Source organism: Modestobacter excelsi (assembly GCF_005930495.1).
Lineage (GTDB): Bacteria > Actinomycetota > Actinomycetes > Mycobacteriales > Geodermatophilaceae > Modestobacter > Modestobacter excelsi.
In genome coordinates this window covers 1-52,997 of sequence record NZ_SJEX01000027.1, presented here as the reverse complement: position 1 = coordinate 52,997, position 52,997 = coordinate 1, and the positions used below count along the sequence as shown (strand labels likewise).

General features: G+C 74.7%; 49 protein-coding genes and 3 tRNA genes. 39 read left to right on the top strand and 13 right to left on the bottom strand.

All coding sequences use genetic code 11. The annotated features are described in order from the left end of the window. From FHL80_RS11310 to ilvC, 3 genes are all read left to right on the top strand, one after another. Positions 1-1,857, top strand: a 1,857-nt coding sequence (locus FHL80_RS11310) for an acetolactate synthase large subunit (RefSeq protein WP_246078615.1), incomplete at its 5' end; no start/stop codon positions are given. Beyond that, positions 1,857-2,384 carry an acetolactate synthase small subunit gene (gene ilvN / locus FHL80_RS11305; protein ID WP_138733512.1) on the top strand — a complete coding sequence of 176 codons (528 nt, stop codon included), beginning with the start codon at positions 1,857-1,859 and terminating at the stop codon, positions 2,382-2,384. The genes FHL80_RS11310 and ilvN, both read left to right, overlap by 1 nt. Before the next feature lie 70 nt (positions 2,385-2,454). After that, complete coding sequence (gene ilvC / locus FHL80_RS11300) at positions 2,455-3,480, top strand: ketol-acid reductoisomerase (RefSeq protein WP_138733511.1); 1,026 nt, start codon at positions 2,455-2,457, stop codon at positions 3,478-3,480. A 97-nt stretch (positions 3,481-3,577) separates the two neighbouring features. Here the strand turns inward: ilvC and FHL80_RS11295 are convergent, their stop codons facing one another. Continuing rightward, positions 3,578-4,414, bottom strand: a complete 837-nt coding sequence (locus FHL80_RS11295; protein WP_138733510.1) for a hypothetical protein — start codon at positions 4,412-4,414, stop codon at positions 3,578-3,580. A 162-nt stretch (positions 4,415-4,576) separates the two neighbouring features. Between FHL80_RS11295 and serA the strand changes: the two genes are divergently transcribed. From serA to cimA, 3 genes are all read left to right on the top strand, one after another. Next, a complete protein-coding gene (serA, locus tag FHL80_RS11290; RefSeq protein WP_246078614.1) occupies positions 4,577-6,190 on the top strand; it encodes a phosphoglycerate dehydrogenase in 1,614 nt (537 codons plus the stop codon). Positions 6,191-6,599: 409 nt separating this feature from the next. Continuing rightward, positions 6,600-7,619 (top strand): 3-isopropylmalate dehydrogenase, encoded by a 1,020-nt coding sequence (locus tag FHL80_RS11285; protein WP_138733509.1) that lies wholly within the window; start codon positions 6,600-6,602, stop codon positions 7,617-7,619. A gap of 419 nt (positions 7,620-8,038) precedes the next feature. Further along, positions 8,039-9,637, top strand: coding sequence for a citramalate synthase (gene cimA / locus FHL80_RS11280; protein WP_216870627.1), 1,599 nt, complete (start codon positions 8,039-8,041; stop codon positions 9,635-9,637). Here the strand turns inward: cimA and FHL80_RS11275 are convergent. Together FHL80_RS11275 and FHL80_RS11270 are read right to left on the bottom strand one after the other, a co-directional pair. Next, positions 9,621-10,349: a glutamine amidotransferase gene (locus FHL80_RS11275; protein WP_138733508.1), complete on the bottom strand. Its 729-nt coding sequence runs from the start codon at positions 10,347-10,349 to the stop codon at positions 9,621-9,623. The two genes, cimA and FHL80_RS11275, sit on opposite strands and share 17 nt — an antisense overlap. Positions 10,350-10,359: 10 nt before the next feature. Continuing rightward, on the bottom strand, positions 10,360-10,776 hold the full coding sequence (locus FHL80_RS11270) for a VOC family protein (RefSeq protein ID WP_138733507.1): 417 nt from the start codon (positions 10,774-10,776) through the stop codon (positions 10,360-10,362). A gap of 43 nt (positions 10,777-10,819) precedes the next feature. On the opposite strand from FHL80_RS11270, the gene FHL80_RS11265 reads away from it, so the two are divergent. From FHL80_RS11265 to FHL80_RS11225, 8 genes are all read left to right on the top strand, one after another. Beyond that, positions 10,820-11,632, top strand: coding sequence for a fumarylacetoacetate hydrolase family protein (locus FHL80_RS11265; protein WP_138733506.1), 813 nt, complete (start codon positions 10,820-10,822; stop codon positions 11,630-11,632). Then, positions 11,629-13,122: a glutamate--tRNA ligase gene (gltX, locus tag FHL80_RS11260; RefSeq protein ID WP_138733505.1), complete on the top strand. Its 1,494-nt coding sequence runs from the start codon at positions 11,629-11,631 to the stop codon at positions 13,120-13,122. Before FHL80_RS11265 ends, gltX begins: the two co-directional genes overlap by 4 nt. After that, positions 13,119-14,387 carry a CPBP family intramembrane glutamic endopeptidase gene (locus FHL80_RS11250; protein WP_216870626.1) on the top strand — a complete coding sequence of 423 codons (1,269 nt, stop codon included), beginning with the start codon at positions 13,119-13,121 and terminating at the stop codon, positions 14,385-14,387. Before gltX ends, FHL80_RS11250 begins: the two co-directional genes overlap by 4 nt. 82 nt (positions 14,388-14,469) lie before the next feature. Next, positions 14,470-14,541 (top strand) — tRNA-Gln (locus FHL80_RS11245). Positions 14,542-14,608: 67 nt separating this feature from the next. After that, positions 14,609-14,681, top strand: a tRNA-Glu gene (locus tag FHL80_RS11240). Between the two features lie 104 nt (positions 14,682-14,785). Next, a tRNA-Glu gene (locus FHL80_RS11235) sits at positions 14,786-14,858 on the top strand. 226 nt (positions 14,859-15,084) lie between these two features. Continuing rightward, positions 15,085-16,782 (top strand): sodium:solute symporter family protein, encoded by a 1,698-nt coding sequence (locus FHL80_RS11230; protein ID WP_138733503.1) that lies wholly within the window; start codon positions 15,085-15,087, stop codon positions 16,780-16,782. A 31-nt stretch (positions 16,783-16,813) separates the two neighbouring features. Beyond that, positions 16,814-17,155, top strand: a complete 342-nt coding sequence (locus FHL80_RS11225; protein ID WP_216870625.1) for a hypothetical protein — start codon at positions 16,814-16,816, stop codon at positions 17,153-17,155. Between the two features lie 21 nt (positions 17,156-17,176). On the opposite strand, the gene FHL80_RS11220 is transcribed toward FHL80_RS11225, so the two are convergent. Both FHL80_RS11220 and FHL80_RS11215 read right to left on the bottom strand, forming a co-directional pair. Continuing rightward, positions 17,177-18,271, bottom strand: coding sequence for a sulfite oxidase (locus FHL80_RS11220; RefSeq protein ID WP_246078613.1), 1,095 nt, complete (start codon positions 18,269-18,271; stop codon positions 17,177-17,179). Positions 18,272-18,370: 99 nt separating this feature from the next. Next, positions 18,371-19,075, bottom strand: a complete 705-nt coding sequence (locus FHL80_RS11215) for an IclR family transcriptional regulator domain-containing protein (protein ID WP_138733501.1) — start codon at positions 19,073-19,075, stop codon at positions 18,371-18,373. Positions 19,076-19,126: 51 nt separating this feature from the next. Here FHL80_RS11215 and leuC point away from each other — a divergent pair, with 51 nt between their 5' ends. Continuing rightward, on the top strand, positions 19,127-20,539 hold the full coding sequence (gene leuC / locus FHL80_RS11210; protein ID WP_138733500.1) for a 3-isopropylmalate dehydratase large subunit: 1,413 nt from the start codon (positions 19,127-19,129) through the stop codon (positions 20,537-20,539). 5 nt (positions 20,540-20,544) lie between these two features. After that, positions 20,545-21,141: a 3-isopropylmalate dehydratase small subunit gene (gene leuD / locus FHL80_RS11205; protein WP_138733499.1), complete on the top strand. Its 597-nt coding sequence runs from the start codon at positions 20,545-20,547 to the stop codon at positions 21,139-21,141. A gap of 108 nt (positions 21,142-21,249) precedes the next feature. Here leuD and FHL80_RS11200 read toward each other — a convergent pair whose 3' ends face one another. The 3 genes from FHL80_RS11200 to cofC are packed head-to-tail and all read right to left on the bottom strand — an operon-like array spanning position 21,250 to position 24,939. Continuing rightward, complete coding sequence (locus FHL80_RS11200; RefSeq protein WP_138733498.1) at positions 21,250-22,212, bottom strand: NUDIX hydrolase; 963 nt, start codon at positions 22,210-22,212, stop codon at positions 21,250-21,252. Beyond that, entirely contained in the window at positions 22,196-24,259 is a 2,064-nt protein-coding gene (locus FHL80_RS11195) for an RNA degradosome polyphosphate kinase (RefSeq protein WP_138733497.1), read from the bottom strand. Before FHL80_RS11195 ends, FHL80_RS11200 begins: the two co-directional genes overlap by 17 nt. A gap of 14 nt (positions 24,260-24,273) precedes the next feature. Continuing rightward, positions 24,274-24,939, bottom strand: coding sequence for a 2-phospho-L-lactate guanylyltransferase (cofC, locus tag FHL80_RS11190; RefSeq protein ID WP_138733496.1), 666 nt, complete (start codon positions 24,937-24,939; stop codon positions 24,274-24,276). Between the two features lie 50 nt (positions 24,940-24,989). Here cofC and FHL80_RS11185 point away from each other — a divergent pair, with 50 nt between their 5' ends. The 7 genes from FHL80_RS11185 (at position 24,990) to FHL80_RS11155 (ending at position 32,857) form a co-directional block, all read left to right on the top strand. Further along, positions 24,990-26,399: a serine hydrolase domain-containing protein gene (locus FHL80_RS11185; protein WP_138733495.1), complete on the top strand. Its 1,410-nt coding sequence runs from the start codon at positions 24,990-24,992 to the stop codon at positions 26,397-26,399. Then, a complete protein-coding gene (locus FHL80_RS11180; protein ID WP_138733494.1) occupies positions 26,396-27,925 on the top strand; it encodes an amidohydrolase in 1,530 nt (509 codons plus the stop codon). The genes FHL80_RS11185 and FHL80_RS11180 overlap by 4 nt, the downstream gene beginning before the upstream one ends. 127 nt (positions 27,926-28,052) lie before the next feature. Beyond that, a complete protein-coding gene (locus FHL80_RS11175; protein ID WP_138733493.1) occupies positions 28,053-28,832 on the top strand; it encodes a lysophospholipid acyltransferase family protein in 780 nt (259 codons plus the stop codon). Next, positions 28,829-29,824, top strand: coding sequence for an NAD(P)H-dependent glycerol-3-phosphate dehydrogenase (locus FHL80_RS11170; protein WP_138733492.1), 996 nt, complete (start codon positions 28,829-28,831; stop codon positions 29,822-29,824). Before FHL80_RS11175 ends, FHL80_RS11170 begins: the two co-directional genes overlap by 4 nt. Positions 29,825-29,910: 86 nt before the next feature. Further along, positions 29,911-31,071, top strand: coding sequence for a cystathionine gamma-lyase (locus FHL80_RS11165; protein WP_138733491.1), 1,161 nt, complete (start codon positions 29,911-29,913; stop codon positions 31,069-31,071). 11 nt (positions 31,072-31,082) lie between these two features. Further along, a complete protein-coding gene (locus FHL80_RS11160) occupies positions 31,083-32,204 on the top strand; it encodes a D-alanine--D-alanine ligase family protein (RefSeq protein WP_138733490.1) in 1,122 nt (373 codons plus the stop codon). Beyond that, a complete protein-coding gene (locus tag FHL80_RS11155) occupies positions 32,201-32,857 on the top strand; it encodes a hypothetical protein (protein WP_138733489.1) in 657 nt (218 codons plus the stop codon). Before FHL80_RS11160 ends, FHL80_RS11155 begins: the two co-directional genes overlap by 4 nt. 70 nt (positions 32,858-32,927) lie before the next feature. Here FHL80_RS11155 and FHL80_RS11150 read toward each other — a convergent pair whose 3' ends face one another. After that, a complete protein-coding gene (locus tag FHL80_RS11150; protein ID WP_246078611.1) occupies positions 32,928-33,464 on the bottom strand; it encodes a DUF3515 domain-containing protein in 537 nt (178 codons plus the stop codon). A 52-nt stretch (positions 33,465-33,516) separates the two neighbouring features. Beyond that, positions 33,517-33,750 carry an Lrp/AsnC ligand binding domain-containing protein gene (locus FHL80_RS11145; RefSeq protein ID WP_014742398.1) on the bottom strand — a complete coding sequence of 78 codons (234 nt, stop codon included), beginning with the start codon at positions 33,748-33,750 and terminating at the stop codon, positions 33,517-33,519. Positions 33,751-33,827: 77 nt separating this feature from the next. Here FHL80_RS11145 and FHL80_RS11140 point away from each other — a divergent pair, with 77 nt between their 5' ends. The 3 genes from FHL80_RS11140 to FHL80_RS11130 are packed head-to-tail and all read left to right on the top strand — an operon-like array spanning position 33,828 to position 35,975. Next, a complete protein-coding gene (locus tag FHL80_RS11140; RefSeq protein WP_138733487.1) occupies positions 33,828-34,862 on the top strand; it encodes a thiamine-phosphate kinase in 1,035 nt (344 codons plus the stop codon). After that, positions 34,846-35,361, top strand: coding sequence for a GNAT family N-acetyltransferase (locus FHL80_RS11135; protein WP_138733486.1), 516 nt, complete (start codon positions 34,846-34,848; stop codon positions 35,359-35,361). The genes FHL80_RS11140 and FHL80_RS11135 overlap by 17 nt, the downstream gene beginning before the upstream one ends. After that, a complete protein-coding gene (locus FHL80_RS11130) occupies positions 35,349-35,975 on the top strand; it encodes a cytidylate kinase-like family protein (protein WP_138733485.1) in 627 nt (208 codons plus the stop codon). The genes FHL80_RS11135 and FHL80_RS11130 overlap by 13 nt, the downstream gene beginning before the upstream one ends. Before the next feature lie 113 nt (positions 35,976-36,088). Here the strand turns inward: FHL80_RS11130 and rpmB are convergent, their stop codons facing one another. Beyond that, positions 36,089-36,271 carry a 50S ribosomal protein L28 gene (gene rpmB / locus FHL80_RS11120; protein ID WP_439331091.1) on the bottom strand — a complete coding sequence of 61 codons (183 nt, stop codon included), beginning with the start codon at positions 36,269-36,271 and terminating at the stop codon, positions 36,089-36,091. Between the two features lie 209 nt (positions 36,272-36,480). Between rpmB and FHL80_RS11115 the strand changes: the two genes are divergently transcribed. The 12 genes from FHL80_RS11115 to smc all read left to right on the top strand — a co-directional run bounded on the left by FHL80_RS11115 (position 36,481) and on the right by smc (position 49,261). Continuing rightward, entirely contained in the window at positions 36,481-38,109 is a 1,629-nt protein-coding gene (locus FHL80_RS11115; RefSeq protein ID WP_138733484.1) for a DAK2 domain-containing protein, read from the top strand. After that, on the top strand, positions 38,109-40,301 hold the full coding sequence (recG, locus tag FHL80_RS11110) for an ATP-dependent DNA helicase RecG (RefSeq protein ID WP_138733483.1): 2,193 nt from the start codon (positions 38,109-38,111) through the stop codon (positions 40,299-40,301). Before FHL80_RS11115 ends, recG begins: the two co-directional genes overlap by 1 nt. Before the next feature lie 79 nt (positions 40,302-40,380). Then, positions 40,381-40,935: a 16S rRNA (guanine(966)-N(2))-methyltransferase RsmD gene (rsmD, locus tag FHL80_RS11105; protein WP_138733482.1), complete on the top strand. Its 555-nt coding sequence runs from the start codon at positions 40,381-40,383 to the stop codon at positions 40,933-40,935. Next, the gene (gene coaD / locus FHL80_RS11100; RefSeq protein ID WP_138733481.1) at positions 40,932-41,420 is read left to right on the top strand and encodes a pantetheine-phosphate adenylyltransferase; all 489 of its coding nucleotides are present in this window, start codon (positions 40,932-40,934) and stop codon (positions 41,418-41,420) included. The genes rsmD and coaD overlap by 4 nt, the downstream gene beginning before the upstream one ends. Next, on the top strand, positions 41,417-42,106 hold the full coding sequence (locus FHL80_RS11095; protein ID WP_138733480.1) for a hypothetical protein: 690 nt from the start codon (positions 41,417-41,419) through the stop codon (positions 42,104-42,106). Before coaD ends, FHL80_RS11095 begins: the two co-directional genes overlap by 4 nt. Before the next feature lie 126 nt (positions 42,107-42,232). Continuing rightward, complete coding sequence (locus FHL80_RS11090; RefSeq protein WP_138733479.1) at positions 42,233-42,940, top strand: YceD family protein; 708 nt, start codon at positions 42,233-42,235, stop codon at positions 42,938-42,940. A gap of 2 nt (positions 42,941-42,942) precedes the next feature. Then, entirely contained in the window at positions 42,943-43,122 is a 180-nt protein-coding gene (gene rpmF, locus FHL80_RS11085) for a 50S ribosomal protein L32 (RefSeq protein WP_014742387.1), read from the top strand. A 76-nt stretch (positions 43,123-43,198) separates the two neighbouring features. Beyond that, the gene (gene rnc, locus FHL80_RS11080; RefSeq protein ID WP_246078610.1) at positions 43,199-43,960 is read left to right on the top strand and encodes a ribonuclease III; all 762 of its coding nucleotides are present in this window, start codon (positions 43,199-43,201) and stop codon (positions 43,958-43,960) included. A gap of 1 nt (position 43,961) precedes the next feature. Continuing rightward, positions 43,962-44,846 (top strand): bifunctional DNA-formamidopyrimidine glycosylase/DNA-(apurinic or apyrimidinic site) lyase, encoded by an 885-nt coding sequence (gene mutM / locus FHL80_RS11075; protein WP_138733478.1) that lies wholly within the window; start codon positions 43,962-43,964, stop codon positions 44,844-44,846. Then, entirely contained in the window at positions 44,843-45,115 is a 273-nt protein-coding gene (locus FHL80_RS11070) for an acylphosphatase (RefSeq protein ID WP_138733477.1), read from the top strand. Before mutM ends, FHL80_RS11070 begins: the two co-directional genes overlap by 4 nt. Positions 45,116-45,261: 146 nt before the next feature. Then, complete coding sequence (locus FHL80_RS11065; RefSeq protein WP_138733476.1) at positions 45,262-45,453, top strand: hypothetical protein; 192 nt, start codon at positions 45,262-45,264, stop codon at positions 45,451-45,453. Positions 45,454-45,694: 241 nt separating this feature from the next. Then, positions 45,695-49,261, top strand: a complete 3,567-nt coding sequence (gene smc / locus FHL80_RS11060; RefSeq protein ID WP_138733475.1) for a chromosome segregation protein SMC — start codon at positions 45,695-45,697, stop codon at positions 49,259-49,261. On the opposite strand, the gene FHL80_RS11055 is transcribed toward smc, so the two are convergent. Together FHL80_RS11055 and FHL80_RS11050 are read right to left on the bottom strand one after the other, a co-directional pair. Next, a complete protein-coding gene (locus tag FHL80_RS11055; protein WP_138733474.1) occupies positions 49,227-50,027 on the bottom strand; it encodes an endonuclease/exonuclease/phosphatase family protein in 801 nt (266 codons plus the stop codon). The genes smc and FHL80_RS11055 overlap by 35 nt on opposite strands. A gap of 11 nt (positions 50,028-50,038) precedes the next feature. Beyond that, a complete protein-coding gene (locus tag FHL80_RS11050; RefSeq protein ID WP_138733473.1) occupies positions 50,039-51,694 on the bottom strand; it encodes an alkaline phosphatase D family protein in 1,656 nt (551 codons plus the stop codon). A 72-nt stretch (positions 51,695-51,766) separates the two neighbouring features. Here FHL80_RS11050 and ftsY point away from each other — a divergent pair, with 72 nt between their 5' ends. Next, the gene (ftsY, locus tag FHL80_RS11045) at positions 51,767-52,975 is read left to right on the top strand and encodes a signal recognition particle-docking protein FtsY (RefSeq protein ID WP_138733472.1); all 1,209 of its coding nucleotides are present in this window, start codon (positions 51,767-51,769) and stop codon (positions 52,973-52,975) included. Positions 52,976-52,997 lie beyond the last annotated feature (22 nt).

The following is a 52,997-nucleotide window of genomic DNA, read 5'->3' as shown; positions in this document are numbered from 1 at the left end:
CCCACCGCCCCCAGCGAGGCCGCCGCCGCCGCGACCCTCGGCGTCGAGACCACCGCCCGGACCATGGCCGAGGCCGCGGCCGAGCCGGCCACCGGCATCACCGGTGCGCAGAGCCTGGTCCGCTCCCTGGAGGCGGTCGGGGTCGAGGTCGCGTTCGGCATCCCGGGCGGGGCGATCCTCCCGCTCTACGACCCGCTGTTCGACTCCCACATCCGGCACGTGCTGGTCCGCCACGAGCAGGGCGCCGGCCACGCCGCGACCGGGTACGCCCAGGCCACCGGCCGGGTCGGGGTCTGCATGGCCACCTCCGGCCCCGGTGCGACCAACCTGGTCACCCCGCTGGCCGACGCCTACATGGACTCGGTGCCGATCGTGGCCATCACCGGCCAGGTGTCCACCGGGTCCATCGGGACCGACGCCTTCCAGGAGGCCGACATCCGCGGCATCACGATGCCGGTCACCAAGCACAGCTTCCTGGTCACCAGCGCCGACGAGATCCCGCAGCGGATCGCCGAGGCCTTCCACCTGGCCAGCACCGGCCGCCCGGGCCCGGTCCTGGTCGACGTCCCCAAGGACGTGCTGCAGGCGCGCACCGACTTCAGCTGGCCGCCGCGGATCGACCTGCCCGGCTACAAGCCGACCACCCGTCCGCACGGCAAGCAGGTCCGCGAGGCCGCGGCGCTCATCGCCGGGGCCCGGCAGCCGGTGCTCTACGTCGGCGGCGGGGTGCTCAAGGCAGGCGCCAGCGCCGAGCTGGCCGAGCTGGCCGAGCTGACCGGTGCGCCGGTGGTCACCACGCTGATGGCCCGCGGCGCCTTCCCGGACAGCCACCCGCAGAACCTGGGCATGCCCGGGATGCACGGCAACGTCACCGCGGTCACCGCGCTGCAGAAGGCCGACCTGCTGGTCGCCCTCGGCACCCGCTTCGACGACCGGGTCACCGGCGAGCTGTCGAGCTTCGCGCCCAACGCCGCCGTCGTCCACGCCGACATCGACCCGGCCGAGATCGGCAAGAACCGGCGGGCCGACGTGCCGATCGTGGGCGACGCCAAGGCGACGATCGCCGAGCTGGTCAGCGCGCTGCGCGCCGAGCACGCGGCCGGCCGCACCCCGGAGCTGACCGCCTGGTGGGAGCAGCTGGAGGACTGGCGGGCCCGCTACCCGCTCGGCTACGACTGGCCGGAGGACGGCGCGCTGTCCCCGCAGTACGTGATCGAGCGGCTGGGCGCCATTGCCGGCCCGGACGCGGTCTACGCCTCCGGCGTCGGCCAGCACCAGATGTGGGCCGCGCAGTTCATCCGCTACGAGAAGCCGGGCACCTGGCTCAACAGCGGTGGGCTCGGCACGATGGGCTACGCCGTCCCGGCCGCGATGGGCGCCAAGTACGGCCGGCCGGAGACCACGGTGTGGGCCATCGACGGTGACGGCTGCTTCCAGATGACCAACCAGGAGCTGGCCACCTGCGCCATCGAGGGCATCCCGGTCAAGGTCGCCGTCATCAACAACGGCAACCTCGGCATGGTCCGGCAGTGGCAGACGCTCTTCTACGAGGGCCGCTACTCCAACACCCACCTCAGCACGCACGGCGCCGGTGACGGCTCGCCCAAGCAGGTCCGCATCCCCGACTTCGTCACCCTCGCCGAGGCGCTGGGCTGCGTCGGCCTGCGCTGCGAGAGCAGGGACGACGTCGACGCGGTGATCGAGAAGGCGATGGCGATCAACGACGCCCCGGTGGTCATCGACTTCATCGTCGGCTCCGACGCCCAGGTGTGGCCGATGGTCGCCGCGGGCGCGAGCAACGACGAGATCCTGGCCGCGCGCGACGTGCGGCCGGTCTTCGGAGAGGGGCAGGTCTGATGACGCGACACACGCTCTCGGTCCTGGTCGAGAACAAGTCCGGTGTGCTGGCGCGGGTCTCGGCCCTGTTCAGCCGGCGGGGCTTCAACATCGAGTCCCTCGCCGTCGGTCCGACGGAGAACCCGGACCTGTCCCGGATGACGATCGTCGCCGACGCGGAGTCCCAGCCGCTGGAGCAGATCACCAAGCAGCTGAACAAGCTGATCGAGGTCATCAAGATCGTCGAGCTGGACGGCGGGGCCGCCGTCCAGCGTGAGCTGCTGCTGGTGAAGGTCCGCGCACCGCTGGCCGACCGGACCCAGGTGCTGCAGACCGCCGAGCTCTTCCGCGCCCGCGTGGTCGACGTCAACGTCGACACCGTCACCCTCGAGGCGACCGGGACGCCGGACAAGCTGCAGGCGCTGGTCGCCGTCCTCGCCCCGCTGGGCATCAAGGAGATGGCGCAGTCCGGCACCGTCGCCCTGGGCCGCGGCCCGCGGTCGATGAGCGGCGCCGGTACCTTGCGCCCGGTCGAGCGCTCCGCGTAACTCCCGAACCGCACCACCCCCATCCGCGCTTTATCGCGATAGAGCACCAACCGAAGGGACGTACCACCGCATGGCCGCCGAGATCTTCTACGACGACGACGCCGACCTCTCGATCATCCAGGGGCGCACCGTCGCCGTCCTGGGCTACGGCAGCCAGGGCCACGCCCACGCGCTGTCGCTGCGCGACTCCGGCGTCGACGTCCGCGTCGGCCTGCCCGAGGGCTCGAAGAGCCGCGCCAAGGCCGAGGCCGAGGGGCTGCGCGTGGTCACCCCGGCCGAGGCGTCCGCCGAGGCCGACCTGATCATGATCCTGGCGCCGGACCACGTGCAGCGGAAGCTGTACGCCGAGTCGGTCGAGCCCAACCTGCAGGACGGCGACGCGCTGTTCTTCGGCCACGGCTTCAACATCCGCTTCGGCTACATCAAGCCCCCGGCCGGCGTGGACGTGGCGATGGTCGCCCCCAAGGGCCCCGGTCACCTGGTGCGCCGCGAGTTCAGCGACGGCAAGGGCGTGCCCTGCCTGATCGCCGTGGAGCAGGACGCCAGCGGGAGCGCCCAGGCCCTGGCGCTCTCCTACGCCAAGGCGATCGGTGGCACCCGGGCCGGCGTCATCAAGACGACCTTCGCCGAGGAGACCGAGACCGACCTGTTCGGCGAGCAGGCCGTGCTCTGCGGCGGCATGTCGGCGCTGGTGACCGCCGGGTTCGAGACGCTCACCGAGGCCGGCTACCAGCCCGAGATCGCCTACTTCGAGTGCCTGCACGAGCTCAAGCTGATCGTCGACCTGATGTACGAGGGCGGCATCGCCAAGCAGCGCTGGTCGGTGTCGGACACCGCCGAGTACGGCGACTACACCTCCGGTCCGAAGGTCATCGACGCCCGTGTCAAGGACACGATGAAGGACGTCCTGACCGCGATCCAGGACGGCACCTGGGCCGCCGGCTTCATCGCCGACCAGGACGCCGGCGCACCGGACTTCACGGCGAAGCGGGCCGCCGCCGAGGCGCACCCGATCGAGGAGACCGGCCGCCAGCTGCGCGGCCTGATGAGCTGGGTCAGCGCCAGCGACGACTACACCGGCACCGCCGCCCGCTGATCGACGGACCCCGCTGCTGCTCATCGGCTCGCGGCGTGGCCCTCCTGCAGGGGCCCGCCGCGAGCTGGCGAGTGGTGGGGGGCAGGAGGGTCCTTCGTCAACGGGGGAGCTGTGCCCGCCGCTGGCGGTGCGCGGCGTAGAACTGCGCGGCCGAGGAGAGCGACGGCAGCACGACCGTGGCCACCGACGCCGCGAACAGCAGCAGCGCGAACACGATGCCACCGCCGTCCCCGTCGCTCAGGCTGCCGATCAGCATCACCCCGGTGACCGCCGTCGCGATCGACCCGGCGACGATCAGCATCACCCGGCTGCGGCCGGTCAGCGCCCACACCGAGCCCCAGATCATCACCACCGTCCAGGCCACGGCCAGCAGCCCGATGGCCAGCAGGACGCCGGCGACGGCCCCGGTGACCGCACCGAACCCGGGGATCTCGTCGTCCAGGCCGCTGGCGCCGCCTGCCGCGACCGCGCCGACGATGACGAACAGCAGGCTGACCAGCACGCCGAAGGCGCCGAGCACCAGGCCCAGGACGGCGGCGGTGATCACCCCGCCGGGCCGGGCGACGGCCGGTGACTGGCCGTAGCCGTAGCCGGCCGGCTGCGGCGTCCCGTACTGCCCGTAGGGCGAGGGCTGGTACTGGCCGTACTGCGGGGGCTGGCCGTAGCTGCCGTACTGCGGCGGCTGCCCGTACTGGGGCGGCTGCCCGTACCGGCCGTACTGCTCGGTCTGGCCGTAGGAGGGCGGCTGCCCGTACTGCGGCGGCGGGCCGTGCTGCTCGGTCGGCGCGTACGGCTGTCCCGGCCCGGGCTGGGTCCCGTACGCGCTGGACCCGGTCCCGGTGGAGGAGTCGTCGCGGGGCGCGGTGGGGTCCAGCGGCTGGCCGAGCGGCGTCGTCTCCTGGCGGCCCTGGTCGTCGTCCCGGTCGTTGCTCATGGTCTCCTCCGCACGGGCCGGCGGCACCGGCGCTCCGGCCCAGGATGGCGGTGTCCCGGGGGAGCGGGCAACAACCCGCCCGGACGCGGGCGCGGTCCACCCAGTGGGACCGCCGGGCACCGACGCTGGACGACGGGGTCGACGTCCCTACGCTGTGGACCCGTGACCGCCACTGTGCCGGGGACCACGCCCGTCGTCCTGATCGCCGAAGAGCTCGCGCCCAGCGTCCTGGAGGTGCTGGGCAGTGACGTCGAGATCCGTCACGTCGACGGCGCCGACCGTGCCGCCCTCCTCCCGGCGCTCGCCGAGGCCTCGGCCGTGCTGATCCGCTCGGCCACCCAGATCGACGCCGAGGCGCTCGCCGCGGCGCCGCAGCTCAAGGTGGTCGCCCGGGCCGGCATCGGGCTGGACAACGTCGACGTGCCGGCCGCCACCGAGCGCGGCGTGCTGGTGGTCAACGCACCGACGTCGAACATCGTCAGCGCCGCCGAGCACGCCGTCGCGCTGCTGCTGTCCGCCGCCCGGCACATCCCGGCCGCCGACGCCTCGCTGCGCGAGGGGAAGTGGGCCCGGTCGAGGTTCACCGGCGTGGAGGTGACCGAGAAGACCGTCGGTGTCGTGGGCCTGGGCCGGATCGGCGTGCTGGTCGCCCAGCGGCTGGCGGCCTTCGGCGTCACCCTGCTCGCCTACGACCCCTACATCCAGCCCGGCCGCGCCGCCCAGCTGGGCGCGCGGCTGGTGTCGCTGGACGAGCTGCTCCGCGAGTCGGACTTCATCACCATCCACCTGCCCAAGACACCGGAGACCCTCGGGTTGATCGGCGCCGAGCAGCTGGCCGCCACCAAGCGCGGCGTGATCATCGTCAACGCCGCCCGCGGCGGGCTGGTCGACGAGGCGGCGCTGGCCGATGCGCTGCAGTCCGGCCAGGTGGGCGCCGCCGGCATCGACGTCTACGCCAAGGAGCCGTGCACCGACAGCCCGCTGTTCGGCCTCCCCAACGTCGTCGTCACCCCGCACCTGGGCGCCTCGACGACGGAGGCGCAGGACAAGGCCGGCACCGCGGTGGCCCGCAGCGTCCGGCTGGCCCTGCAGGGCGAGTTCGTCCCCGACGCGGTCAACGTGCAGGCCGGCGGGGTGGTCGCCGAGGACGTGCGGCCGGGCCTGCCGCTGGCCGAGAAGCTCGGCCGGGTGTTCACCGCGCTGGCCGGCGGGCTGGCCCAGTCCGTGCAGGTCGAGGTCCTCGGCAAGATCGCCGAGTTCGACGTGTCGGTGGTCCAGCTGGCCGTGCTGCGCGGCGTCTTCGCCGACGTGGTGGAGGAGCCGGTCACCTACGTCAACGCACCGCTGCTGGCCGCCCAGCGCGGCCTCGAGGTGGCCCTCACCAGCGACCCGGAGAGCCCGGACTACCGCAACCTGATCACCGTCCGCGGCGCGATGGCCGACGGCACCGAGGTCACCGTCTCGGGCACCCTGTACGGGAAGAACCAGGTGCCCAAGCTGACCGAGGTCGCCGGGTTCGACGTCGACCTGACCGCCGACGGGTACCTGTTGTTCTTCGTGTACACCGACCGGCCCGGTGTGGTCGGCGCCGTCGGCGCGAGCCTGGGCGAGGCCGGGATCAACATCGCCGGCGCGCAGGTCAGCCGGACGACGCAGGGCGGCGAGGCGCTGATGGCGGTGACCGTCGACAGCCCGGTCAGCACCGAGCTGCTGGCCGACATCGCCGGGCGGATCGGCTCCCGGCGGGCCCAGTCGGCCGACCTGACCCCCAGCTGAGACCGCCGCCGGGTTCTCCCGGCACCGCGCCCGAGGCCGCGGCGTCCACCGGACGAGTGATGGGAGTGCCGCTGTCGGTCATGCCGCTGGTGCAGGGGCGGATCTCCTTCGGTGTCCAGGCGGTCAGCCCCTACGAGACCGTCGACGACCTCGGCACGACCACCGGTGCCACCGGGGTGGAGCTCAGCACGCCGATGAGCTTCGACCCGCTGGCCCCGGGGCTGTCGTTCAGCGACCCCGCCGATCGCGCCGTCGGCCGGGGACGCTCCGGTGTCCCCGGTGGAGGCCCCGCCGGCCGGCTGACCGGCTCTCCCGCAGGACCCGGACGCCCTCCGCGAACACCTCGCGGGGGGCGTCCGGCGTGTACGGGTGCGGGAGGCGGAGTGGTCGCCCACTAACCTCTGCCCTCATGCGGCTGGCAGTGGTCCCTGGAGACGGCATCGGTCCCGAGGTGGTGGCGGAGGGCCTCAAGGTCCTGCGGGCCGTGGCCCCGGACGTCGAGGCCACCCCGTACGACCTGGGGGCGGCGCGCTGGCACCGCACCGGTGAGCTGCTGCCGGACTCCGTGCTCGACGAGCTGCGCCAGCACGACGCGATCCTGCTCGGCGCCGTCGGCGACCCCGGGGTGCCCAGCGGCATCCTCGAGCGCGGCCTGCTGCTCAAGCTCCGCTTCGAGCTCGACCACCATGTCAACCTGCGGCCGGCCAGGCTCTACGACGGCGTGCGCAGCCCGCTGGCCGAGCCCGGCGAGATCGACATGCTCTGCGTGCGCGAGGGCACCGAGGGCCCCTACGTCGGCAACGGCGGGGTGCTGCGACGGGACACGCCGCACGAGATCGCGACCGAGGTCAGCCTCAACACCGCCTTCGGCGTGGAGCGCGTGGTCCGCTACGCCTTCGAACGGGCGGTCGCCCGCCCGCGCAGGCACCTCACGCTGATCCACAAGACCAACGTGCTCACCCACGCCGGGTCGTTGTGGTCGCGCACCGTGGAGGAGGTATCCGCGGAGTTCCCCGAGGTCACCGTCGCCTACCAGCACGTCGACGCGGCCGCGATGTTCTTCATCACCGACCCGTCCCGCTACGACGTGATCGTCACCGACAACCTGTTCGGCGACATCGTCACCGACGTGGCCGCCGCCGTCACCGGCGGGATCGGCATGGCCGCCAGCGGCAACCTCGACGTCTCCGGTACCAACCCGAGCATGTTCGAGCCGGTGCACGGCTCGGCTCCCGACATCGCCGGGCAGGGCACCGCCGACCCGACGGCCACCGTGCTGTCGGTCGGGCTGCTGCTGGACCACCTCGGCCGCCCGGAGCTGGCGAAGAAGGTCAACGCCGCGGTCGCCTTCGACCTGTCCACCCGCGACCCGAAGGCCACCATCCGCACCGCGGAGATCGGCGACCGGCTCGCCGCCCTGTCGGGCTGAACCAGCCCACGGGGGCGGGGGTCCGCAGCAGGTCCCCGGCAGCCGGCCCCGCCGCGGGCGTGCCGGCCAGCGTCATGGGGACGACGAGCGGGGCGTCCCCGGGCGCGGGCGTCACGTACCCCACGCGCTCTCCGTCCGTGCGGTGGAGGACCTGCCAGGTGGTGGTCACCGGTCCTCCTCGAGGTCGGCCCGGATCGTGCCGCGCCCCGCCGCCCGCCGTCACCTGGACTCCCTCGTCCCATCCACTGGACGGGCCGTTCCACCGCCGCCGGTTCCGTGCTGTACTGGGCGCGATGGACGCCACCCTCACGATCATCATCAGCTAGCGCGCAGTCACCTCCCCGACTGCGCGCAACCTCCCGTGACCCGGGAGGTTTCTTCATGTCTGGGCCAGATTGCGACACCCCTCGGGAGGACCCGTGGCCACCGACTTGGACTTCCACGTCTTCGACACGACCCTGCGCGACGGTGCGCAGCGCGAGGGGGTGAGCTGGTCGGTCGCCGACAAGCTCGCCGTCGCGCGGCTGCTCGACGAGATCGGCGTCGGCTTCATCGAGGGCGGGTGGCCGGGAGCGCTGCCGAAGGACACCGAGTTCTTCGCGCGGGCCCGGACCGAGCTGCGGCTGCGGCACGCCCAGCTCGTCGCGTTCGGGGCCACCCGCAAGGCCGGCGCCCGCGTGGAGGAGGACCCGCAGGTCCGGGCGCTGCTGGACGCGGGGACGCCGGTGGTCTGCCTGGTCGCCAAGTCCGACGTCCGGCACGTGCGCGAGGCGCTGCGCACCACGGTCGAGGAGAACCTGGCCATGGTCGCCGACACGGTCGCCTTCCTGGCCGGGCACGGACGGCGGGTCTTCGTCGACTGCGAGCACTTCTTCGACGGCTACGCCGCGGACCCGCACTACGGCGTGCAGGTGCTGGAGACGGCGTTCGCCGCCGGCGCGGAGGTCGGCGTCCTGTGCGACACCAACGGCGGCATGCTGCCGATGGGCGTGGGCCGGGTCGTCGCCGACGTCCGCGCCCGGACCAGCGGGCGGCTGGGCATCCACTGCCAGGACGACACCGGCTGCGCGGTGGCGAACTCGCTGGCCGCCGTCGAGGCCGGGGTCACCCACGTCCAGGGCACCGCCAACGGCTACGGCGAGCGGGCCGGGAACGCCGACACGTTCGCGCTGGTCGGCAACCTGGTCACCAAGATGGGGTTGCCGGTGGTGCCGGCCGAGTGCCTGGCCGAGCTCAAGCGGGTGAGCCACGCGATCGCCGAGCTGGCCAACATCGCGCCCGACGACCACCAGCCCTTCGTCGGCGCCTCGGCCTTCGCGCACAAGGCCGGCCTGCACGCCAGCGCGATCAAGGTCCGCCCGGAGCTGTACAACCACCTCGCGCCGGAGGTGGTCGGCAACGACATGCGCATCCTGGTCACCGAGATGGCCGGCCGGGCCTCGATCGAGCTCAAGGGCCGCGAGCTCGGGGTCGACCTCGCCGGGCAGGCCGACGCCATCGGTCGGGTCGTGGACCAGGTGAAGGTCCTGGAGGCCGACGGATGGTCCTTCGAGGCCGCCGACGCCTCCTTCGAGCTGCTGCTGCGCGCCCAGCTGCCCGATGCCCCCGAACCGCTGTTCGAGCTGGAGAGCTACCGGAGCTCCGTGGAGCACTGGGGCAACGGCATGGTCATCAGCGAGGCGACCGTCAAGGTGCACGTGGACGGCGAGCGGATCATCAGCACCGGCGAGGGCAACGGCCCGGTCAACGCGCTGGACAACGCCCTGCGCCAGGCGCTGGTCGGCCGCTACCCGCAGTTGGCCGACGTCTCGCTGGCCGACTACAAGGTGCGCATCCTCGGCTGGACCGGCGGCACCAGCGCTACCACCCGGGTGCTCATCGACAGCACCGACGGGGCGGGGGAGTGGACCACGGTCGGCGTCCACGACAACATCGTGGAGGCCTCCTGGCACGCGCTGGTCGACGCCTTGACCTACGCGGTGCGGCACCGGCCGGCGGACGTCAGCCGTACCGGCTGACGAAGTTGGCCAGCATCCGGCCCGGCTCGGTCACCACGGCGGCGGAGAGCGCGGCGACGAGCTGGTCCAGCTCTGCGGCCGGGAAGTAGCCGGCGTGCTGGTAGACGCGCACCCGCGTCAGGATGCCGGCCACGTCGAGCTCGGGGTGGAACTGCGTCGCGTAGACGTTGCGCTTCACCCGGAACATCTGCACCGGGCACGCCGGCGACGAGGCGAGCAGGACCGCGGACGCCGGCAGCGTGCGGCAGGCCTCCTTGTGGCCGACGAACGCGTCGAACCGCTCGGGGACGCCGGCCAGCAGCGGGTCCTCCGTGCCGGCGGGGGTCAGCGTGACGGGCACCGCGGACACCGGCTCGGCGAACGTCCGGTCCACGACGGCGCCCTGGTGCACGCCGAGGGTCCCGACGCCGTAGCAGGCGCCGAAGAAGGGCAGGTCGCGCTCGACGACCTCGTCCAGCAAGCCGTCCAGCTCCCGCTCGACCCGGCGCTGGACCGCGGACTTGCTCGGCGCCGGGTCGCTGGAGTTGAACGGTCCGCCGCCGAGGAAGACCCCCGAGAAGTCGTCGAGCCGCAGCTCGGGCAGGGGAGCGGCCTCCATCCGGATCTGCCGCAGCTGCTCGGCAGCCAGCCCGGTGCAGCGGAGGAACGCGGCGTGCTCGCCGTCCGCGGCCTCGTCCTCCGCACGGGAGGACAGCAGCAGGAAGGGCCTCACCGTCCGGATGCTAGGCGGGGGGCGGTGGCGGTCCTGGTGCCGGGTCGACCCGGCTCCGGAGCAGGCAGAACTCGTTGCCCTCGGGGTCGGCGAGCACGTGCCAGGTCATGGTGCCGCTCAGCGGTCCCTGACCGACGTCGACCGGGGTCGCGCCGAGCGCGAGCAGCCGCTCGAGCTCGGCGTCCTGGTCGCGGTCGGTCGCGTTGAGGTCCAGGTGCAGCCGGAGCTTGCCCGGCGTGGGCTCGGGCACCGGTGCGCAGAGGATCGTGGGGACGACGCCCTTCGGCGCCTGCCCGGGTGGGCCGACCTCGACCGCGCCGTCGTCCTCGGTGCCGACCACCTCGTAGCCGAGCACCTCCGCCCACCAGGCGGCGAGCCCGGCGGGGTCGCGGCAGTCCAGGACGAGTTCGGTGATCCGGCTGGCCATGGCGCACGGTAGCCGGGTTGGGCACCCCGACTAACCTCGGGACGTGCGCATCGTCCGCTTCGCCCACCCAGCCGGCATGTCCTTCGGGGTCCTCGACGGGGACGGCCAGGTCGCCCAGATCGAGGGGCACCCCTTCGGCCAGATCTCCTTCACCGGCCAGCGGTACGCCGCCGCCGACGTCCGGCTGCTCTCCCCGATCCTGCCCAGCAAGGTCGTCGGCGTCGGGAAGAACTACGCCGAGCACGTCAAGGAGATGGCCACCGGCGACGCGCCGGCGGAACCGCTGATCTTCCTCAAGCCCTCCACCTCGGTGATCGGTCCGGGCGACGCCATCCGCATCCCGGCCGGCAGCACCAACGTGCACCACGAGGTGGAGCTCGCCGTCGTCATCGGCGCCCGTGGCGCGCGCTCGGTCACCCCGGAGCAGGCGATGGCCAGCGTGTTCGGTTACACGATCGGCAACGACGTCTCCGAGCGGGACATGCAGAAGAGCGACGGCCAGTGGACCCGGGCCAAGGGCTTCGACTCCTTCTGCCCGCTGGGCCCGTGGATCGAGACCGACCTGGCCGGGCTGGGCAAGGACCCGGCCGACCTCGAGATCAGCTGCCAGGTCGACGGCGAGCTGCGGCAGTCCGGCCGCACCAGCCAGCTGCTGTTCGGGCTGCCCACCCTGATCTCCTACATCTCCCAGGTGATGACGCTGCTGCCGGGCGACGTGGTGCTCACCGGCACGCCCTCCGGTGTCGGGCCGATCGCCCCCGGGCAGCGGGTCGAGTGCACGATCGAGGGGCTGGGCACGCTCACCAACTCCGTCGCCGGCGCCGACCGGACCTCCACCGCGGGGGGCGACCGATGACGGCTCCGCAGGTCGAGCCGGGCGTCGTCCGCACCCGTTTCTGCCCCTCGCCGACCGGCATGGTGCACGTCGGGCTGATGCGCACCGCGCTGTTCAACTGGGCGCACGCCCGGCACACCGGCGGGCAGCTGGTCTTCCGGATCGAGGACACCGACGCCTCGCGCGACTCCGAGGAGTCCTACCGGCACCTGCTGGACAGCCTGCACTGGCTGGGCGTCGACTGGGACGAGGGCCCCGAGGTCGGCGGCCCGCACGGGCCGTACCGGCAGTCGGAGCGGCACGAGGTCTACCGGGACGTCGCCGCCCGGCTGCTGGCGGCCGGCCACGCCTACGAGTCCTTCTCCACCAACGAGGAGGTCGACGCCCGGCGGCTCGCCGCCGGGCAGGACCCCAAGCTCGGCTACGACAACGCCGACCGGTACCTCACCGACGCGCAGAAGAGCGCGTTCCGGGACGAGGGGCGCCAGCCCGTGCTGCGGTTGCGGATGCCCGACGAGGCGCTCGGCTGGACCGACCTGGTCCGCGGCGAGGTGAGCTTCGCGGCGGGGACGGTGCCGGACTTCGTGCTGGTCCGCGGCAACGGCGCCCCGCTGTACCCGTTCGTGAACCCGGTCGACGACGCCCTGATGGGCATCACCGACGTGCTGCGCGGTGAGGACCTGCTGCCCTCCACCCCGCGCCAGCTCGCGCTGTACGCGGCGCTCACCGACATCGGCGTCGCCGCCGGCACGCCGCGGTTCGGCCACCTGCCCTACGTGATGGGCGAGGGCACCAAGAAGCTGTCCAAGCGCGACCCGCAGGCCAACTTCGACGTCTACCCCGAGCGCGGCTTCCTGCCCGAGGGCCTGACCAACTACCTGGCCCTGCTGGGCTGGTCGATCGCCGAGGACCGCGACGTGTTCTCGCCGGCCGAGCTGGTCGAGGCCTTCGACGTCACCCGGGTCAGCGCCAACCCGGCCCGCTTCGACCTGAAGAAGGCCGAGGCGATCAACGCCACCCACCTGCGGGCGCTGCCGGTCGAGGAGTTCATCAGCCGGGTCACGCCGTACCTGGCCGGTGCCGGGCTGGTGGCCGACCCGCCGACCGCGGAGCAGGGCGCCGTGCTCGCCCAGATCGCGCCGCTGGCCCAGGAGCGGATGATCGTGCTGTCCGACGCGGTGGGGCTGCTCGGCTTCCTGTTCACCGACGGCGTCGAGATCGAGCCGGCCGCCGCGGAGAAGCAGCTCGGGGCCGGTGCCGGTGAGGTGCTCGACGCGGCCACCGCGGCGCTGCAGGCGCTACCGGAGTGGACGACGCCGTCCATCGAGACCGCCCTCAAGGACGCCCTCGTCGAGGGCCTGGGCCGCAAGCCGCGGCAGGCGTTCGGCCCGGTGCGGGTGGCGGTCAGCGGTCGCACGGTGTCGCCGCCGCTGTACGAGTCGATGGAGCTGCTGGGTCGCGAGCGCACGCTGACCCGGCTCGCAGCCGCCCGCGGGGCAGCGACCGGATGACCGCGGGGGGCTGGGGCGCGTCGCCGCCGGAGCAGCCGTACAGCGGTCCGCCGCCGACCGGCCGCTACGGCGCGCCGCCCCAGGTCCCCGTGGGCGTCCCTGGCCCGGCGTGGGGCCCTCCGTGGAGTCCTACGCCGTGGGGCGGCCCGCCGTGGGGCGTCCCGCCGTGGGGCGTCCCGCCGTGGGGCGTCCCGCCGTGGGGCGTCCCGCCGTGGGGCGTCCCCCCGTGGGGTGCGCCGCCGCCCGTCCCCGCCCGTGGGCCGGGACGGGCGGTCACCCCGCCGGGCGCCCCGCCGTTCGACACCCCGCAGCCCTTCGCGCTGCTGATGCGGGCCCGGGACTGGGCGTGGTGGCGACCGCTGCTCGGCTTCCTGCTGTTCACCGTGCTCTACATGGTCGCCGCCCTCGTCCTGGTCTTCGTCGTGCTGGCGACCGGGGTGGTGCCCGACCTGGCGCTGCTCGACCTCACCGACGTCGCCGTCCTGCTGGTCACCAACCTCTCGCTGATCGTGGCCATCCCGATCGTCTGGGTGTGCTGGCTGGTCCCGCACGGGCTGGGCATCGGCTGGTCCTCCTCCGTGCTGGGCTGGCTGCGCTGGCGGCTGTTCCTGCCCGTGACCTGGCGGGCGCTGGCCACCCTCGGGGTGGCGGTCGCCCTCGGCCTGCTGATCGCGGTGGTGGCCACCGGTGTGGAGGTCACCGGACCGGGCCCGTCGTTCGGGTGGATGCTGCTGGTCGTCCTCACCACGACGCCGCTGCAGGCCGCCGCGGAGGAGTACGTCTTCCGCGGGTACCTGAGCCAGGCCATCGCCGGTTGGATCGGCCGCCCGGTGGTCGGGGCCGCCGTCGCCGGGGTGGTGTCGGCGGCGCTGTTCTCCGCCGCCCACGCCCCGCCGGACTTCCAGACCTTCCTCTACCGCTTCGCCATCGGGCTCGCGCTCTCCGCGGCGGTCTGGCTGACCGGCGGGCTGGAGGCCTCCATCGCATTGCACGCCGTCAACAACGTGGTGATCTTCCTGCTGGCCGGCGCGCTGGGCGACCGGGCGGCCGCCGCCGAGCCGGGCGGCGTCCTCGGCTGGGCCACCAGCCTCCTCGGCATCCTCGGCATGGCCGCGTTCGTCGTGTGGCTGGCCCGCTCCCGGCCCCAGCTGCGACCGGAGCTGCTCAGCCCGGCCGTGGACCTGCGCCCGGGCGCCGGGCCGATCGGCGGGCGCCCCGCGGGCCCGCCCGGCTGGGTGCCCGGCCCGCCGCCGGCCTGGGGATGACGCGCGGGACAGGGGCCCCGCGAGGCCCACCCGGGGCATCAGGTACAGTTCTCTCCCGGCGCCGAAAGGTGCTGCACGGCCTTGGGGTATGGGGTAATTGGCAGCCCGACGGTTTCTGGTTCCGTTAGTCTAGGTTCGAGTCCTGGTACCCCAGCGAGGAAGATCCACCTCCTCAGCACGACCGCACCACAGCACCACCGAGCAGCACCAGCACTGCCTGGGGCCCCGTCGTCTAGCGGCCCAGGACGCCGCCCTCTCACGGCGGTAGCGAGGGTTCGAATCCCTTCGGGGCTACACGAGACGGAGCTCCCGACCCATCCGGGTCGGGAGCTCTCGTCGTCTCCGGACTCCTGCGCGCGTCGCCCGGCCGCACGTGCCAGGATCGACGGCGCGATCACGGCCCCGTCGTCTAGCGGCCCAGGACGCCGCCCTCTCACGGCGGTAGCGAGGGTTCGAATCCCTTCGGGGCTACACCGGGCGAGAGCCCCCGACCCGATCCGGGTCGGGGGCTCCCGTACTCCTGGTCACCCTGCGTCGCTGGTTGCGGTCACCAACTTGATGATCGGACCGTGCGCCGGTGCTAGCGTTCCGTCGCTGATCAACACGCCGCACCACCGTGCCCCGTCTGACGGCTGACAAGCGGTCCCAGCTGCCTCCATGCTGGGCGCCCGATACCTGAGCACCTGGAGGTACCACCGTGGTCCTCGCAGCGGACGACACCCTGCGGCTCGACGCCAACGCCGTCGACTACGCGCTCGTCGTCGCCTACTTCGCCGTCGTCCTGCTCATCGGCTTCGCCGCCCGCCGCCGGGTGTCGGACAGCCTCGACTTCTTCCTCTCCGGCCGCTCGCTGCCCGCCTGGGTGACCGGGCTGGCCTTCATCTCGGCCAACCTCGGTGCCGTCGAGATCATCGGCATGTCGGCCAACGGGGCCCAGTTCGGCATGGCCACGTTCCACTACTTCTGGATCGGCGCCGTCCCCGCGATGCTGTTCCTGGGCGTCGTGATGATGCCCTTCTACTACGGCTCCAAGGTGCGGAGCGTCCCGGAGTTCATGCGCCGCCGGTTCGGCACCGGCGCCCACCTGGTCAACGCGCTGAGCTTCGCGCTGGCCCAGCTGCTCATCGCCGGCATCAACCTCTACCTGCTGGCGACCGTCGTGAACGCGCTGCTGGGCTGGCCGCTGTGGCTGGGGCTGCTCATCGCCGCAGCGATCGTGCTCAGCTACATCACCCTGGGCGGGCTGTCGGCGGCCATCTACAACGAGGTCCTGCAGTTCTTCGTCATCGTCGCCGCGCTGCTGCCGCTGACGCTGCTCGGTCTGCACCGCGTGGGTGGCATCGGGGGCCTCATCGACAAGGTCCAGGCCGCACCCGGCGGGGACGAGCAGCTGAAGTCCTGGCCCGGCACGGGCCTGACGGCGATCGAGAACCCGGTGCTGTCGGTCATCGGCATCGTCTTCGGCCTGGGCTTCGTGCTCTCCTTCGGCTACTGGACGACGAACTTCGTCGAGGTGCAGCGGGCGATGGCGACCAAGTCGATGTCCGCGGCCCGGAGCACCCCCATCATCGGGTCGTTCCCGAAGATGTTCATCCCGTTCATCGTGATCGTCCCGGGCATCATCGCCGCGGTGCTGATCCCCTCGATCAGCGAGGCGAAGGCCACCGGCGGCACCGTCGACTACAACAACTCGATCCTGATGCTGATGGAGGCGGTGCTGCCGAACGGGCTGCTGGGCGTGGCCATCGCCGGCTTGCTGGCCGCCTTCATGGCCGGCATGGCGGCGAACATCTCGGCCTTCAACACGGTGTTCAGCTACGACCTGTGGCAGCAGTACGTGAAGAAGGACAAGCCGGACGGTTACTACCTGATGATCGGCCGGGTGGCGACCGTCGGGGCGACGGTCATCGCCATCTTCACCGCGTTGATCGCCTCGAACTACAACAACCTGATGAACTACCTGCAGACGCTCTTCGGCTTCTTCAACGCCCCGCTGTTCGCCACGTTCATCGTCGGGATGTTCTGGAAGCGGATGACCGCCACCGCCGGTTGGGCCGGCCTGGTGTCCGGCACGCTGGCCGCCGTGCTCGTCGCGTTCCTGAGCCAGGACGCCTTCGGCTCGGCGTCCCTGGGTGTGCTCTCACTCAGCGGTCAGGGCGCGAGCTTCGCCGCCGCCGGTGCGGCGTTCGTGGTCGACGTGCTGGTCAGCGTGGGGGTCAGCATGGTCACCGCACCGAAACCGGCCGCCGAGCTGGCCGGGCTGGTCTACTCCGAGACCCCGAAGGAGCAGCGCACCGACCCGGAGGCGCACCTGCTGCCCTGGTACCAGTCGCCTCCCAAGCTGGCCGGCATCTCCCTGGTGCTCGTCATCATCCTGAACCTCATCTTCCGCTGACCGCCGCCGGCGTTCCCCGACAGGAGCAGACATGAGCACCGCACACGGACAGGCCGGCGCGGACGGGCCGGAGTCGGGCACCTCGAGCCAGAAGCACACCGCGGGCGCCTACGACGTCCGCACCGTCATCGCCGGGCTGATCGGGCTGTACGGCATCGTGCTGACGATCATGGGCCTGGTCGGCGACAACGCCGACGACAAGGCGAAGACCGGCGACTGGAACGCGAACCTCTGGTCCGGGATCGTCATGATCATCGTCGCCGTGGCGTTCGCCCTCTGGCTGTGGCTGCGGCCGATCGTCGTCGATCCCGTGGCCCTGGAGAAGGAGAAGGGCGAGGGCACCAGCGACGGCTCGGACGCAGCCCCCCACTGAGGAAGGACTCGGTCCGGAGGCTCAGCGGGCGAGGACGGTGACCGGCACGCGCTGCACCAGGTTGTTGGCCATGCCCTGGCGGTTCCAGCGCTGCTCGACCGGCTGCGCCTCCCCGGTCGCGTCGGTCGCCCGCACCAGCAGGTCGGTGGAGCCCGCCTCCGCCGTCCAGGCGAACGACCACGACCGCCAGGCGAAGGGGTGCGCCGGATCGGCCGCGGCGAGCTCCGCGCCGGACCAGCTCGCCCCGCCGTCGGTGCTCACCTCCACGGCGGTGACCGGGGCGCGGCCCGACCAGGCCCGCCCGGTCAGGGTCACCGGCCCGGCCGGCACGAACCGCTCGCGGGTCATGAAGTCGGGGAAGCCGGGTGGGCTCATCAGGGCCCGCGGCCGGATCCGGGTGACCGGGTCGCCGGGGTCGCCGGCCTCGGTGGCGATCCGGTAGGCGGTCGCGTTCTGGTAGCCGGTGAAGGGCTCGGTGAGCACCTCGATCCGGGTCAGCCACTTCACCTGGGCCATGCCGTACCAGCCCGGGACGACGAGCCGCAGCGGAGCGCCGTGCTGCGGGGGCAGCGCCGCGCCGTCCATCGCCCAGGCCAGCAGCGCGTCCGGTCGCAGCGCCTCGGTGACCGGCAGGCCGCGGGCGTAGTCCTGCTCGACGCCGCGTTCCACCCCGTGGTCGGCGCCGGTGAACACGACGTCGACGGCGTCGGGGGAGAGGCCGGCCTCGTGCAGCAGCGGGGCGAGGGGCGTGCCGCTCCACTCCGCCGTCCCCACCGCCTCGAGCAGCCAGGGCTGGCTCACCGGTCGCGGCTCGAACCGGGCGCGGCCGTTGCCGGCGCACTCCAGCGTCACCCGGGCCGCGGCGCCGGCGCGCCGCTGCAGGTCGGCGAGGGTGAGCTGGAGCGGCCGCTCGACGGCGCCGGTGACCTGCAGCGCCCAGTCCGCCGGGTCGAGGGCGGGGATGTCGTAGTGCGTGAGCACGTAGTGCAGCCCCGGCGGGGTCACGTCCCAGCGCAGCGCCTCGAGCGGGAGGCCGTGGTTGCGCGTGGCCAGGGCGAGCTCGTCGAGCCCGATGCCCTCACCGGGCCCGGCGATGCGGGCGTGACCTGTGCTCATAGCCAGACCTGTGCTCATGGCCATAGGTCAGTGTGGACCCTCGGCCCCCTTCCAGGGGCCCGCCCTGAGCTCGCGAAGGGTGGGGAGGAAGGGGGTCCTTCAGCAGCGGGCCGCGCGGGAGATCGCCACGGCCGCCTCGAGCACCGCGGTGACCACCTCCGGGCTCGGCCGGCGGCCCAGCCGCTCCACCGGCCCGGAGATCGACACCGCGCCCAGCACCCCGCCGGCCCCGTCCCGCACCGGCGCGGAGAGCGACGCGACGCCGGCCTCCCGCTCGGCGACGCTGTGCGCCCAGCCGCGGCGGCGGACGTCCAGCAGCGTCCGGGCGGTGAAACTCGCCGCCGGCAGCAGGGGGGTGACCTCCTCGGCGGGGGCGAAGGCGAGCAGGGCGTGCGCGGCCGAGCCCGCGGTCAGCGGCAGCCGGGCGCCGACGGGCACGGTGTCGCGCAGCCCCGAGGAGCGTTCCGCGGCGGCGATGCAGATCCGGCTGCCGCCGTCGCGCACGTAGAACTGCGCGCTCTCGCCCGTGGCGTCCCGCAGCGCGCTGAGGTGCCGGCCGGCCAGCTCGGACAGGTCGGCACCGCCGCGGCCCAGCTCGGCGAGGGCCGGTCCGGGTGCCCACGCGCCGGCCGTGGTGCGCCGCAGCAGGCGGTGGGCCTCCAGCGCGGTCGCCAGCCGGTGCGCGGTGGCGCGGGGCAGTTCGGTCCGGGCGACCAGCTCGGCGAGGCTGGCCGGTTCGTCGGCCACGGCGCGGAGGATGGCCACGGCTTTGTCCAGGACCGCGACGGGGTTAGGCTGTCCCACGCAGCAATACTCTCATCTCATTGTATGAGATGGCAACGAGGAGGAGCTCCCATGGGCCAGACCCTGGCGCAGAAGGTGTACGAGTCCCACGTGGTCCGGCGGACGGCCGGGGAGCCCGACCTCCTCTACATCGACCTCCACCTCGTGCACGAGGTGACCAGCCCGCAGGCCTTCGACGGGCTGCGCGCGGCCGGACGCCGGGTGCGCCGGCCGGACCTGACGATGGCCACCGAGGACCACAACGTCCCGACGCTGGACATCCTGAGCCCCATCGCCGACCCGGTCAGCCGGGCGCAGGTGGAGGCGCTGCGCCGCAACGCCGCGGAGTTCGGCATCCGGCTGGCCCCGATGGGCGACCGCGACCAGGGCATCGTGCACGTCATCGGCCCGCAGCTGGGGCTGACCCAGCCGGGCATGACGATCGTCTGCGGCGACAGCCACACCTCCACGCACGGCGCCTTCGGCGCGCTGGCCTTCGGCATCGGCACCAGCGAGGTCGAGCACGTGCTGGCCACCCAGACGCTGCCGCAGTACCCGGCCAAGCAGATGTCGGTCACCGTCGACGGCGAGCTGCCCCCGGGCGTCTCGGCCAAGGACGTCATCCTCGCCGTCATCGCCGAGATCGGCACCGGCGGCGGCCAGGGCCACGTCATCGAGTACCGCGGCACCGCCATCGAGGGGCTGTCGATGGAGGCCCGGATGACGATCTGCAACATGTCGATCGAGGCCGGTGCCCGGGCCGGGCTGATCGCCCCGGACCAGACCACCTTCGACTTCCTGCAGGGCCGTCCGCACGCCCCGCAGGGCGCCGACTGGGACGCCGCCGTCGCGCACTGGTCGACGCTGCACACCGACCCCGACGCCGTCTTCGACCGCGAGGTGCACATCGACGCCGCGTCGCTGACCCCCTACGTCACCTGGGGCACCAACCCCGGGCAGGGGCTGCCGATCGGTGCCAGCGTGCCCGACCCGGCCCAGATCACCGACGAGAACGAGCGGCAGGCCGCCGAGTCCGCGCTGGCCTACATGGGCCTGACCGCCGGCACCCCGCTGCGCGAGATCGCGGTCGACACCGTCTTCCTCGGCTCGTGCACCAACGGCCGGATCGAGGACCTGCGGGTCGCCGCCGCGCTGCTGGCGGGCAAGCACGTCGACGCCTCCACCCGGATGCTCGTCGTCCCCGGCTCGGTGGCGGTCAAGCAGCAGGCCGAGGCCGAGGGCCTGGACCGGGTGTTCATCGACGCCGGGGCCGAGTGGCGGGGCGCCGGCTGCTCGATGTGCCTGGGCATGAACCCCGACCAGCTGAAGCCGGGGGAGCGCTCCGCCTCCACCAGCAACCGGAACTTCCAGGGCCGCCAGGGCAAGGGCGGACGCACCCACCTGGTCTCCCCGGCCGTCGCCGCGGCGACCGCGCTCACCGGCAAGCTCACCGCCCCTGCCGACCTCGAGATGGCTGGAGTCTGACCGCGATGGACGCCTTCACCATCCACACCGGCACCGCCGCCCCGCTGCGCCGCAGCAACGTCGACACCGACCAGATCATCCCGGCCGAGTACCTCAAGCGGATCACCCGCACCGGCTTCGAGGACGGGCTGTTCGTGGCCTGGCGGACCAACGAGCCGGACTTCGTGCTGAACCAGCCGCAGTACGCCGGCGCCTCGATCCTGGTCGCCGGTCCCGACTTCGGCACCGGTTCCTCCCGCGAGCACGCCAACTGGGCACTCCTGGACGGCGGGTTCCGGGTGGTCATCAGCCCCCGGTTCGCCGACATCTTCCGCAACAACTCGACCAAGGCCGGGCTGCTCACCGTCGTCCTGCCCGACGCCGACGTCGAGGCGCTGTGGGCGGCGGTCGAGGCGGACCCGGCGCTGCCGGTCACCGTCGACCTGCAGGCCGAGCAGGTCACCTACGGCGACGTCACCGTCCCGTTCCAGATCGACCCCTACACCCGCTGGCGGCTGCTCGAGGGCCTGGACGACGTCGGCCTCACCGAGCGGCACCTGGACGACATCAGCGCGTTCGAGGCGCAGCGCCCGGCCTGGCTGCCGCGGTCACTGCCGGCCTGAGTCAGGCCGGCAGCCGCCGGGCCGGCACCGGCGCCTCGCGGCCGCGCAGCTCCGCCACGGCCCGCCGCACGCGCTCGGCCGCGGCCAGGGCCTGCTCCCGGTCTCCCGTCACGACGGGCTCCGGACCGCACGTTCTGCGGCGTGGCGGTCGGCGGCGGGGTCGGCCGCGAAGTCGCGGTAGTAGTCGGCGGCCAGCGCGCCGGGCCGGCCGCCCAGCGCCCACACGCTGCCCTTGGCCGAGGGTGGCCACAGCGCACCGGCCGCGTCGTGCCAGCGCACGCCGAGCGCCAGCAGCACGGAGGGGATCGCCCCGCCCTGGCTGCAGACCACGGTGAGCCCGGCCGGGTCGGCCAGCAGCTGCTGCACCACCGCCAGCCCCGCCTCCGGGTCGGCGGTGAAGCCCTCCTCGCCCAGCTCGGGCACCTCGCCGACGGGGAGGCCGGTGGCCGCGGCCACCGGGGTCAGGGTCTCCCGGCAGCGCACCGGGGGGGCGGTCAGCAGCCGGGTCGGGGCGAAGGTGGGCAGCACGGCGGCCAGGCCGGCCGCCTGCGCCCGCCCGCGACGGTCCAGCGGGCGGGTCGCGTCCGGGCCGTCCCAGTCCGAGCGGTTCCCGGCCGAGGCGTGCCGCAGCAGCAGCAGCGCCGGCGAGCGGGGGACGTCGGTGCGGGCGAGGTCCTGCAGCACCGCGCGGTCGTGCTCGTGGCTGACCAGCGCCATGGCCGCCGGCATCGGCAGCCAGCGCAGCTCGTCGACCTCGTCGTTGGGGACGAACGTGCCGCCCACGGCCTCCATCACCCAGTAGTCGACCCGCTTGGGGCCGTTCCGCACGGTGTACCGGGTCTGCACGCTGCGCCGGCCGACCGCGACCTGCAGCCCGGTCTCCTCGCGGACCTCGCGGACCGCGGCGACCAGCGCGTGCTCGCCGGGGTCGAGCTTCCCCTTCGGCAGGGACCAGTCGTCGTACTTGGGCCGGTGCACCAGCGCGGTCTCCAGGACCCCGCCTGTCCCGGTGCGCCAGACCGCCCCGCCGGCGGCCGGGATGAGCACCCCCTGGTCAGCCAGCGCTCTCACCCCGCAGGGCGAGCAGCTCCGCCTGCGAGTCCCGGTCGCCGGTGCGCGTCCAGCTCGCGTCGCCGGCCAGCTGCCAGCTTCGCACGTCCGGCGCCATGTCCAGGTCGAAGACCCGCTGCAGCTGCCGCTGCGCCGCGGGGTCGTTGACCCGCAGCAGCACCTCGACCCGGCGGTCCAGGTTGCGGTGCATGAGGTCGGCGCTGCCCAGCCACCACTCCGGCGTCCCGGCGTTGGCGAAGTGCATGACCCGCGAGTGCTCCAGGAACCGCCCGACGATGGAGCGGACCCTGATGTTCTCGCTCAGCCCGGGCACCCCCGGCCGGAGCGTGCAGATGCCGCGGATGACCAGCTCCACCGGGACGCCGGCCTGCGACGCCTGGTAGAGCGCGTCGATGAGCTGCTCGTCGACCAGCGAGTTGACCTTGATCCGGATGCCCGCGGGCTTGCCCTCGGCGACGTGCCGGGCCTCGCGGCGGATCTTCTCCAGCAGCCCGGTGCGGATGCTGTGCGGAGCGACCAGCAGCGAGCGGTAGGTGGTCTGCCGGGAGTAGCCGGTCAGGGTGTTGAACAGGTCGGTGAGGTCGGCGCCCACCCGCGGGTCGGCGGTCAGGATGCCGACGTCCTCGTAGATGCGGGCCGTCTTGGGGTTGTAGTTGCCGGTGCCGAGGTGGCAGTACCGGCGGATCACGCCGTTCTCCATCCGTACCACCAGCGCGGTCTTGCAGTGCGTCTTCAGGCCGACCAGGCCGTAGACGACGTGGCACCCGGCGCGCTCCAGCGAGCGGGCCCAGCTGATGTTGGCCTCCTCGTCGAAGCGGGCCTTGATCTCCACCAGGACGACGACCTGCTTGCCCGCCTGCGCCGCCTCGATGAGCGCCGCGACGATCGGTGAGTCACCCGAGGTGCGGTACAGCGTCTGCTTGATCGCCAGCACGTTCGGGTCGGCCGCGGCCTGCTCGATGAACCGCTGCACGCTGGTGGCGAAGGAGTCGTAGGGGTGGTGCAGGAGCACGTCGCCCTCGCGCAGCGTGGCGAAGACGCTCTTGGGGGTCTCACCCTCGCTCAGCCGCGGGTGGGTCGCCGGGACGAACGGCTCGTCCTTGAGCTCGGGCCGGTCGATGTCGTAGAGCGCCATCAGCGACGCGAGGTCCAGCAGCCCGGGCACCGAGACGACGTCGGCCGGGCTGATCTCCAGCTCGTGCACCAGCACGTCGAGGATCTGCGGGTCGATGGACTCGGTGACCTCCAGCCGCACCGCGGGGCCGAAGCGGCGCTGGGCCAGCTCGCGCTCGAGGGCCTGGAGGAGGTCCTCGTCGCGGTCCTCCTCCACCTCGAGGTCGGCGTTGCGGGTGACCCGGAAGAGGTGGTGGTCGATCACGTCGAGGCCGGGGAACAGCGAGGTCAGGTGCGCGGCGATGAGGTCCTCGAGCGGCAGGAACACCGCCTCGCGGTCGGTGGCCGCCGCGACGGGGATGAACCGGGGCACGTTGTTGGGCACCTTCACCCGGGCGAACCGCGGGGCGCCGGTCTCCGGGTCGCGCACCGAGACGGCGAGGTTCAGCGACAGCCCGCTGATGTAGGGGAAGGGGTGCGCGGGGTCGACGGCCAGCGGGGTGAGCACCGGGAAGACCTGGTCGCGGAAGTACTCCCGCAGCCGCCTGGCGTCGGCCTCGCCGAGGTCGGACCAGTGCACGATCCGGATGCCCTGCTCCATGAGCCGGGGAGCGACGTCCTTGTCGAAGACGCTGGCGTGCCGGTGGACGAGGTCCTGGGTGCGCTCGGTCACCCGGGCCAGTTGCTCGCGGATGGTCAGCCCGTCGGGGGAGCGGACGCTGAGCCCGGTGCTCTGCCGGCGCTTGAGCCCGGCGATGCGGACCATGAAGAACTCGTCGAGGTTGCTGGCGAAGATGGACAGGAACTTGACCCGCTCGAGCAGCGGCAGGTCCTCGTCCTCGGCCAGTTCCAGCACACGGCTGTTGAAGTCCAGCCAGGACAGCTCCCGGTTGAGGAACCGGTCGGCGGGCAGCGGCGAGGGGGCGTCGGGCACGGGTCGATCCTGCCTCACGGAGGTGTCCAGGAGATGGACTCGGCAGCAGACCGCAGGAATGCGGTGGTCCGCGGGCCGGCCCCGATCCAGCAGGCCGCCTGGAGGTCGGCGGGGGTGTCGACGTCCTGGCGCAGACCGGGCCAGTCGCCGGTCAGCGGAACCGCCCCGCCGGCGGCGTGCGCGGCCGCCGACCCCCGGCCGAAGCGCGGGTCCAGCTCGCCGTCGCGGGCGGCCAGCAGCGTCGTCCCGCTGCCCAGCTCGTCGGCGACGAACGCCCGGGGCACCGCGCCCGCGGCCTGCAGGGCCTCGGTCAGCTCGGCCGGTCGCAGGGCCGGCAGGTCGGAGGAGAGCGCGGCGACCGGGCCGCCGGCGGCGGCCGCCCGGGCCCGGCGGGCGCCGTGGGCGAGCGCCGCGTTGAGGCCCGCGTCCGGCTCGTCCCGGACGGTGCGCGCGCCCAGCCCGGTGACCAGGGCAGCGGCCTGCGGCTCGTCGGTCACCACCAGCACCCCACCGACCGCCGGGCTGGCCAGCGCCGCAGCGACGGTGTCGGCCAGCAGCGCCAGGACCAGGTCCCGGTGCCCGGCGGGCGGCGCGTCCCCGAGCGTCGCGGTCAGCGGGGTCAGCCGGGTCTTCGCCGCGACCAGCCGCTTGGCCGGGACGACGACCGACCACCGTTGCACCTGACAAGCTCAGCACACCGCCGACCCGTCCCGCGAGGAGCACCCCGAGCATGCAGCCCGACCCCGCCCGCACCGCCGAGGTGGCCGCGGCCGCCGCGCCCTACCTGGAGTCGTGGCTGGAGCACCAGCGCCGCCGGTTGCGGGTCCCGGGGGTGCAGGCCGCCGTCCGGGTGGGGGACCGGCTGGTGCTGGACACCGCGCTGGGCGTCGCCGACCTCGACACCGGCGCGCCCCTGACACCGGCGCACCTGTTCCGGATCGCCTCGCACTCCAAGACGTTCACCGCCACCGCCGTCCTGCAGCTGGTCGAGGCCGGCCGGCTCCGGCTCGACGACCCGATCGCCGCCCTCGTGCCCGCGCTGGCCGGTACCGGCCTGGCCGAGGTCACCGTGCGCGAGCTGCTCGGCCACCAGGGCGGGGTGATCCGGGACGGCCGGGACAACGACCACTGGCAGCTGCTGCAGCCCTTCCCCGACGAGGCGCTGCTGCTGCGCACCGCCGCGGACGAGGGCGCGGTGCTGCAGCGCAACGAGCACTTCAAGTACTCCAACATCGGCTACTCGCTGCTGGGGCTGGCGATCGAGGCCGTCACCGGCACCGGCTACGGCGCCCACGTGCAGGCCGCCGTCGTCGACCGGCTCGGCCTGTCCGACACCGGCCCCGAGTGGGACCCGGCCCGGGCAGGGGAGTACGCCGCCGGGCACACCGGCCTGCTGGACGGCGAGGACGAGCGCGCGACCATCCCGCACGTCGACACCCGGGCGATGGCCTCGGCCACCGGCTTCTGGTCCACCGCGCGGGACCTGACCACCTTCGGCGCCGCGCACTTCGCCGGGGACCCCTCGCTGCTCAGCGAGGGCAGCAAGCGGCTGATGCGCCGCCGCGAGTCCGAGATCCGGGCGCACGGCGGCGAGCCCCGCCACTACGGCCTGGGGATGGACCTGCGCACCCTCGGCGAGCGGGAGCTCGTCGGGCACAGCGGCGGCTACCCCGGGCACATCACCCGCACCTGGATCGACCCGGCGGGCCAGGTCGTGGTCAGCGTGCTGACCAACGCCGTCGACGGCCCCGCCGACGCCCTGGCCCGGGGGCTGTTCGCGCTGCTGGACCTCGCGCTGGCCGCGCCGGAGGGCGTCGACCAGCCGCCGGCCGAGGAGCTGGCCCGCTACACCGGCCGGTTCGCCAACCTGTGGGGCGTCACCGACGTCGCGCTGCTCGGCGGCCGGCTGGTGCTGCTGCACCCGAGCGCGCCCGAGCCGACCGAGGAGCGCGCCGAGCTGACCGTGGAGGGCGCGGGCACGCTGCGGCTGGAGACCGTGGCCGGGTTCGGCTCCGCCGGCGAGACGGTGGAGTACGAGTGGGCCGCCGACGGCACGGTCGGCCGGGTGCGGGCCGGCGGCATCTCCTCCTGGCCGCTGGAGGTCTTCCGGAGCCGGCGCGCCGCGCAGGTGGCCGGGTGAGCGCACTGCTGCTGCGCCGCGCGCGGCTCGGTGCGGCGGTGCGGGACGTGCTCGTGGACACCGGACGCGTCCGGGCCGTCGCCGACGACCTCTCCGCCGGCGCCCCGGGGCTGCCCGAGCTGCCGGCCGGCACCGAGGTCGTGGACCTCGACGGGGGCACCCTGCTGCCCGGTCTGACCGACGCCCACGTGCACCTGGACCAGTGGGCCGCCGTGCGGCGCCGGATCGACGTCTCCGCCGCCCGGTCGGCCGCCGAGGCGGCCGCGCTGGTGGTGCACGGCCTCGGCGGTGTCCCGCCCGAGCCGGGGGCCCTGGTCCTGGGGCAGGGCTTCCGCGACGCGCTGTGGGCCCGGCCGCCGGACGCCGCCGCCCTGGACGCCGTCCTGCCCGGCGTGCCCGTGGTGCTCGCCAGCGGGGACATGCACACCGCCTGGCTCAGCTCCACCGCCGCGGAGCTGCTCGGGTTCGACGCGCCCACGGGGGTGGTCCGGGAGCACGCCGCGATGGAGGTGTTCGCCCGGGCCGGCGGGGTCCCCGACGACGTCCTGGACGGCTGGGTGCTGGAGGCGGCGTCCGCCGCCGCGGCCCGCGGGGTCACCGCCGTCGTCGACCTGGAGTACGGCGACCTGGTGACCACCTGGGCCCGGCGGGCCGCGCTGCGGCCGGGCGGGCCGGCGCTGCGGGTGCGCGCCGGGGTGTGGGTCGACCGGCTGGAGGAGACGATCGCGGCCGGGCTGCGCAGCGGCGACCCGCTGCCCGGCATCGGTGACCCGGTCGCGGCCGACCGGGTGCGGCTGGGGCCGCTGAAGGTCTTCGTCGACGGGTCGCTGGGCACCCGGACGGCGTTCTGCTCGCACGCCTACCCGGGCGCGACCCACCCGGAGGCGCACGGGCTGCTGCGCACGCCGCTGCCCGAGCTGGAGCGGCTGCTCCGCCGGGCGGGTGCGGCCGGCCTGGACCTGGCGGTGCACGCGATCGGTGACCGGGCGACCGCCGTCGCGCTGGACGGGTTCGCCGCGGCCGGCTGCACCGGGCGGATCGAGCACGCCCAGCAGGTGCACCCCGACGACCTGCCGCGCTTCGCCGAGCTGGGGGTGGTGGCCAGCGTCCAGCCGCGGCACGCCGTCGACGACCGGGACGCCGCCGACCAGCACTGGGCGGGCGCGACCGGGTGGGCCTTCCCGTACCGAGCGCTGGTGGAGGCCGGGGCGGGGCTGGTGCTTGGTTCCGACGCGCCGGTCGCGCCGCTGGACCCGTGGGACGGGATCGCCAGCGCCGTCCACCGGTCGCTGGACGAGCGGGCCGCATGGCACCCCGAGCAGCACCTGGACCTCGACGTCGCGCTCGCCGCGGCCAGCGGCGGCCGCCGCGCGGTGCGGGTCGGCGACGTCGCCGACCTGGTCGTGGTGGCCGAGCCGCCGGCCGCGGTGCTCGCCCGCGACGGCGTCCGCGGCCTGCGGGCGACGGAGGTCCAGGGCACCCTCGTGGCGGGTCGCTGGACGCACCGCAGCGGGCCGCTGGGCTGACCGACACCACCTCCGCACGGGGCCAGGTGCGGGCGCCGGCCACCCGGAGGGCAACATCATGAGCGGGGTCACGCCCGCCGACGTCCCGAGCAGGGCCGGCGGACCCGGACGACGGAGGAGGTGCGAGGTGCCGCAGGAGCTGCTCGTCCCGCGCCCGCCGCGCCGGGTCGCCCGCCGCCCGATCAGCTGGGCGTTCCGGTTCTGCGTGACGGTCGTCTACCCGGTGGCCTCGCTGCTGTTCCGGCTGCGCTACCGGCACCCGGACCGCATCCCGCCCACCGGCGGGGTGCTGCTGGTCGCCAACCACGTCTCGGTGCTCGACCCCCTCGCCTGCGCCCGGCTGGTCTGGGACAGCGGCCGGGTGCCGCACTTCCTGGCCAAGGAGTCGGTGTTCACCGGCCCCGCCGGCACGATCCTGCGCGCCGCCGGCCAGATCCCGGTCTCCCGGGGCACCAGCACCGCGATGTCCTCGGTGCACGCCGCCAAGGCCGAGCTCGACGCCGGCGAGCTCGTCGTCATCTACCCCGAGGGCTCGGTGACCCGCGACCCGGACTGGTGGCCGATGCAGGCCCGGTCCGGGGTGGCGCGGCTGGCGCTGTCCACCGACGCCGTCGTCCTGCCCGTCGCCCAGTGGGGGCCGCAGCTCGTGCACGACTACCACACCAGGCGGCTGCACCTGCGGCTGCGGACGCCGGCGGACTACCTGGTCGGCGAGCCGGTCGACCTCTCCGCCCACCGGGCCCGGGTGCGCGCCGGGCAGCCGCTCACCCCGGAACTGCTCCGCGAGGTGACCGACCTGCTGATGACCCGGGTCCGGGACCAGCTCGGCGAGCTCCGCCAGGAGCCCCCGCCCGCCGAGTTCGCCCCCCGGCCGGTGCGCCCGGCGCTCCCCGGGGAGGTGGCATGATCCGGGCCGCGGTGCTCGGCGCGGGCTCCTGGGGCACGACGTTCGCCAAGGTGCTGGCCGACGCCGGCTGCTCGGTGGCGCTGCACGCCCGCCGCCCCGCGCTGGTCGAGACGATCACGGCGACCCGGGAGAACGCCGACTACCTGCCCGGCGTGCGGCTGCCCGCGGCCGTGCGGGCCACCGTCGACCCGGCCGAGGCGCTGGACGGCGCGGACGTCGTCGTCCTCGCCGTGCCGAGCCAGACGCTGCGGGACAACCTGGCCAGCTGGGCGCCGCTGCTGCCGTCCGAGGCCTCGCTGCTCTCCCTGATGAAGGGCGTCGAGCTCGGCACCACCAAGCGGATGAGCGAGGTCATCTGCGAGGTGACCGGCGCCGGCGCGGACCGGGTCGCCGCGCTGTCCGGGCCGAACCTGGCCCGGGAGATCGCCGAGGAGCAGCCCTCGGCGACGGTCATCGCCTGCTCGGACACCGAGCGGGCCGAGCTGCTGCAGGCAGCCTGCGGCACTCCGTACTTCCGGCCCTACACCAACCCCGACCTGGTCGGCTGCGAGCTCGGCGGAGCGGTGAAGAACGTGATCGCGCTGGCCTGCGGGGTCGCCACCGGGCTGGGGTTCGGCGACAACACCCGGGCCTCGCTGATCACCCGCGGCCTCGCCGAGACCGCCCGGCTGGGCATGGCCCTGGGCGCCGACGTGACCACCTTCGCCGGTCTCGCCGGCCTCGGTGACCTGGTCGCGACGTGCTCATCGCCGCTGTCGCGCAACCGGACCTTCGGGGAGCACCTGGGCCAGGGCATGTCGGTGGCCGAGGTCCTGGAGATCACCAAGCAGACCGCCGAGGGGGTCAAGACCTGCCGCTCGGTGCTCGACCTGGCCCGCGCGCACGGGGTCGACGTGCCGATCACCGAGGCCGTCGTGCGGGTCTGCCACGAGGGGGAGTCGGCCGCCCAGATGGTGCGCGAGATGATGTCGAGAGAAGCCAAGCCCGAGTGACCGACGAGGGCGGCCGAGCCAGGACGACCCGGCCGGCCGAGCCCGAGTAGACCTCCCGGGTCGCTCAGACCCTTGGAGGACCGTTCGTGAGCACCCCCGACCTGCCCGCCGACCTCGGGGACGGCACCCGGCTGGTGCACGCCGGCGACGACCCGGCGGTGCCGGGCACCCCGTTGCGTCCCTCCCCGGTGTTCGCCGCGCCCTACCACTTGGGGGACCAGCCGCCGGGCTGGCAGGGCGCCGACGGGTACGCGCGGCCGGACAACCCGACGCTGCGGGTCTTCGAGCGGGCCGTCGGCGAGCTGGACGGCGGCGACTGCCTGTCCTTCGCCACCGGCATGGCGGCGATCAGCTCTGCCGTGCTGGCCCTGGTCCGGCCCGGTGACCGGGTGGTGCTGCCCTCCGACGGCTACTACGCGACCCGGGTGCTGGCCCGCGACGAGCTCGAGCGCTTCGGCCTGCAGGTCGACCTGGTGCCGACCCTGGAGATCGAGGACGTCGCCGCCCGCGGGGACCTCGACGGCGTCCGGCTGGTGCTGCTGGAGACCCCGAGCAACCCGCAGCTGGACGTCTGCGACATCGCCGCGGTCGCCCGGGCCACCCAGGCCGCCGGGGCGGTGCTGGCGGTCGACAACACCACCGCCTCGCCGATCGGCCAGCGCCCGCTCGCGCTGGGCGCGGACCTGACCATCGGGTCGGACACCAAGGCGCTCACCGGGCACAGCGACGTCCTGCTCGGGCACGTGAGCAGCGCGCCGACGGACACCGGCCGGGAGCTGAACACCCGGATCGCGGCCTGGCGGAAGACGACCGGCAACACCCCGGGCCCGTTCGAGGCCTGGCTGGCCCACCGGTCGATGAGCACCCTGGACCTGCGGCTGGCCCGGCAGGCCGCCAACGCCGCCGCCCTCACCGAGCTGCTCGCCGGGGCGCCCGCGGTGAGCGGTGTCCGGTGGCCGTGGCGGCCCGGCGACCCGTCCTACGCGCTCGCGACCACCCAGATGCTCCGGCCGAACGGCATCGTCTCCGCCGAGCTCGCCGACGAGGCGGCCGTGCAGCGGCTGGTCGCGGGCAGCCGGCTGCTGCTCGCCGCGACCAGCTTCGGCGGTGTGCACACCACGATCGACCGGCGCGCCCAGTGGGGCGGGGACGCCGTCCCGCCGGGGTTCGTCCGCTTCTCCTGCGGCATCGAGGACACCGCCGACCTCGTCGCGGACCTCACCTCGGCCCTCGCGGCGCTCGGCTAGGGTCGGCGGCGATGACCGGCGAGACGCGCAAGACCAGGGTGGCAGTCGTCTTCGGCGGGCGGAGCGCGGAGCACGCGATCTCCTGCGTGTCGGCCGGGAGCGTGCTCGCCGCGCTGGACCCGGAGCGCTACGAGGTGGTCCCGGTGGGCATCACCCGGGACGGCCGGTGGGTGCTCCACGACGGCGCGGCCCTGGCCATCGAGGGCGGGGAGCTGCCCGAGGTCGGCGACGGCACGGCCGTCTCGCTGGTCGGCGACCCGGCCGGGCGGGGCCTGGCGGTGCTCGAGCCCGGTCAGGCCATCGGCCGGCTCACCGAGGTCGACGTCGTCTTCCCGGTGCTGCACGGCGCCTACGGCGAGGACGGCACGATCCAGGGGCTGCTGGAGATGTCCGGGCTGCCCTACGTCGGCTCCGGGGTGTTCGCCAGCGCGGCCTCGATGGACAAGGAGTTCACCAAGAAGCTGCTGTCCGCCGCCGGGATCCCGCAGGGCGACCACGTGGTGCTGCGCGACGCCAGCGGCGCGATCTGCCCCGACCCGGACGTGCTGGACGAGGCGGCACGGGAGCGGCTGGGCCTGCCGGTCTTCGTCAAGCCCTCCCGGGCCGGGTCCAGCATCGGGATCACCCGGGTCACGGACTGGGCGCAGTTCCCCGCGGCGGTGGCGACCGCGGCCGCGGTCGACCGCAAGGTGGTCGTGGAGGCCGCCGTCCCCGGCCGGGAGATCGAGTGCGGCGTCCTGGCCCGGCCGGGCGGCGGGCTGCCCGAGGCCAGCCTGCCGGCGGAGATCCGGCTGCGGCCGGGCACCGAGTGGTACGACTTCGACGCCAAGTACCTCGAGGACGCCGTCGAGTTCGACGTCCCCGCCGACCTCACCGCCGAGCAGACCGCCGCGGTGCAGGAGATCTCCCGCCGGGCCTTCCTGGCGATGGACTGCCGCGGGCTCGCCCGGGTCGACTTCTTCCTCTCTGCCGACCCCGCGACCGGGGCCGACCGGTGGGTGGTGAACGAGGTGAACACGATGCCCGGGTTCACGCCCATCTCGATGTTCCCGCGGATGTGGGCGGCCACCGGCGTCAGCTACCCGGAGCTGGTCGACCGGCTGGTGTCCGGTGCCGGGCTGGACGGCGGGTGACCTCCCGGCTGCTGCGGACCGTGGCGGCCCCGCTGCTGCTGCTCACCCCGTGGTGCACCGCCTGCACGTCCCAGGAGGCCCCCGCGGCCGGCCCGGCGTCGTCGTCGGCGTCCGCCGCCGTCCCGTCCGACGCCGCGGGGCTCGAGGCCCTGCTGGTCGACGCGGTGCCCTCCGGCCTGCCGCTGGTGCCCGACGACGAGCTCGACCCGCCGGCGGGCGCCAAGACGATCGACGACGTCGCCCGGTACGGCGACGACGCCCAGCGGCAGCGGCAGGTGCTCAGCGACTACGGGTACCAGCGCGGCTGGGAGCGCTTCTGGCGCGCGGACGCCGCGTTGACCAGCGTGTTCCTGGACCAGTTCCGGGACGAGGGCGGTGCGGGGTCCTACGCGGAGGACCTCGCGCGCAACGACGCGGAGTACTACGGCGGGCTGACCGACAGCGCCCCGGACGACCTGCCGGCCGGCTGCGTGACCATGGCGCGCGACGAGCCCGCGCCCGACCAGGGCCTCGCCGGTCCCGCCGCCTTCGCCTGGTGCGCCTCGGGGGTCTTCACCGTCTCGGTCGCCGCGGTCGCGGCGACCCCGGCTGACGCCTGGGCGGAGCTCGTCGCGGTCACCGTCGCCCAGCTGGACGGCCTGCCGTCCGGCTGATGAAGGACCCCCGTGCCCCCCGCCACTCGCAAGCTCGCGGCGGGCCCCTGCACGGGGGCCGTGGAGACGTTCACTTGCCGGGCGTGGGGGTGACGTAGGGCAGGGCCGTGGCGATGATCGGGCACAGCGCGGTCACCGAGGCGCTGTCGGTGCTCGTCGGCACCGACACCTGGACGGGCACGTTCCGGTCGACCGTCGTCCAGACGACGACGTCGGGGTCGGAGTCGTCGACGAACCACTCGACGCCGGAGATGACGATCGTCGAGGTCCCCACGACGTGACCGGCCGGCGGGTCGACGCCGCACACCAGCACGACCGCCGGGTCGCCCCAGGCGTAGGCGTAGGGGGTGTCGGAGTCGACCAGCCGGGAGGTCTCCCCGGCCAGCTCCAGCGGCAGCTGGCCCATCAGCACCGGGCAGGCCAGGTCCGCCGCGGGCGTGACGTCGGGGGTGTCGACCTGCACCGGGGGCAGGTCCCCCCGCGGCGCGGACGTCGTGCCCGAGACCTCGGCCACCGCGGACCCGGCGTCGGCGGGCTCGTCGTCGCGCTGCAGGTCCACCAGCACCAGCAGCACGGCCACCACCGCCACCAGGACGGCGAGGGTCACCAGCGCCGCCCGGCGCAGCAGCCGGTCCGAGGGGTTCGGCGTGCTCAGGAGCTCAGAGGTTGACGACGGGGCAGGTCAGCGTGCGGGTGATCCCGTCGACCGACTGCACCCGGGCGACGACGAGCCGGCCGAGCTCGTCGACGGTGTTCGCCTCGGCCCGGACGATGACGTCGTAGGGGCCGGTGACGTCCTCGGCCTTCGTCACGCCGGCGATCTCGCTGATGCTCGCGGCGACCGCGGCTGCCTTGCCGACTTCGGTCTGGATCAGGATGTAGGCGTGGACCACGGGTTGACCTTCCTCGGGCGCAGGCCTGCTGGGCAGCGGACCGGCCAGCAACGTTACCGAGCCGCAGGGGACGGCGCGTGACGCGGCCCCGCCCGCTCACGCCCCGGTCCGATCCGGCGGACACCGCCGGGGCCGTGGGGGAGTTCCCGCTCATCGCCCGGGTGGTCGCCCGGTCGGGCACCGCGGCGCTGGCCGACGTCGGCCCCGGCGACGACGCGGCCGTGCTGCGCACGCCCGACGGCAGGGTGGTGGCCTGCACCGACGTCCTGGTCGAGGGCCGGCACTTCCGTCGTGACTGGTCCTCCGCCGAGGACGTCGGGCACAAGGCCGCCGCGGCCAACCTGGCCGACGTCGCCGCCATGGGCGCGGCGCCCACCGCGCTGCTGGTCGGGCTGGCCTGCCCCGCGGACACCCCCGCGGCGTGGCTGGAGGGCGTCGCGGTCGGCATGGCGGCGGAGTGCGCCCCGTTCGGCGCCGCGGTCGTCGGCGGCGACACCTCGGCGAGCGCGCCGGACTCCTCGGCCGTCGTCCTGTCGGTGACGGCGCTGGGCGACCTCGGTGGCCGGGCGCCGGTCCTGCGTTCCGGCGCCCGGCCGGGGGACGTCGTCGCGGTGGCCGGCCGGCTCGGCTGGTCGGCCTGCGGGCTCGCGGTGCTCCGCCGGGGCTTCTCCGCGCCCGCCGCGGCGGTGGGTGCCCACCGCCGCCCGCTGCCGCCGTACGCCGCCGGTCCGGCAGCCGCCGACGCCGGGGCCACCGCCATGTGCGACACCAGCGACGGGCTGCTCGCCGACGCCGGCCACCTCGCCACCGACAGCGGCGTCGTCCTGGACCTGGACCGCGCCGTGCTGCGGGAGACCTTCGTGGTCGGGCCGCTGCCGCAGGTCGCCGCGGCGCTCGGCGGCGACCCGCTGGTCTGGGTCCTCACCGGCGGGGAGGACCACGCCCTGGTGGCCACCTTCCCCTCCGACGTCGGGCTCCCCGAGGGGTGGACGAGGATCGGCGTCGTGCACGAGGCGACGGAGGACGGACCCGGGGTCCGGGTGGACGGGGTGCCCGCCGCGCAGGTGGCGGCCGAGCTGGGGGAGGAGACCGGTCATGTCCACTTCGGCTGAGCCGCGTCCGGTCCGGCTCCGCGCCGTGGGGTACGCCGACCCGGTCGCCCAGCACCTCGTCGAGCGGGTGCAGCAGGAGTACGTCGTCCGCTACGGCGGCTTCGACGAGGCCGTCGTCGAGCCGGCCGAGTTCTCCCCGCCGCTGGGGCTCTTCCTGGTCGCCGAGGTCGACGGGGTGCCTGCCGGCTGCGGTGGCTGGCGGTCGCTCGGGGACGGCGTGGCGGAGGTGAAGCGGATGTACGTGGAGCCGGCGTTCCGCCGGCGCGGCATCGCGGCGGTGGTCCTCGTCGAGCTGGAGCGCTCCGCCTCGGCGGCCGGCCACCGGCAGCTGGTGCTGAACTCCGGTGACCGGCAGCCCGAGGCGCTGGCGCTCTACGACCGCGCGGGTTGGGTGCCCGTTCCCGGGTACGGGGTGTACGCCGACGCACCGGACGCGGTCTTCCTGGGCAAGGACCTGGAAGTCGGGCAGCCCGAGGAGGACGACGCATGGGCGTCGTGACCGTGTCGGCGTCCTTCGGTGCCGGCGGTGCCGAGATCGCCCCGGCCGTCGCCCAGCGCCTGGGGCTGCCCTTCCACGACCGGGTCATCCCGGCCCAGGTCGCCGGGCGGCTGGGGGTCCCCGTCGCCGAGGCGGAGGCCAACGACGAGACCGTCACCCGCGGCCTGTGGCGGCTGGTGAGCTCGCTGGGCACGATGCCCGACCCGGTCGGCGGGGTGCTCCCGACGTCCGCGCTCCCCGACGAGCGGGCCTACCGGGTGCAGACCGAGCGGGTGCTCGGCGAGATCGTCGAGGGACCGGGTGGGGTGGTGCTCGGCCGGGCGGCGGCGATGGTGCTGCGGGACCGCCCCGACGTGCTGCACGTGCGGCTGGACGGGCCGCCGGGGCGGCGGCTGGCCGCCGCGGTCGCGCACTCCGGCCGCCCGGAGGACGAGGTGCGCCGCGAGCAGGAGGCCGCCGACCGGGCCCGGGTCGCCTACGTGCGGCACTTCTACCGCTGCGACCCGGCCGAGTCCCGGCACTACCACCTGGTGGTCGACAGCACGGCCCTGCCGCACGACGCGGTGGTCGAGCTGGTGGTCACCGCCGCCCGCGCCCGCGGCATCGGCACCTGAGCACGCAGAAGACCCCGGAGGCCATCGAGCCTCCGGGGTCTTCGTCGCGCTCTTCGGCCCCGTCCAGAGGCTCGCCCCGAGCGTGCGAGGGGCGAGGAGGACGGGGTCCTTGTTCAGCCGCGGACGACCTTGCCCGCGCGGATGCAGGAGGTGCAGGCGTTGATGCGGCGGCGGGTGCCGGCACCGACGACGGCCTTCACGGCCTGGATGTTCGGGTTCCAACGGCGCGGCGTACGGCGGTGCGAGTGGGACACCGACATGCCGAAACCGGGGCCCTTGCCACACACGTCGCACACGGCAGCCACGGTCGATCACTCCCAGAGAATTGGTCCAACTGAAGTCAGGTCGCGGTGCCGCTGGAGGCCCGAGGGCAGACACCAGCCACGCACACGCTGGACACCACTGTAACCGGTGTCCGGGACCGCTGTCGGCCCACCCCGGCCCGGCGGCCCGGGTGGGCACGCGTGGACCGGTCCTGTCGGCGACCCCCGGTACCCTGCCGGGCGTGCTGAGGGCGCTGGACGACGCCGCGGTCGGCCGGTGGAGTCGTGCCGTCGTCGACAGCCTCGGCGCGGCCCGCGGCCGGCTCGACGAGCTCAACGTCTTCCCGGTGCCCGACGGGGACACCGGCACCAACCTGCTGCTCACCGCCGCGGCCGGGCACGCGGCCCTGGACGCCGCCCTGCAGGCCGCGCGGGACGACGGCGGCCGGCGGCCGGAGTCGCCGTGGGCGGTGCTCGCCCGGGGTGCGGTGCTCGGGGCCCGCGGCAACTCCGGCGCGATCCTCGCCCAGCTGCTGCGCGGTCTCGCCGACGGGCTGGCCGACACCCCCGAGGTCGACGGCGAGGTGCTCGCCACGGCGCTCACCAGCGCCTCGCGGACCGCGTACGGCGCCGTCGCCGACCCCGAGGAGGGCACCTTCCTCACCGTGGCGCGGTCGGGTGCCGAGGCCGCGGCCGCCGCGGTGGCCGCGGGGCGGACCGGGCTCGCCGACGTCGTCCGGGCGGCCGCCGACGGCGCGCTCACCGCGCTGCAGGCCACCACCGGCCAGCTCGCCGCGCTCCGGGACGCCGGGGTCGTCGACGCCGGGGGCGCGGGCTGGTGCCTGGTGCTGGACGCCCTGGTCGGCACGGTGACCGGGGTGGCGCCGGTCCGGCCTCCGCTGGGCGGCCGCCCGGCCCGCCCCCGGCGGCCCCCGGCCGTGGTGCCCGGCCCGCCGGCTCCCGGTCCCGGCAGCGAGGTGCAGTTCCTGCTCGCCGACTCCGACCCGGACGCCGTCGCCCGGCTGCAGGCCCGGCTCGCCGAGCTCGGGGACTGCCTGGTGGTGGTCGGCGTCGACACCCCCGCCGGACGCGAGTGGAACGTGCACGTGCACGTCTCCGACGTCGGGGCCGCGCTCGAGGCCGGCATCGAGGCCGGCCGGCCGCACCGCATCTCGGTCACCGCGCTGGCGCCGCCGCGCCCGCCGGCCGCGGCCCCGGGCGTCCGGGCGGTCGTCGCGCTGGCCTGCGCGGCCGGGCTGGCCGAGCTGTTCGCGGGGGAGGGCGTCGCGGTCCTCACCGCGCCGGTCGACGAGGTGCACGAGGACGACGTGCTGGGCGCCGTCCTCGGCACCGGCGCCGAGCAGGTCGTCGTGCTGCCCAACGCCGCCGCGGCGATCGCCCCGGCCGGCCGGGCCGCCGACCGCGCCCGCGCCGAGGGCCGGGACGTGGTCGTCGTCCCCACCCGGTCGCCGGTGCAGGGGCTGGCCGCGCTGGCCGTCGCCGACCCGGCCCGCCGCTTCGGTGACGATGTCGTCGCGCTGGCCGAGGCGGCCGCGGCCACCCGCTGGGCCGAGGTCACGGTCGCCGACCAGGAGGCCCTCACCTCGGCCGGGCGGTGCGCCCCCGGCGACGTGCTGGGCAGCGCGGAGGGCGACGTCGTCGTGATCGGCGCGGATCCCGCCACGGTGGCCCGGGACCTGCTCGACCGCCTGCTCTCGGCCGGCGGGGAGATGGCGACCCTGGTCGTGGGGGCGGACGCCGCCCTGGGCGACGCCGTGTCCGCGCACCTGGCGGCGGCGCACCCCACGGTCGAGGTGGTCCGGTACGCCGGTGGTGCCGGCGCCGTGCCGCTGCTGGTGGGGGTGGAGTGATGGTGACCATGGACACCGACCTGGTCCGGGTGCTCGGTCCCAAGACCGCGAAGGTGATGACCGACCAGCTGCAGCTGCGCACCGTGCGCGACCTGCTGCGGCACTACCCGCGCCGCTACGCCCGGCGCGGTGAGATGTCCCGGCTCGACGACCTGCAGGTCGGCGACCGGGTGACGGTGCTGGCCCAGGTCAAGAGCGTCAGCACCCGCAAGATGCAGCGGCGCCCCGGCACGCTGACCGAGGTCACCGTGGGCGACGGCGCCGGGAGCATGCGGCTGGTCTTCTTCAACCACCGGCACGCCCACCTCGCCGTCGGCGAGTGGGGGCTGTTCGCCGGCTCGGTGGGGAAGTGGCAGAACGACCTGCAGTTCACCCACCCGGACTGCCACATCATCACCGGGGACGACGACGACTGGGCCCGCGCCCTGGTGCCGATCTACCCGGCCAGCAAGGACGTCTCCAGCTGGGTGATCCAGAAGTCGGTCAAGCTCCTGCTGGACGACCGGCGCTCGCTCGAGGCCCTGCTTGACGACCCCATCCCCGAGCCGGTGCGCGACCGGCACGGCCTGCCGTCGCTGGCCACGGCGCTGGTCTACAAGCACCGTCCCGAGTCGGTGGCCCAGGTCGAGTTCGCCGACGAGCGGCTGAAGTGGGACGAGGCGCTGGTGCTGCAGTGCACGCTCGCCGCCCGTCGCCGGGCTGCCGCGCTGGAGCCCGGCATCGAGCGACCGCGGCGCAGCGGCGGACTGCTGGACGCCGTGGACGCCGCGCTGCCGTTCTCCCTCACCGAGGGGCAGCGGGAGGTCGGCGAGGAGCTGGCCGCCGAGCTGGCCCGGGTGCAGCCGATGAACCGGCTGCTGCAGGGCGAGGTCGGCTCGGGCAAGACCGTCGTCGCGCTGCGCGCGATGGCCCAGGTGGTCGACGCCGGTGGCCAGGCGGCGCTGCTGGCGCCCACCGAGGTGCTCGCCGCGCAGCACGCCCGCAGCCTGGCCGCCATCCTTGGGCCACTGGCCCGGGCCGGTGAGCTGGACGGCGACCCGGCGGGCACCCGGGTGGTGCTGCTGACCGGGTCGCAGAAGGCCGCCGCCCGGCGGGAGGCCCGGGCCGCGGTCGCCGACGGCAGCGCCGGCATCGTCGTCGGCACCCACGCGCTGCTGCAGGAGGGCGTCGAGTTCGCCGACCTCGGCCTGGTCGTCGTCGACGAGCAGCACCGCTTCGGCGTCGAGCAGCGGGACGCGCTGCGCGCCAAGGGCACCCGCCCGCCGCACGTGCTGGTGATGACGGCGACGCCGATCCCGCGCACGGTGGCCATGACCGTCTACGGCGACCTGGAGACCTCCACGCTGCGCCAGCTGCCCGCCGGCCGGGGCGGGGTCTCCAGCTCCGTGGTCCCGGTGAAGGACAAGCCGGCCTGGCTGGACCGCGCCTGGGCCCGGGTGCGGGAGGAGGTCGCGGCCGGGCGGCAGGCCTACGTCGTGTGCCCCCGGATCGGCGACCTGGAGGACACGGCCAAGGACGACGACGGGCCGGACGACGCCGACGGCGCCCCGCCGGAGGACGCCGGCACCAGCGACCGCCGCCCGCCGCTGGCCGTGCTCGACGTCGCCGAGGGCCTGCGCTCGGGCCCGCTGTCGGCGCTGCGGGTCGAGGTGCTGCACGGCCGGATGCCCCCGGAGGAGAAGGAGGCCCGGATGCGGGCCTTCGCCGCCGGCGAGGTCGACGTGCTGGTCGCCACCACCGTCGTCGAGGTCGGCGTCGACGTGCCCAACGCCACGGTGATGGTGGTGATGGACGCCGACCGGTTCGGCGTCAGCCAGCTGCACCAGCTGCGCGGCCGGGTGGCGCGGGGCGAGCACGCCGGGCTGTGCCTGCTGGTCACCGAGGCGTCCAGCTCGTCGGCGACCGGCCAGCGGCTGGCCGCCGTCGCCGGCACCACCGACGGTTTCGAGCTGGCCCGGCTGGACCTGGAGACCCGCCGGGAGGGCGACGTGCTCGGCGCCGCGCAGTCCGGCCGCCGCTCCAACGTGAAGCTGCTCTCGCTGCTGGACGACGAGACGCTGATCGCCGAGGCGCGGGCCGAGGCGACCGCCCTGGTCGAGCAGGGCGGGGGCCTCGCCGACCACCCGGAGCTGGCCGCCGCGGTCGCCGCACTGGCGATGGACGAGCGCGCCGACTACCTGGAGAAGGCGTGAAGGACCTCGCCCTCCTCATCCCTCGCAAGCTCGGGACGGGCCTCTGGACGGGGCCGCACGACTGGACGAGGCGGACGGCATGACCAGGTTGATCTCCGGAGTCGCCGGCGGGCGGCGGTTGAAGGTCCCGCGCGCCGGGGTGCGGCCCACCGGCGACCGGGCCCGCGAGGGCCTGTTCAACTCCCTGGGCTCGCTGCTGGACCTCGACGGCGTCCGCGTGCTGGACCTCTACGCCGGTTCCGGGGCGCTCGGACTGGAGGCGCTGTCCCGCGGCGCGGCCGAGGCGGTGTTCGTGGAGTCCGGCGGCGGGGTGCTGCCGGTGCTGCGCGACAACATCGCCGCGGTGGACCTGCGCGGCGCCGTGGTGCTGGCCGGCAGCGTGCCGACCGTGGTCGCGGGGGCGGCCCCGGCCGGCTTCGACCTGGTCTTCGCCGACCCGCCCTACGCAACCCCCGTCGAGGAGGTCCTCGGGGTGCTGGACGCGCTCGTCGGCAACGGCTGGCTGGCCCCGGACGCCGTGGTCGTCGTCGAGCGGTCCAGCCGGGAGCAGGCCTGGGAGTGGCCGACACCGCTGATCGGAGTCCGTGATCGTCGGTACGGGGAGGCGGTGCTCCGGTACGGTCGTCTGTCGTGAGGCGAGCGGTCTGTCCCGGTTCGTTCGACCCGGTCACCAACGGCCATGTCGACGTGATCGCGCGCGCCGCTGGCCTGTACGACGAACTGGTCGTCGCGGTGCTGGTCAACCCCGGCAAGGCGGGCCTGTTCGACGTCTCGGAGCGGATGGCCCTGCTGCGTGAGGCGGTCGTCGACCTGCCCAACGTCACCGTGGACAGCTTCGAGGGCCTGCTGGTGCACTACTGCCGCGACCGGGACATCCCGGTGATCGTCAAGGGCCTGCGGGCCGTCGGCGACTTCGAGTACGAGCTGCAGATGGCCCAGATGAACCGCGAGCTGGCCGGCGTCGAGACCCTGTTCGTGCCGACCGCGCCCCAGGTCGGCCACCTGTCCTCGAGCCTGGTCAAGCAGATCGCCAGGTTCGGCGGCGACGTCTCGTCGCTGGTCCCCAAGGGGGTCAACGACCGGCTGGTCGCGCAGTCGAGGGAGAGGCAGCGGCCATGACGGAGGTGGTCTACCGGCTGTACGAGACCGTGGACGAGCTGACCACGGTGATCGAGAACGCCCGCAGCGTGCCGATGTCCTCATCCTGCATGGTGCCGCGCGACCACCTGCTCGACCTGCTCGACGAGCTGCGCGAGTCCCTCCCCGAGGAGGTGCAGCAGGCCGGCGCCATCGTCGAGCAGCGCACCGAGATCCTGCAGCAGGCCCAGGCCGAGGCCGAGCGGCTGACCGGGCGCACCCGCAGCGACAGCGAGCAGGTCGTGGCCAACGCCCGCCGCCAGCGCGAGGAGCTGATCGGCACCGCCCGCCGGCAGCGCGACGAGATCCTCACTCAGGCCCAGGCGGAGGCCGACGAGCTGCTGGCCGAGGCCGAGGCGGAGGCCGAGCGGCTGGTCGCCGAGGCCCGCCGGCTGCGCGAGCAGCTGCTCGCCGACGGGCAGCGCCAGCAGGACGAGCTGGTCGCCGCCGGTGAGGTCGAGCACGAGCGGCTGCTCACCGAGACGGAGGTCTACCGGACGGCGGTCGACCGGGCCGACGCCCTCGGCGCGCAGACCGCCGCCGAGGTCGCGCGGATGCGCGCGGAGGTCGACGACTACGTCGACACCCGGCTCGCCGACTTCGGGAACACGCTGTCGCACATGATGCGTTCGGTGGAGAAGGCGCGCACGAACCTGCGCACGCCCTGACGCGACCGCGTGCGTCCCGAGGCCGGGACGGGGCCGGCCGAGGATCGGGTAAGCTCGACCTCCGTCCGGCCGCTGCCGTCCCGTGCGCTCCCGGCGAACCCACCATCGACGACGACGAGTACTGACATGTCTGCTTCCCCTGCACCGTCCCCCGGCGCCGCGTCCACGGACGCGCAGCGCCCCGCCGCCGACCCCGCGACCCGCTCGGTCGCCGAGAAGGCCGCGGAGAAGGCTGCTGCCAAGGCGTGGACGGTCGACCTGCGCGAGCTGGGCCGGCGCGCCGGGACCATGCGCGAGTGGGACAAGACGCTGCCCGCCCGTCCCGGCTGGGGTGTCGAGATGATCGGCGTCCCCGAGGGCGCACCGGTCCACCTGCACCTCCGGCTCGAGTCCGTGATGGAGGGCGTGCTGGTCAGCGGCACCGTCGACGTCCCGGTGACCGGGCAGTGCGCGCGGTGCCTGGACCCCGTCGAGGACACCTTCGAGCTCGACGTCCAGGAGCTGTACGCCTACGAGGGCAGCACCACCGAGGCCACCAGCGGCGAGGACGAGGTGCGCCGGATCGAGGGCGACACGCTCGACCTGGCTCCGCTGGTCCGGGACACCGTCGTCCTCACCCTGCCGCTCTCGCCGACCTGCACGCCGGACTGCGCCGGCCTGTGCGTCGACTGCGGTGAGCGCCTGGACGACCTGCCCGCCGACCACTCGCACGAGGTGATCGACCCCCGGTTCGCCGGGCTGGCCGCGCGCTTCGCCGACCTGAACGACAGCACTGCGAACGACGCCGACGGGGCCCAGCCGGGCTCCGGGAGCACCGACACCGAGGAGAACTGATCATGGCTGTCCCGAAGCGGCGCACCTCGCGCAGCAACACCCGCTCGCGCCGGTCGCAGTGGAAGGCCACGGCCCCGACCCTGGCCCCCTGCCCGAACAAGGCCTGCGGCGAGCTCAAGCCCCCGCACATCGCGTGCCCGACCTGCGGTCAGCACGACGGCCGTCAGGTCCTCGCGGTCTGACCCTGCGCACCCGCACCATGGCGCAGCCGACCTCTGCTCCGGCGTCCTCGGTGGCAGGCTCCCCGGCGGGGAGTCCGTGACCGAGGACGCCGGCGGTCGTCTGCCCGCCGGCCCCGAGCACGCCGCGAACTCCGCCCGCTGGCTCGCCGGCGCCCTGGGCGTCGAGCTGCCCGCGGCGCTGCTGGAGCTGGCGCTGACGCACCGGTCCTACGCCTACGAGCACGGTGGCCTGCCCACCAACGAGCGCCTGGAGTTCCTCGGTGACTCGGTGCTCGGGTTCGTGGTGACCGACGAGCTCTACCGGAGCCACCCCGAGCTGCCCGAGGGCCAGCTGGCCAAGCTGCGCGCCTCGGTGGTCAACATGAACTCGCTGGCCCGCGTCGCCCGCGCCCTCGGCGAGGGCGGCATCGGCCCGCACCTGCTGCTGGGTCGTGGCGAGACGACCACCGGTGGGCGGGAGAAGGACTCGATCCTCGCGGACGCCCTGGAGGCGCTGATCGGCGCCCTGCACCTGGGGCAGGGGCTGGACACCGCGTCGGGGATCGTGCACCGGCTGTTCGACCCGCTGCTGGCCGAGTCGGCCACCCGCGGCGCTGCGCTGGACTGGAAGACGAGCCTGCAGGAGCTCGGTGCCGGCCAGGGCCTGGGTGCCCCGGTCTACGACGTCGAGGACGAGGGGCCTGACCACGCCAAGACGTTCACCGCCGTCGTGCTGCTGGCCGGCCAGGTCCGCGGCAAGGGCACCGGGCGCACCAAGAAGGCCGCCGAGCAGGAGGCCGCCGAGGCGGCGTGGCACTCGCTCACGACGGTGGCCGACGGCGGACCTGCGGGCGCCTGACGTGCCCGAGCTGCCCGAGGTCGAGGTCGTCCGGCGCGGCCTGGAGCGCTGGGTCGCCGGCCGGACCATCGCCACCGTCGAGGTGCACCACCCGAGGGCGGTCCGCCGGCACCTCGAGGGGACCGAGCACTTCGTCGCTGCGCTGACCGGCCACACCCTCACCGCCGCCCACCGCCGCGGGAAGTACCTGTGGTTGCCGGTCGCCGAGGCCGACGGCACCCCCACCGGCCGCGCGCTGGTCGCCCACCTGGGCATGAGCGGGCAGCTGCTCGTGGAGAAGCCCGACGAGGCCGACGAGGTGCACCTGCGCGCACGCTTCCGGTTCACCGACGGCGGCCGCGAGCTGCGCTTCGTCGACCAGCGGACCTTCGGCGGGCTGGCGGTGGAGGAGGGCGCGGGCGCGGACCCCGCCGACGTCCCGCCGCGGCTGGCGCACATCGCCATCGACCCGCTGGACGACGCCTTCGACGTCGATGCCTTCAGCGCCGCGCTCCGCCGCCGGCACACCGAGGTCAAGCGTGCGCTGCTGGACCAGACCCTGATCGGTGGGGTCGGCAACATCTACGCCGACGAGTCGCTGTGGCGCGCCCGGCTGCACGGTGCCCGGCCCACCGACAAGCTCACCCGCGCCCAGGTCGCCGACCTCCTGGAGGGCGTCCGCGACGTGCTCGGGGAGAGCCTCGCCCAGGGCGGCACCTCCTTCGACTCGCTCTACGTGGACGTCAACGGGCAGAGCGGGTACTTCTCCCGGCACCTGGCGGTCTACGGACAGCTGGACCGGCCGTGCCCCCGGTGCGGGACCCCGATCCGCCGGGAGTCGTTCATGAACCGGTCCAGCTACAGCTGCCCGCAGTGCCAGCCGCGCCCTCGCGCCCGTCGCGCATGAGCGCCGTCCGGGTCGTCGCGCTGGTCGAGGGCCACGTGCAGGGCGTCGGCTACCGCTGGTTCGTCCGCGGGACGGCGACCGCCCGCGGGCTGGCCGGGTCGGCGACCAACCTGCCCGACGGGCGGGTCGAGGTGGTCCTCGAGGGCCCGGCGGACGACGTCCGGGCGGTGCTGGCCGAGCTCTCCGGACCACGGGCGCCGGGTGCGGTCGCGGGCGTGCAGCAGCGCGACGACGTGGTGCAGGGGGTGCCCGGCTTCACCGTCGGGTGACCAAGACGACATCCGCCCGACACCCGCCAGGGGTGGTCGCGCCGTTGACCCAGGTCGAAGCGGCTGTCACCCTGAGAGCACCAACCCGCGCAGACCGCCCCGGCGGTGCGAGGGACCCACTCCTGCACGTGAAAGGCCGCTGAGACATGGCCAAGGCCCTGTTCGGTTCGATCGTCGCTCCGCACGAGCTTCGAGTAGCCGAGGAGAACGCCGCCCTGCGCGCGAAGGTGCGCCGTCTCGAGGAGGAGATCGCCGTCCTCCGCGAGGAGCGGGACGCCACGATCGCCCGCGAGCTGCTCACCATGGCCCACGAGTCGGCCGCGCCCGCCCTCGCCTGACGAAGGACCCCCTTCCTCCCCACCCTTCGCACGCTCAGGGTGGGCCCCTGGAAGGGGGCCGTTCCAGCAGGTCACCTCGCTCGTGGTGGGCCCCCGCGGCGGGGCCGTGGGCCGACGCGGCACAGCGTCACCACGCACCCCTCTGATCACGCGATCGAGGGGCGATCGGCACGCTCTCGGTCATCATGGGGCGACCCTGCGCTGAGCAGGACTGTCGTACCCCTCCAGGAGTCTCTCCACCGTGCACCTGTCCAGCCTGACGCTCAAGGGCTTCAAGTCCTTCGCGTCGCCGACGACGCTCCGCCTGGAGCCCGGCATCACCGCCGTCGTCGGCCCGAACGGCTCGGGCAAGTCCAACGTCGTCGACGCGATCGCCTGGGTGCTCGGCGAGCAGGGCGCCAAGAGCCTGCGCGGCGGCAAGATGGAGGACGTCATCTTCGCCGGTACGGCCGGTCGGCCGGCGCTGGGCCGGGCCGAGGTCACGCTGACGATCGACAACGCCGACGGCGCGCTGCCGATCGACTACACCGAGGTGTCGATCACCCGCCGGATGTACCGCTCCGGTGAGAGCGAGTACGAGATCAACGGGGACAAGGTCCGGCTGCTCGACGTCCAGGAGCTGCTCAGCGACTCGGGCATCGGCCGGGAGATGCACGTCATCGTCGGGCAGGGGCAGCTCGACGCCGTCCTCTCCGGTCGCCCGGAGGACAGGCGCGCCTTCGTCGAGGAGGCGGCGGGCGTCCTCAAGCACCGCAAACGCAAGGAGAAGGCGCTCCGCAAGCTCGACGCGATGCAGGCCAACCTCGACCGGCTGGGCGACCTGACCGCCGAGCTGCGCCGTCAGCTCAAGCCGTTGGGCAAGCAGGCCGAGGTGGCCCGCCGGGCGGCCGGGGTGCAGGCCGACCTGCGGGACGCGCGGCTGCGGCTGCTCGCCGACGACCTGGTCGGGCTCCGCGACGCCCTCGACGCCGACGTCGCCGACGAGACCGCCGCGCGCGCCCGCCGGGCGGTGGTCGAGGCCGCGCTGGGCGAGGCCTCCCGCACCGAGTCGGCCCTGGAACGGCAGCTGGCCGCCGACGCCCCCGCGCTGGCCACCGCCCAGGACAGCTGGTACCGGCTGTCCACCCTGGCCGAGCGCTTCCGCAGCGTCGGCCAGCTGGCCGCCGAGCGGCACCGCCACCTGGCCGCCGCGCCGCCGGCCGGTCCCACCGGCCGCGACCCGGACGCACTCGACGCCGAGGCCGAGCGGGTCGAGGCGACCGAGCGCGAGCTCGCCGAGTCGCTGGAGGCCGAGCGCGCCCGGCTGGCGACCGCCGTGGCGCTGCGGGCCGAGGTGGAGACGGCGCTGGGCGAGGCGGAGCGGGCGCTGGTCGCCGCAGCCCGTGCGCTGGCCGACCGCCGCGAGCAGCTGGCCCGGCTCTCCGGGCAGGTGGCCGCGGGCCGGTCGCGTGCCGCGGCCGGCGAGGCGGAGATCGACCGGCTCGCCGCTGCGGCCACGGAGGCCGCCGACCGGGCCGAGGCTGCCGCGGAGCGGCTGGAGGCCCGGCGCGCCGAACTGACCGAGGACGCCGGCGGTGACGAGGACCTCGCCGCAGCCCACGCCGCCGCGGTCGCCGCCTCCGCCGAGGCCGCCCGCACCGTCGCCGAGCTGACCGCGGCCGAACGCGCTGCCGAACGGGACCGCGCCGGCTGGCAGGCCCGCCGCGACGCGCTGGCCCTCGGGCTCGCCCCCGCCGACGGCGCGGCCGCCGTGCTCGCCGCCGGCCTGCCCGGGGTGCTCGGCCCGGTCCCCGACCGGCTCACCGTCGCGCCGGGTGCCGAGGTCCCGATCGCCGCCGCGCTGGGCGGGCTGGCCGACGCGGTGGTCGTCGCGGGGGTCGCCGAGGCCGCCGACGTGCTCGCCCACCTCGCCGGGACCGACGGCGGGCGGGTGGGCCTGCTGGTCACCGGCGGCCTGCCCCCGGTCGCCCGGGACGGCTGGCCCGAGTTGCCCGAGGGCGCTCGCTGGGCCCTCGACCTGGTCACCGCACCCGCCGAGCTCGGTCCGGCGCTGGCCCGCGCGCTGGAGCGGGTCGCCGTCGTCGGCGACCTGACCGCCGGCGTGGCGCTGGTGCGCACCCACCCGCGGGTCCGGGCGGTCACCGGGTCCGGTGACCTGCTGGGCGCCGACTGGGCGGTGGGCGGGCAGGTGAACGCCCCGTCGGGGCTCGAGGTGCGGGCCCGGGTCGACGAGGCCGCGGCCGAGCTGGACCGCGCCGCGGCCACCGCCGCCCGGCTGGCCGACGAGCTGGCCGACGCCCGCGAGGTCGCGGGGCAGCGCTCCGCCGACGTCGACACCGCGCTCACCGCCCGGCAGGCCGGTGAGCGGGCGCGCTCGGCCGCGGCCGCCGAGCTCGCCGAGCTGGGTGCCGCCGCGCGCTCCGCGGTGGCCGAGGCCCAGCGGCTGGACGCCGCCCGGGTGCGGGCCGAGCAGGCCCGCGACGCCGCGGTCGCCGGGCTGGTCGAGCTCGAGGAGCGGCTGACCGCCGCCGAGGCGGCGCCGCTGGAGGAGGAGCCGTCGACCGACGAGCGGGACCGGCTCCGGGCCGAGGCCGCCGGTGCCCGGCAGGCGGAGACGGAGGCCCGGCTCGCGGTGCGCACCGCCGAGGAGCGGGCCCGTTCGCTCACCGGGCGGGCCGAGTCGTTGCGGCGCCAGGCCCGGCAGGAGCGGGCCGCGCGCGAGCGGGCCGCGGCGGCCCGCGTCGCCCGGGAGCGCGGCGCGCGCGTCGCCGCGGCCGTGCGTCGCGGCGCGGAGGAGGCGCAGGCCGCGCTGAGCGCGTCGCTGGCCCGTGCGGTCACCGAGCGCGACGCCCTGGCGGAGGCCCGCACCGGCCGGGAGGCCGAGCTGCTGGTGGTCCGCGCCCGGGTCCGGGAGCACACCGCGGAGCTGGACCGGCTCACCGACGAGGTGCACCGCGACGAGGTCGCCCGCGCCGAGCAGCGGCTGCGGATCGAGGCCCTGGAGGCGCGCGCCGCCGAGGAGTACGGCGTCGACCTGCCCACCCTGGTCGGTGAGTACGGCCCGGCCGCACTGGTGCCGCCGACCCAGGCGCAGGTGGCTGCGGCCGCCGAGGCGGGCGACCCCGAGCCCCAGCCGGTCGGCTACGACCGCGCGGTGACCGAACGCCGGGCCGCCCGCGCCGAGCGTGACCTCGCCGCGCTGGGCAAGGTGAACCCGCTGGCCCTGGAGGAGTTCGCGGCGCTGGAGGAGCGGCACACCTTCCTCGCCACCCAGCTGGAGGACCTCAAGAACACCCGGCGGGACCTGCTCACCGTCGTCCGCGAGGTCGACGCCCGCATCCACGAGGTGTTCGCCGAGGCGTTCGCCGACACCCAGCGCGAGTTCGCCGAGGTCTTCTCGATCCTCTTCCCCGGCGGCGAGGGACGCATCCACCTCACCGACCCCGACGACCTGCTGACCACCGGGGTCGAGGTCGAGGCGCGCCCGCCCGGCAAGAAGGTCAAACGGCTGTCGCTGCTGTCCGGCGGTGAGCGGTCGCTCACCGCCGTCGCGCTGCTGGTGGCGATCTTCCGGGCCCGCCCCTCGCCGTTCTACGTGCTCGACGAGGTCGAGGCCGCGCTCGACGACGTCAACCTGGGGCGGCTGCTCACCCTCGTCGAGCAGCTCCGCGGCAGCTCGCAGCTGATCGTCATCACGCACCAGAAGCGGACCATGGAGATCGCCGACGCGCTCTACGGCGTGAGCATGCGCGGCGACGGCATCACCGGCGTCATCAGCCAGCGTCTGCGGGAGCTCCAGACGGCCTAGCGGCCGGTGCGACCACCAGGTCGACCAGCAGCGGGTGGTGGTCGGAGGAGGCCGAGCCGTCGAGCACCCGGGCGTCGGCGACCGAGACCCCCGGGGAGACCCACACCTGATCGATCCGCACCCGGGGTCGCCGCGCCGGGTGGGTCAGGCCCCGGCCCCCGCGCAGCGAGAACCGGCCGGCCTGGTCGCTGCGGTCGGTGGCCAGCTCCCACGCGTCGGCGAACCGCTCGCGCAGCGCGTCCAGCTCGGGGGCACCGGCGTCGGCGTTGAGGTCACCGACCACCACCGTCGGCGGGCCCCCTGGCCCCTGCAGACCGGCGATGGTGGCGGCCTGCGCCGCCCGGTCGGCGGCCGACTGGCTGGACAGGTGGGTGGTCACGACCTCGAGCTCGCTCCCGGCGAGCTGCAGCCGGGCGCGCAGCGCGCTGCGTGGCTCGCCGCTCCCGGGGAGGGGGTGGACCTCGGAGCTCCGCACCGGCAACCGTGACAGCAGTGCGTTGCCGTACTGCCGCCGCTCCGCCCGGCCGCCCCGGGAGGCCTCGTCGATCGACGGTGCCCAGGCGAGCTCCCGGTCCAGCGCCTCGGCCAGCAGCCGCGCCTGGTCGACGAACTCGCTCCGCCCACCGAAGTGCCGGTCGACCTCCTGCAGGCAGATGACGTCGGGATCGGCGTCGTCGAGCAGCCGGGCCACCCGGACCAGGTCGTGCCGGCCGTCGTCCCCGACGCCGTGGTGCAGGTTGAAGGTGACCAGTCGGACGGCGCTCATCCGGAGATCGTCTACGACAGCCGGGTGTCCAGCACCTGGGTGAAACGGGGTGTGCCGTCGTCCTCCCGGCTGGTCGCCCACAGCAGGAACCGGGCGTCCCGGCCCTCCAGCAGCAGCTCGCCCAGCTCGTTGCCGAAGAACGGCCCGGCCTGCTTCCGCCACTGCAGCGGGCTGCGCTCCACCCGGGCCAGGGCGCGCAGGCCGCCGGTGATGGCCCGCGCCCAGCGGCTCCAGCCGACCTTGAACCCGATCTCGATGGCGTGCGGCGCGGAGTTGTGCAGCGGCGAGACGGTCAGCTGGTGCACCCGGGTGTCCAGACCGCCGGGGTCCACCAGCTCCGCGGCGTAGGCGTGGTGGACGTCGCCGGAGAGGACGAGGGCGGTGGCCGGCGGGCGGCCCAGCTCGCCCCGGCCGAGCGACACCAGCGCCCGGCCCAGCCGCTCGAACGACCCCCCGAACGCCGCCCAGTGCTCCAGGTCCGCCGCCTGCCGGAGCTGCTCGGCGAGCCGGCCCAGCGGCTTGCCGGCGTGCCGGACCGACAGCGTCTCGTTCCAGCGCTCCAGGTCGTGCACCGAGTGGGGGAGCAGCCACGGCAGCGAGGTGCCGATCAGCAGGTGCTCGACGCCGTCGTCGACCGCGTTCCGCATGGCGGCCTCGACCCAGTCGAACTCCGCGTCGTCGAGGATCTTGCGGTCGTCCTCCTCCAGCACCCGCCCGGCCCGGCTGTCCAGCATGATCAGCCGCGCCGAGCCCCAGTGCCGGACGAAGCTCCAGCGCACCGACCGCGGCTCGGTGTCGGCCTGGTGGGCCATCGCGTCCAGCATCGGGCCGGCGTCCCGGGACTCGCTGCCCTGGATGGCCTGCCACAGGTCGTTCTCGGCGAGCTCGTTGGGCGAGAGGTTGCCCAGGTGCTGGTAGACCCAGTAGCTCGTCAGCCCGCCGGTGATCCGCTTCTCCCACCAGTCGGTCGGGGTCACCTCCGCCCGCCACGCCGCCGAGGTGTTCCAGTCGTCGATCATCTCGTGGTCGTCGAAGACCATGGACGACGGGATGTTGGACAGCAGCCAGCGGACCTGCGGATCGCTCCAGGACTCCGAGTAGAGGCGGGTGTACTCCTCGTAGTCCGCCGCCTGGGCGCCGGGCGGCTGGGACAGGTCCCGGCGCTGGGACACCCACTCCGTCGTCGCCGGGGTGAGCTCGTCGGCGTACACCTGGTCGCCGAGCAGCACGAGCGCGTCCGGCCACTGGTCCTCGGGGGTGTCGGCGATCTGGCGCGCGTAGCTGTCCAGCGCGTCCGGCGGGATGGCGTCACGGACGTCGGCGGTGGTCGGGGTGGCGTACCGGCAGGAGCCGAAGGCCAGCCGGAACGCACCCGGCCGGCCCGCGGTGCGGATCCGGCTGGGCGGGAAGGCCGAGTGCGCCTGCGGCCAGACCTGCGCCCCGTCCAGGTGCACCTCGTAGGGCGTGGTGGAGCCCGGCTCGAGGCCCTCGACGACGACCAGCGCGTAGTGGTGGCCGTTCACGCAGAAGGTGCGGGCCCGCCGGCCGAGGACCGCGACCTCGCACGGACGGTCGGTCTCCACCCAGATGGTGGCGGACACGGGGTCGACGTGCCTGACCAGCGGGCCGAGCAGCAGGAGCGGGCGAGTGCCGGCGGTGTCGGGCATGGGCACAGCCTGCCGCATGACCCCGGTCCGCCGCCCCGACCGCGATGTGGGAGGGCTGGGAGACTGGTGGGCATGGAGTTCGTGCTGATCGCCCTCGCGATCCTGGTCGTCGCCCTGATCACCGGGGTCAGCCTGCTCGTCGGCCGGGGGCGCCGGACCCTGCGGCTGGACGACGACGCGGCCGCCGGCACGACGCTGACCCGCCCGCCGATCGCCCCGGACCCGACGTCCGGGGCGACCGCGGCCGACCTCTACACCGGGCCGCCGGCGCCGACCGTGCCGGCGGAGGCCGAGCCGGAGGCGCCCGTCGAGCTGCCGCCGGCCGAGCCCGAGCCGGGGCTGGTCTTCGAGACCCCGCTGCCCTCGGCCGGCCGGCTGGTCAGGCTCCGCTCCCGGCTGGCCCGCTCGCAGTCCTCCCTCGGCCGTGGCCTGCTCACGGTGCTGGCCCGGGAGAGGCTGACCGAGGACGACTGGGAGGAGGTCGAGGAGACGATGCTCGCCGCCGACATCGGGGTGGGTGCCACGACCCAGATCGTGCAGCGGCTGCGGACCCAGAGCATGGTGCTCGCCACCGCGTCCGGCACCCAGCTGCGCGACCTGGTGGTGCGCGAGCTGACCGCGGTCCTGGGCCCGGACCTGGACCGGACGCTGCACACCGACCGGCACGACGGCCGGCCCGCCGTCGTCCTCGTGGTCGGGGTCAACGGCGCGGGCAAGACGACGACGGTCGGCAAGATCGCCCGGGTCCTGGTCGGCGACGGCAAGAGCGTCGTCCTCGGCGCCGCCGACACCTTCCGCGCCGCGGCCGCCGACCAGCTGGAGACGTGGGGCGAGCGGGTGGGCGTGCTCACCGTGCGCGGCCGGGAGGGCGGCGACCCGGCATCGGTGGCGTTCGAGGCGGTCCGCACCGGCATCGAGGGCGAGGTCGACGCCGTCCTGGTCGACACCGCCGGCCGGCTGCACACCAAGTCCGGCCTGATGGACGAGCTCGGCAAGGTCAAGCGGGTCGTGGAGAAGCACGGGCCGGTCGACGAGGTGCTGCTCGTGCTGGACGCCACCACCGGGCAGAACGGCGTCGTGCAGGCGCGGGTGTTCACCGAGGCGGTCGACGTGACCGGCGTCGTCCTGACCAAGCTCGACGGCACCGCCAAGGGCGGCATCGTGGTCTCGGTCCAGCGCGAGCTGGGCATCCCGGTGAAGCTGATCGGGCTGGGGGAGGGGCCGGACGACCTCGCGCCGTTCGAGCCGGAGGCCTTCGCGGAGGCGATCGTCGGGGGGTGATCGTCGGGGGGTGATCGTTGGG

Bases quoted from the DNA above. Each gene is read 5' to 3' on its own strand.
- ilvN (WP_138733512.1), top strand. From the start codon at position 1,857: ATGACGCGACACACGCTCTCGGTCCTGGTCGAGAACAAGTCCGGTGTG.
- ilvC (WP_138733511.1), top strand. From the start codon at position 2,455: ATGGCCGCCGAGATCTTCTACGACGACGACGCCGACCTCTCGATCATC.
- FHL80_RS11295 (WP_138733510.1), bottom strand. From the start codon at position 4,414: ATGAGCAACGACCGGGACGACGACCAGGGCCGCCAGGAGACGACGCCG.
- FHL80_RS11285 (WP_138733509.1), top strand. From the start codon at position 6,600: ATGCGGCTGGCAGTGGTCCCTGGAGACGGCATCGGTCCCGAGGTGGTG.
- FHL80_RS11270 (WP_138733507.1), bottom strand. From the start codon at position 10,776: ATGGCCAGCCGGATCACCGAACTCGTCCTGGACTGCCGCGACCCCGCC.
- gltX (WP_138733505.1), top strand. From the start codon at position 11,629: ATGACGGCTCCGCAGGTCGAGCCGGGCGTCGTCCGCACCCGTTTCTGC.
- FHL80_RS11250 (WP_216870626.1), top strand. From the start codon at position 13,119: ATGACCGCGGGGGGCTGGGGCGCGTCGCCGCCGGAGCAGCCGTACAGC.
- FHL80_RS11225 (WP_216870625.1), top strand. From the start codon at position 16,814: ATGAGCACCGCACACGGACAGGCCGGCGCGGACGGGCCGGAGTCGGGC.
- FHL80_RS11220 (WP_246078613.1), bottom strand. From the start codon at position 18,271: ATGAGCACAGGTCACGCCCGCATCGCCGGGCCCGGTGAGGGCATCGGG.
- leuC (WP_138733500.1), top strand. From the start codon at position 19,127: ATGGGCCAGACCCTGGCGCAGAAGGTGTACGAGTCCCACGTGGTCCGG.
- leuD (WP_138733499.1), top strand. From the start codon at position 20,545: ATGGACGCCTTCACCATCCACACCGGCACCGCCGCCCCGCTGCGCCGC.
- FHL80_RS11185 (WP_138733495.1), top strand. From the start codon at position 24,990: ATGCAGCCCGACCCCGCCCGCACCGCCGAGGTGGCCGCGGCCGCCGCG.
- FHL80_RS11170 (WP_138733492.1), top strand. From the start codon at position 28,829: ATGATCCGGGCCGCGGTGCTCGGCGCGGGCTCCTGGGGCACGACGTTC.
- FHL80_RS11160 (WP_138733490.1), top strand. From the start codon at position 31,083: ATGACCGGCGAGACGCGCAAGACCAGGGTGGCAGTCGTCTTCGGCGGG.
- FHL80_RS11135 (WP_138733486.1), top strand. From the start codon at position 34,846: ATGTCCACTTCGGCTGAGCCGCGTCCGGTCCGGCTCCGCGCCGTGGGG.
- FHL80_RS11130 (WP_138733485.1), top strand. From the start codon at position 35,349: ATGGGCGTCGTGACCGTGTCGGCGTCCTTCGGTGCCGGCGGTGCCGAG.
- recG (WP_138733483.1), top strand. From the start codon at position 38,109: ATGGTGACCATGGACACCGACCTGGTCCGGGTGCTCGGTCCCAAGACC.
- rsmD (WP_138733482.1), top strand. From the start codon at position 40,381: ATGACCAGGTTGATCTCCGGAGTCGCCGGCGGGCGGCGGTTGAAGGTC.
- FHL80_RS11095 (WP_138733480.1), top strand. From the start codon at position 41,417: ATGACGGAGGTGGTCTACCGGCTGTACGAGACCGTGGACGAGCTGACC.
- FHL80_RS11090 (WP_138733479.1), top strand. From the start codon at position 42,233: ATGTCTGCTTCCCCTGCACCGTCCCCCGGCGCCGCGTCCACGGACGCG.
- rpmF (WP_014742387.1), top strand. From the start codon at position 42,943: ATGGCTGTCCCGAAGCGGCGCACCTCGCGCAGCAACACCCGCTCGCGC.
- FHL80_RS11070 (WP_138733477.1), top strand. From the start codon at position 44,843: ATGAGCGCCGTCCGGGTCGTCGCGCTGGTCGAGGGCCACGTGCAGGGC.
- FHL80_RS11065 (WP_138733476.1), top strand. From the start codon at position 45,262: ATGGCCAAGGCCCTGTTCGGTTCGATCGTCGCTCCGCACGAGCTTCGA.
- FHL80_RS11055 (WP_138733474.1), bottom strand. From the start codon at position 50,027: ATGAGCGCCGTCCGACTGGTCACCTTCAACCTGCACCACGGCGTCGGG.
- FHL80_RS11050 (WP_138733473.1), bottom strand. From the start codon at position 51,694: ATGCCCGACACCGCCGGCACTCGCCCGCTCCTGCTGCTCGGCCCGCTG.
- ftsY (WP_138733472.1), top strand. From the start codon at position 51,767: ATGGAGTTCGTGCTGATCGCCCTCGCGATCCTGGTCGTCGCCCTGATC.